A 45,733-nucleotide genomic window follows, 5' to 3' on the forward strand; every position below is an offset into this window, starting at 1 on the left:
AAGAGTGCTTCGATGCGCCGATCGAGTAACGAGTAAGGTGTCATCAAATAATCGAGATCACTATGCTCGAGCCAATACTTAATGACGTTCGGCCGTAAAGAAGAAAGACCATAGGCCTTAATCTTACCGTCTGCTTTTAAATCCTTCACGGCTTGAATCGATGCATCGAGGTCGTCTTCCATCGTTCCGCCGTGGACATAATAGAGATCGAGGTAAGGTGTTTCGAGTCGGTTCAGACTTTCAAGACATGCTTGTTTTAAGTACTCGTAACTCGGATCCCACGTCCAACCCGTTCCCGTTGCATTCATTCGGTTCCCGCCTTTAGAGGCGAGGAAAATCCGGCTGCGGTCTTCTTGCGAAAATGTCTGTCCAATCAACGATTCGACGGCTCCGTTCGCGTAGACGTCCGCTGTGTCAAAATGAATGACCCCTTCGTCGAGCGCTGTACGGAGGATTTCTGTTGCTTCTTCTTGTCCGCGTTTTAATATTGTCATTGTGCCTAATCCGAGTCCCATGACTAATCCCTCATTTCTTTCGATATGTGCTACTACAGAACAGTTTATCATATTTATTTCTCCGTCCCCCTGTTGAGGAACTGTTTCATATTTTGAGTTTGAAAAAACAAACTTGCATCAGGAATCAGATAACAGGCATACTGAATAAGAAGAATAAATTACGGCGCGGATAGTTATAGAAGGAAGAGGTGTTCGGAATGGAAGAAAAAACAATCGAACGAGAAGTCATTTATGAAGGAAAAGTCTTTAATGTCGAAAAGCATGTCGTCAGCTTACCAAACGGTAATACATCAGTGCGCGAGCTCGTTTATCATAACGGAGCCGTCGCCATCATCGCCTTTGATGAAAAAGGTGATTTGATTGTCGTCGAGCAGTACCGCAAAGCATTCGAACAGCTATCGATTGAAATTCCTGCGGGAAAACTTGAGGCGGGTGAGAATCCAATTGATTGTGCCGGAAGAGAATTGAAAGAAGAAACAGGTTACGCGGCAGAAGAATTGAAACATGTCTTCGATTTTTACGGGGCACCGGGATTTTGCAGCGAACGCGTACATATATATGAAGCAATCGGTTTGACGGCTGGTGAACGTCAGCTGGATGCAGATGAATTCCTTGAAAACCAGACATTGTCACTTGACCGGGCCTTAGAACTGATTGCAAATGGCACGATTGTCGATGCAAAAACAATCATGGCGATTCAACATTGGCACATCCGTACATTAAAATGATTCTAATTTGGTTGATTTTCAGTTGATAATCATTTTAATTTGAAAATTGATTGAGAATCAGCTATGATAAAAGCATCAGTTTCGACCTAAGGGGGCGCTATGATGGAAAGTCGTGTTGAACGCATTAAAAAACAGCTGAGCGGTAAAGGATATAAGCTGACTCCCCAACGTGAAGCGACTGTGCGTATCCTGCTAGAACATGAGTCGGATCACCTCAGTGCTGAAAATGTCTTTTTATTAGTGAAAGAAAAAAACTCTGATATTGGACTCGCGACCGTGTACCGGACGCTCGAATTATTGACGGAGCTTGAAGTCGTCGATAAGGTCAACTTCGGAGATGGCGTATCTCGATTCGATTTACGACAAGAAGGGGCGAGTCACTCGCATCACCACCTTGTATGTATCGAATGTGGTTCCGTCGAAGAAATTTTAGATGATATGTTAGAAGATGTCGAAAAAGAAATCGTCTCGCGGTTTCACTTTAAAATTAAAGATCATCGCTTGACCTTCCACGGAGTTTGCCGTGTTTGTCAGGAGCGTCATGCACGTGAAGCGCTTGAACAAACGCAAACACAAACTGTCTAACCGTCCTTCCACACACAGGGCGGTTTTTTCTTTTTGAAAATATAGGTCAGACCTCTTCACAACGGTTTACACCTTTGATATGATGGGAAAGTAAGCGATTTCTTAAGCCAAGAGGATGAATTCAGTGAGACAACAACTGGAAGCATTTATCAACTATCTCGTCATTGAACGGCAAATGTCAGGAAATACGGCAGCAGCCTATCGAAATGATTTAAACCAGTATCTTCATTCGCTCGAACAAGCAGGGGTGACTTCGCTTGAATTCGTGACACGACATCATATCGTGCTCCATATCGAGAGCTTGTTGAACGCTCAAAAGTCACGGTCGACGGTCAGACGGGCGACGAGTTCGATCCGTTCGTTCCATCAATATTTGGTCGAAGAGCGTCAAGTGGAGAGTGATCCGTCACGTCATTTGGATTTACCGAAACCAGAAAAAAAGCTCCCGGTCGTCTGGAGTCAAACGGACGTCGTTAAGTTGCTTGATTCCGTGGTCGGAAACGATCCGCTCGTCAGACGGGATGCGGCGATGCTTGAACTGTTATACGGTACCGGTATGCGGGTCAGTGAACTGCTACAGTTGACGTTAAACGATCTGCAGCTCGAACTCGGTTACTTATCGTGTCTTGGGAAAGGGAACAAAACGCGAATCATTCCAATCAGCACGACAGCGATTGAGAGCGTCACGACCTATCTCGAATTAGCACGAAACAGTTTAGGGGGCCAGCAAACGGATTATGTCTTCTTGAATAGTCGGGGAAGCCGGTTATCGCGACAAGGTTTTTGGAAGATGATTAAACGACGTGCAAGAGAAGCGGGTATTGAAAAAGAGATTACGCCACATGTGCTCCGTCATTCATTCGCTACTCATCTACTTGAAAATGGTGCAGATTTACGGGTTGTCCAAGAGATGCTCGGTCATGCCGACTTGTCGACGACGCAAATGTACACGCATGTCAACAAAGGTCGGTTACATGAAGTCTATAAGAATCATCATCCACGTGCATGATGTTCCTTATAAAACAAAGGTCTGACTTCAGACAAATGAAGCGTTTTGTCTAGTCGGTTTGTGGGAAAATCATTAGGGCAGTCGTTCATTACAGTACGTATTAGGAGGAAATACAAATGGCACAACAATTCAAACGTGTATTTTTAGTCGTCATGGATTCTGTTGGTATCGGTGAAGCACCCGATGCGGAACAATTTGGAGATTTAGGAGCACATACGCTTGGTCACATCGGAGAGCATATGAATGGCTTGAATATTCCGAACCTGGAAAAGCTTGGTCTCGCGCATATTGAAGCCGTTCAAGGTGTTTCGGCTGATGCCGCACCAATCGCATCATACGGTAAAATGGAAGAAGTATCGGCGGGGAAAGATACGATGACGGGACACTGGGAGATCATGGGTCTTCGCATCGATACACCATTCCGTGTCTTTGAAAAATTCCCGGCTGACTTGATTGACCGTCTTGAAGCATTCTCTGGTCGGAAAATCATCGGTAACAAACCAGCTTCTGGTACGGAAATCTTAGATGAGCTTGGTCAAGAACACGTCGAAACGGGCGCATTGATCGTCTATACATCTGCTGACTCTGTCTTACAGATTGCAGCTCACGAAGAAGTCGTCCCACTCGAAGAACTTTACCGGATTTGTGAATATGCACGTGATATCACGCGCGACGATCCATACATGCTCGGTCGCATCATCGCACGTCCATTCCTTGGGGAGCAAGGCGCATGGGTTCGGACATCGAACCGTCACGACTATGCCTTAAAACCGTTTGACCGGACTGTCATGAATGAGCTTGAGACAGCTGGATTCGATGTCATTTCGCTCGGTAAAATCGCTGACATCTTTGACGGTGAAGGTGTGACGGATGCAATTCGTACGAAATCGAACATGGACGGAATGGACCAACTCGTTGGTCAACTCGAACGTGACTTCACAGGGCTTTGCTTCTTGAACCTTGTTGACTTCGATGCCTTGTTCGGACATCGTCGTGACCCGCAAGGTTACGGGGATGCACTTGAAGAATTTGATGCACGTCTCCCGGAAGTATTCGAGCGGATGCAAGAAGATGATCTCTTAATCATTACAGCTGACCACGGAAACGATCCGATTCACGCTGGAACAGATCACACGCGTGAGTACGTCCCGCTTCTTGCGTACCAAAAGAGCGGTGTCGCAAACGATTTAGGAACGCGTGCAACATTTGCTGATCTTGGAGCGACGGTTGCTGCAAACTTCGGTGTTAAAATGCCGGCACACGGAAAAAGCTTTTTAACAGAACTTTAATTTCAAAGGAGCGATTTTGGATGACAGTCAACTGGAATGAAACACGTTCATATTTAGAAAGTAAAATGCAGGCAAAGCCGGAAATCGGTTTGATTCTCGGATCAGGTCTCGGCGTACTGGCTGATGAAATTGAAAATCCAATCGCGATTCCGTATGGCGATATTCCGAACTTCCCTGTTTCGACAGTGGAAGGACATGCGGGACAACTCGTCTTCGGGACGCTCGAAGGCAAACAAGTCGTCGCGATGCAAGGACGATTCCACTTCTATGAAGGCTACTCGATGGAAATGGTCACATTCCCAGTTCGTGTCATGAAAGCAATCGGCGTCGAAACATTAATCGTGACGAATGCAGCGGGTGCTTGTAATGAAGCATTCGAACCGGGAGATCTCATGTTGATCACAGATCACATCAATTTCTTCGGAACGAATCCGTTGATCGGAAAAAACGTCGATGAGATGGGACCACGTTTCCCGGACATGTCGAAGCCGTATGATAAAGAATTACTGGAACTTGCCCAAGCGACGGCAGATGAGCTCGGAATCAATGTTCGTCAAGGCGTTTACTTCGGCAACACCGGTCCGACATATGAAACGCCGGCTGAAGTCAAAATGGCACGGATGCTTGGTGGAGATGTCGTCGGCATGTCGACGGTTCCTGAAGTCATCGTCGCACGTCACTCAGACATGCGCGTACTCGGAATCTCATGTGTATCAAACATGGCAGCAGGTATCTTAGATCAGCCGCTCCATCACGATGAAGTCATCGAAACGACGGAACGGGTCCGGGCACACTTCCTGTCGCTCGTTCGTGGTTCGATCAAAAAAATGTAACAACACCTTAGAGGAGGAAATAGATTATGCGTATGGTAGATTTGATTGCAACGAAACGAGACGGCGGCGAGTTACCAACAGCCGATATTAAAGCAATGGTCGAAGGATTCACGAACGGGGACGTTCCGGATTATCAAATGTCAGCCATGTCGATGGCCATTTTTTATCAAGGGATGTCAGATCGTGAAATCGCAGATTTGACGATGGCGATGGTCGAATCAGGTGACGTCATCGACTTATCACGGATTCACGGCAAAAAAGTCGACAAACACTCAACAGGCGGCGTCGGCGATAAAATCAGTCTGATTGTTGCACCACTCGTCGCGTCAATCGGAATTCCGGTTGCGAAGATGAGCGGACGCGGTCTTGGTCATACAGGTGGAACAATCGATAAATTGGAAGCCTTCCCTGGTTTCGATGTTGAATTATCGGAAGAAGCCTTCGTCAGCCAAGTCAACGACATCAAGATGGCAATCATCGGTCAGACCGGGAACTTAACACCTGCTGACAAAAAACTTTACGCATTACGTGACGTGACAGCAACAGTCAATTCGATTCCGTTGATTGCAAGTTCAATCATGTCGAAAAAAATTGCGGCCGGCGCTGATAGCATCGTTCTTGATGTTAAAACGGGTTCAGGTGCTTTCATGAAGTCGTTTGAGGACGCGAAAGCACTTGCGACAGAGATGGTTTCAATCGGGAAAAGTGTCAACCGGAAAACGATTGCCGTCATCACGGACATGGATCAGCCACTCGGAAACGAAATCGGGAACGCAAACGAAGTCAAAGAAGCAATCGAAGTCTTACAAGGTAAAGATGTGCGTGACTTGAAAGTCATCGCCTTGACGATTGCCTCACATATGGCAGTCCTTGGTGAGTTCTACCCGACGTTCGACGAAGCGTATGCCGATCTCGAGACACGCCTCGCGAACGGTGCAGCACTCGACGTCTTTAAAAAGTTCATCGCAGCGCAAGGTGGCGACGCGTCACTCGTTGACGATATGTCAAAAGCACTTGAAACGAAATACCAAAAAGACTTCGTGGCATCAAAAGCAGGTTATGTCTCTGAAATCATCGCCGATGAAGTTGGTGTCGCAGCGATGATTCTTGGAGCGGGCCGAGCGACGAAAACAGACGTCATCGATCATGCAGCAAGCGTCACGTTATTGAAAAAAGTCGGCGATCGTGTTGAAGTCGGCGATGTCATCGCGACACTTCGTTCGAATAAAGAAACGCTTGATCAAGCAATTGAGAAAATGGATCATGCGTATCATATCAGTGAAACGAAACCGGAAGAACGTCCGCTCGTTCACGCTGTCATCGATTAAATCATGTAAAGTAGCAAGTTGGGTCTTCTTCCCAATTTGCTACTTTTTTTGTTATGATGAAAGTCAGGTTTTTCCAAAAGAAGAAGGAGGAAAAAAGATGAAACCAGCTCGATTAAAAGAAGGCGATACAATCGCGATCGTGTCACCCGCATCAGCGATTGCAGCCTACGTGCCGCGCCGATTGCAACGCGGCATTGAAACATTGGAACGGATGGGCTTTCAGGTCCTTGTGATGCCGAATGCGACGGCAGTCCATAGTCATACGGCAGGAACGATTGGCGAACGGGTGCAAGACTTACATATGGCGTTTCGCGATCCGGAAGTCAAAGCGATCATCGCGACGATCGGCGGCTTCAACTCGCATCAGCTGTTAGATGAGCTCGATTATGACTTGATTCGGGACAACCCGAAAATTTTACTCGGCTATAGTGACATCACGGCACTGCATGCTGCGATTTATGCAAAAACAGGTTTGACGACGTTTTTAGGGCCGGCGATTTTGCCGCAGTTCGGTCTACTGGACGGTCTTGACGACTATACTGAACAGTCGTTCAAGCGAACGTTGATGCAGACGGAACCGATTGGGAAAATCGTCGCCTCATCCGAGTGGACGGATGAAGTACTCCGCTGGGACGTACATGACGACCGTCCGAAAAAACGACAACCGAATGCGGGGATGTTGATTGGTCGTACAGGCGAGGGGACAGGACCGATTCTTGCCGGAAACTGTGGCACACTCTTGTTACTTGCAGGTACATCGTATATGCCGTCTTTCGAAGATGTTGTCTTGATGCTCGAAGATGACGGAAGCGAAACACCGGAAACGATCGACCGTTATTTTACACAGTTGCGGCATCTTGGTGTGTATGATGAGATTTCAGCACTCGTTATCGGCCGGTTCGAGAGTCAGGTCGATTTTGATCCGGACTTTACATTGAAAGACATCATTTTACGGGCAACACGCGGCTACGACTTCCCGATTGTCCTCGACGCTGACTTCGGTCATACGGATCCGGTTCTGACATTGCCACTCGGTGTAACAGCTTCCGTTCGTGTCGGTGATGAAATTGAAATTGAAATAGTAGATTCTGCCGTCAACTGAGTAAAAAACCTGCGTTTTCCGAAAAAATTTGGTACACTGTTCCATGGAGTCACAAGTTGCTTGTGACGAACACCATTAGCTGAAAAGCGCGAAAGGTTGGTATACAATGCAAAAAACTGGATATATCTTATTAGAAGACGGAAATAAAATTGATTTTGAACTCTTTAACGACGATGCACCGATTACAACAGAAAACTTCGAGAGCCTTGCGAACTCGAACTTCTACGATGGATTGAACTTCCACCGTGTCATCCCGGGCTTCGTCTCACAAGGCGGCTGCCCAATCGGGAACGGTACAGGCGGTTCTGGGAAAACAATCCCATGTGAAACGTCAACTTCGTACCCGCACAAACATAAAGCAGGTTCACTCTCGATGGCGCACGCTGGTCGCGACACAGGTTCGAGTCAGTTCTTCGTCGTTCACGAGCCGCAACCGCACCTTGACGGTGTGCATACAGTCTTCGGACAAGTCACTTCAGGACTTGAGCATGCTCAAAAAATGAAGCAAGGCGCAGGCATTAAAGAAATTCGCGTAGAAGCATAAGTGTCTGACTCCTCTTCAACTAGAAGGGGAGTTTTTGTTTTTTAGACTAAGGGAACAGATAATAAGGCACAAATAGAATTTCAGGAGGCGTTTCATGATGCGTTTACAAGGTAAAAAAGTGATTCAACTCGTCAGTAATGATTTTGAGGATTTAGAGTTATGGTACCCGGTCCACCGGTTACGTGAAGAAGGGGCAACGGTCGACATCGTGGGTGAGAAAGCAAATGAAAAGTATATCGGGAAATACGGTGTTCCAATCGTCTCCGACATCGCGTTTGCTGACATTAATCCAGCAGACTACGACGCGATTCTCGTTCCGGGTGGTTGGTCACCGGATTTATTACGGCGGTTTGATTCGGTCTTGAAAATGGTCCGACACTTCGACGAACAAAAACAGCCGATTGGTCAAATCTGTCATGCGGGATGGGTTTTAATTTCAGCAGATGTACTCAAAGGTGTCAACGTCACGAGTACCCCGGGGATTAAAGACGACATGACGAATGCGGGCGCAGTGTGGCACGATGAGCCGGTCGTCGTCGACGGACACATCGTCTCAAGTCGGAGACCGCCCGATCTACCTGACTATATGCGTGAATTCATCGCCGTGTTAGAAAAGTCGAAGTCATAATTCGGAAAAGGTGGGGTGAAGTGATTCACTCCTTCTTTTTGTCCTTCTCGACAAAAAAATGAAGTAATTCTAGCCGATAAGGTGTAGAATAAATGAGTCTCAGTCGTTCATGGTCCTGAGAGTTGTTGAAATTAGGAAGGTGTAGAATCAGATGCTAGTAAAATATAAGAAGCTGAATGAACGGACCGCGATGGGGTTAATCGCCTTTTCGTGTGAAGTGAAGGATCCGAAGTATTTGCTTGAAACGGTTCAAGCCTATGAACAAGAAGAAGATCGTCAATTGTATCTTTACAAACAGGATGAAGACTTCGTAGGAGTGATCGGTTTTCAATTAGTGGATGGCCACGCTGAATTGAGCCACATCGCATTGTCTCCATCGTTCCGCGGGGAGCGGATGTCGTACACATTACTCGACGCTGCGGCGAAGATGATGCGTCTCGATATCATCGGCTCGACTGAAGAAACAAGTCGTCTTGTTGAAAAGTGGAAAAATCAATGAAAAAAACCGGTCCGTTTATTTCAGGGCCGGTTTTTCCATTTCCCGCGATTTTTAAGTGCGGCTTGCCTTGCGTCGATGACGTCTTGCCGGTTTCGTAACCGGTGTTTGTCGATTAAAAAGGTTCGATCAAGCGGTTCGAGTGATTGGGTCTTCATTCGTTGTTCGAGTCTTTCGTCTACTGGTAAATGGATTCTCCGGTATTCCGGCTCCATAAAAGCGGACTTTAACGTAAGCAGTTGCGTGGCATCGATGCCGAGTTGGGTAATTGACGCTGCATGCCGTTCGATTTTTTGAAAGGCTTTCGGATAGGTCCGCATCGCGCCGGTCACATTACCGCGCCGGTGATGATACCGGGCGACGGCTAATTGAATCAAAGCGACGAGTGATTCGTCCGTCCGATTGCCGGCTTGCCACAGTTCTTCTAATACTTCATGGCATTCGAAGTAATCTTCTTGTATATTGAATTCGAAAGTAAATTGTTCGATCGGGTGCATGAGAGCACCTCCTTTCCTTTTAATATAGCATAGTCGAACAGTAACGATGTATGGTATAATAAGGCGCAAAAAACGTTGATGGGCAGGGAGAATCATGGAATCATATAGTGTGAAGATGGATGCGTTTGAAGGCCCTTTGGATTTACTGTTACACTTGATTGGGAAACTAGAAATCGACATTTACGATATTTCCGTCTCAATCGTGACGGATCAATATGTGTCCTATATTCGAGCTATGCAGCATCTTGAACTCGATGTTGCTAGTGAATATCTTGTCATGGCTGCGACGCTCTTGCAACTGAAAAGTAAACAGCTGTTACCGATTGAACAATCGGAGTTCGAGGAGGTTCCTGATTTTGATGAGGAGCCGACGCGAGAAGGTTTGATTCAACAATTGATTGAGTACAAAGCGTATAAGGAAGCAGCGGTTGTGTTGAAGGAAAAGGAAGAAGCACGACTCGAGCTTTTTTCAAAACAACCGGAAGACCTGTTGCGTTATCTGGATACAGAAACAAATGACTATAACGGAACGTTATCATTTAGTGATTTGTTGCGTGCCTATGAAAAAATGCGACAACGTGTTGCCTGGAAAGTGAGACGGTCGAAGACGGTCAAACGTGAGGAACGGACACTGGAGCAACAGATGGTTCATGTATCAGAATATGTACTGTCGCGAGAACGGACGACCTTTTTTGGCTTCTTTACGGAACAACCGACAGTCGAAGAACTTGTCGTCAGTTTTCTTGCTGTCCTTGAACTCGTTAAACAACGGGTTATTGCTTGCGAGCAGATGAACGACGATATTTTATTACGGACCTTGGCGAAGGAGGAGAATCCGATTGGCGTATGATCGAATCATTGAAAGTCTATTGTTTGTCGTCGGAGATGATGGCATCGATCCACGTGGCCTGAGCCAAGTGCTTGAAATCAGTGAAGCAGCAGCGCGCGAACAACTGCATGCGGTCCAGCAATTGTTTGAGTCGGAAGGACGTGTCCTTCAAATTGTTGAGTCCGGTGGCGTCTTTAAGATGGTGACACGAAAAGAGATGTCACCGTACGTTCAAGCCTACGCGGGATCACTCGCGGAAGACAGTTTGTCTCGTGCTGCGATGGAGACGCTCGTCATCATCGCCTACAAGCAGCCTGTCACGCGTGCAGACATCGAAGTCATTCGCGGCGTCAAGACCGAGCGTGTCATTCATACGCTCAGTGCAAAAGGGTTAATTGAAGAAGCTGGACGCGCGAAAGGCGTCGGGCGAGCTAAATTGTATAAAACGACCGATCATTTCTTGGACCATTTTGGTCTCAATAGTATCGAGGAGTTACCTCCGCTCGAATTCGAAGAAACGTTCGAAGCGGATGGCGATCTATTTTTCAGGAATGAACCGTCACTAGAGGAGAGAATAAATTAATGGAACGTCTACAAAAAATTATCGCACAAGCTGGTGTCGCATCACGACGCAAAGCAGAAGAATTAATTACAGAAGGTCGCGTCAAGGTCAACGGAAAAGTCATCACAGAGCTTGGAACGAAAGTCGGCGGACGTGCTGAAGTCGAAGTCGACGGCGTCAAGCTCGAACGGGAAGAGCATGTCTACTATATGCTGTATAAGCCGACAGGTGTCGTCTCGACGGTTGAAGATGATAAGGGACGTAAAACGGTTGTTGATCTTGTGCCGCCGGGCCATCGTGTTTTCCCGGTCGGTCGTCTTGACTACAATACGAGCGGCTTACTTTTATTGACGAATGACGGTGAATTTTCAAACCTCTTACTGCACCCGAAATACAAAGTACCGAAGCGTTACATCGTTAAAATCAAAGGCGTGCCGGATTATTACCACGTCAAAGGTCTGGAAAAGGGGGTCGTCTTACCGGACGGATTCAAGACAGGCAAAGCACGCGTCGAAATGCGTGATGTCGACAAGAAAAAGAATACGGCAATCCTCGAGATGGTCATCTACGAAGGACATAACCGTCAAGTCCGTCAGATGGTCGAAACACTCGGCGCAGAAGTCATCAAGTTGAAGCGGGAGCAATTCGGATTCTTGACGTTAGCTGGACTCACTTCAGGAGACTGGCGTGAACTTTCAAAAAAAGAAGTCAATCAATTGCGTGAGCTAGCGGATCCCGTCGCGCCACCTACGAAAAGACGTAAGAACACAAAAAAACGTTAATTTGTAAAGCGGAAAGCTCATCCTATAGGTTGAGTTTTCTTTTTTTGTGACAAAACAATTAACGTATTTCACATTGTCTCAACATTTAAGCGATTTCAAGTACAATATGGGTGGAGGCGGTATAACATGAAAAAAACGAAGCAAAACCCGGAAGAGCGGCTCGAAGCCGCTAAACAAAAAAAGAAGAAACGCTCATTCTGGCGACTGATGATCATGACGATCGTCTTGTTTGCTGGTGCGGTCGTCATCATGCAGTTCGTCGATCAAGCGACACGGGATAAAAATGGTCGTGTCATGGCGGGAGACGATGCACCTGGCTTTACGCTCGTCGACTTGTATGGTGAGAAACAACACTCGATGGATGAGTATGCTGGAAAAGGACTCTTGCTTAATTTTTGGGGCACGTTTTGTGAACCGTGTAAAAAAGAGATGCCATTAATTAACGACAACTACAGCATGATGCAAGATGAAAATGTCAATTTTGTAGCCGTCAATGTCGGCGAAACACCGGTTCGCGTCTCGAGCTTCATCAAGGAAATTGGTGGAACGGACTATCCGATTTTGATGGATACGAACAGTTCCGTCGAGAAAGCGTACGGCATTTATAACTTACCGGTCACATTCATCATTAATAAAGAAGGCGAAGTCGTCGAAAAGTATGAGGGTGAAATTGATCAGGCAAAGTTGGAAGAAATGATTAAAAAAGCAAACGAGTAACGCATCGAGGGGGAATTGATGATGCAGGAATATAAGCAACTGGACATGCGTTATGAAGAAGCAGAGCTTCGTTCAAAACGAAAAAAACAGTCGTGGATTGACCGAACATGGACATTCTTCTCTTCCGTTAAAGTCGGACTGTGGTTGATTGGCTTAATCATTCTCGCAAGTGGTGTCGGGACGATTTTCCCGCAGGAAATGTATATCCCGCAAGCGACACCGCCAGAAGAATTTTATGGTAAGGAATACGGTACGGCAGGCGATATCTACTATGCATTAGGATTTCATAATCTCTTTGAATCGTGGTGGTACATCGGACTGATCACCTTATTACTTTTATCTATCATCATCGTATCGATCGACCGCTTCTTCCCGCTCTATCGAGCGTTGAAGAAACAACCGGTCATCCAGTCTGACCGTTTTATGGGCGGTCAGCGATTTGGCGCTGAGACGGCTGGAACGGTAAAACAAATTGACGCGATTGAGCCGTTGTTAAAAAAGAAAGGCTATAAAATCCGTCGACAGGACGGCGCTTTATTAGCAGAAAAACAACGGTTTGGACGTTGGGGTCCATACATCAATCACATCGGACTCGTCTTATTCTTTGGTGGCGCGATGTTACGGATTGTACCAGGGATGCATGAAGATGAGTTGCTGTGGCTTCGTGAAGGTGAAACGTTGCCGATCGAAGCGACGGACAACGAGTATTACCTTGAAAACAATGCCTTCAATATCGAATTTTATGACCCGGAAAAGGTCGACGCGAAATTCAGTGAAGCGTTGAAACGAGCGGGTGGTAGTGTTCCGAAAAACTACGATACGAAAATGACGTTGTATAAAAAGACGGGCATGACGGATGATTTTAAACCGGAACTTGAAAAAGTGAAATCTGGTGAAACGGCCGTTAACAAACCGTTTGAATTCGAAAACTACCAAGTCTTCCAGGAACAATATGCGGCAGATCCTGAATTCAAAACGATGTCGTTTAATATCGAAAATCAAAAAACCGGAAAAGTTGTCGATACGATTGAAGTCGATTTACGCAACCCGGACTCGACGTATGAATTGAAGGATGGGTACGAAGTCGAGTTAAAAGACTTTTTACCGGACTTCGTCGTCAAAGACGGAAAACCGACGACAAATTCTTCACGGCCGGTCAATCCGGCATTCGTCTTTAACATCAAGTCACCGGAGCACCCGGAAGGCGAACGGAGTCTGATCGGGATTAAGCTCAATGTCGGCGGGGACGAAAATCAATACAAGATGGGCTTTGCCGGGACTGAACTGTCGAACATCTCGGGAGTGCGGATTAAAAAAGATTTGACGCTGCCGTTCCTGTTCGTCGGTGGAGTAATCTTTATGGCGGGTCTGCTCATCGGCATGTACTGGCCGCATCGTCGCCTTTGGATTAGAGAAACAAACGGTCGGATTAACATTGCCGGCTTTACGAACAAGAATGCGTTAGGGCTTCAAAAAGAAGCCAATCTCGCCTTGACAGAAGTAGGTCTTCCTCAACTAGAAGACCGGCAGAAGTTGCGGGAAGAGGGGGAATCAGAATGAATTTGCTTAACTTGAGTGGGAATTTACTGCTGACATCGTTTATCTTGTATCTCATCAGTACCGGATTTTTTGCGGTTGCGACGAGTGGGAAAAAGGGACCGAGCCGGTCAGGTAAGATTGCCTTTACGCTCGCGATTATTGGATTTGCGACACAACTTGGTTATTTCTTTACACGCTGGGCAGGAGCGGGGCACGTTCCTGTGTCGAACTTATATGAATATACGACATTCTTCGGGATGATGATGGTTCTTGGTTTCCTGATTGTCTACGGGATTTACCGGAACAACGTTTTAGGATTAGTCGCGATGCCGATCGCTTTGCTCGTCATCGCCTATGCGTCGATGTTCCCGGATGAGGTCCAACCACTCATTCCGGCACTTCAAAGTGTCTGGTTGAAAATTCACGTCACGACAGCTGCACTTGGCGAAGGAATCCTCGCGGTCAGCTTTGCGACAGGATTACTTTACCTGATTCACGCAACAGATTTCAGAAAAGAATCAAAAACACGGACGTGGCTTGAAGTCGTCATGTTTTCGTTAACATGCGTGGTCGGTTATATTCTTGTCGGATTGTTATTTAACGCGCTTTCGACGAATGCGACGATTGAATATGTTGCGAAAAACGGCGCGACGATGCAACACGACTATACGATGCCCGTGTTGACTGGTCCGGAAGGCGGAAAAGTCATTTCGGGATCGGGCGCAGTCGTCGAACTGCCGAACTTCTTGAACGCGAACAAAGTCAATACAGTTCTTTGGTCACTGATCGGTGGTCTTGTCTTGTACGTACTCCTTCGATTTGTCATCTTACGGAAGCGTCTTGCGGAAAGCTTAAAACCGATCGCCCGTAAAATCGACTTAGAAACAGCAGATGAAATCAGCTATCGTGCAATTGCGATCGGCTTACCGGTCTTCATCCTGGGCGGTTTGATTTTTGCGATGATTTGGGCGCAGATGGCATGGAGCCGCTATTGGGGCTGGGACCCGAAAGAGGTTTGGGCATTGATTACGGCGTTATTTTACGTCTTCTACCTGCACATGCGCATTCAGCGTGGCTGGATCGGTAAAAAATCAGCCTGGTTATGTGTCGGTGGGTTTGGGGTCATCATGTTCAACCTGGTGTTCGTCAACCTCGTTGTCGCAGGTCTTCATTCTTACGCCTGACTAAAAAATGAAACAGGGAGTCACCGATCGATGAATGACATCGATTGGTGACTCCCTTTCTTCGTCCAGGCATCAAATATTTGATTTTAAAGGAAACATGAAATGAATCAATCACCCTTTTCTGTCTAACCGGTTAGGGAAGTTTTTTCTTTTTGTTTCATAGTATACTAAAAGAGTAGTAGGATAGAGAAGAGAGACTAGTTTATGGGAGGAATCAACCGATGTCAGAAGAAGCTCGTATTTTAGTCGTCGATGATGAAGAACGGATTCGACGCTTATTAAAGATGTACCTCGAACGGGAGAACTTTACGATTGAGGAAGCAGACAACGGCGAGATGGCGCTCGAAATGGCGCTTGAAACGGAATATGATGTCATTCTACTTGATTTGATGATGCCGAAGCTCGATGGTATGCAGGTCTGTGAAGAGTTGCGCAAAACAAAAGCGACGCCGATTGTCATGTTGACGGCAAAAGGGGAAGAAACGAATCGTGTTCATGGTTTTGAAATGGGAGCGGACGATTATATCGTTAAACCGTTCAGTCCACGCGAAGTCGTGCTTCGGGTCAAGGCCATTCTGCGACGTGCCAGCGCAACGAAGTTCTTGCATACGGATGCAAAAACGAAAGATGTTATCGTCTTCCCGCATCTGACGATTGATAATGATGCCCACCGCGTGACGGTCGAAGGGCAAGAAGTCAACTTGACGCCAAAAGAATATGAATTGCTCTACTTCCTCGCGAAGCAGACGGATAAAGTCTTTTCACGGGAACAGTTATTAAAAGAGGTCTGGAATTATGAATTCTTTGGTGATTTGCGGACGGTCGACACACACGTTAAACGATTGCGGGAAAAACTAAACCGCTTGTCACCGAACGCGGCTCAGATGATCACGACAGTCTGGGGTGTCGGTTACAAATTCGAGAATAGTCCTGCTTGACGATGAAGTGGTTACAGAGTGTCGTCATCAAATTATGGGGAACGATTTTACTGCTCGTTTCTGTCGTTTTAATTGCTTTGACGATTTTGTTGCTCGAATTTTTTAACTCGTTTCACATTGAACAAGAACGAGGACATCTCGCGAAGCTAGGTCAACAAGTCGAGACCGTTTTCCAAGCGCACGATGGGCTAGAGGAAGGGTCGGCGACCGCCGTCGAAATTACGGATATTTACGGGGCGACGTTGATTGCGACAACGAAGGACGAAACGATTCAAACGAATATTTCAGAGGAAAAGGCACGACGTATGATTAAGGAGCTCGAGCGTCAGAACTGGAAAGCAGTTGACGGTGAAGAGGGCGAGACGGCGATTGGGAACTATGAAGTATTCAATGGCAAGGCAGCACTCGCCTATCGTGCCCCGCTCGTCACATCAAGTGAGGCGGGAACGACGTATTTAATTGAAGAACTGACGAACATCGAACAGGCGAATGAAGGCGCGAGGCAGATCATTCAACTCTGTGTCCTGCTTGCGATCATCGGGACAACCGTATTCGCCTTCTTCCTCTCGACGCGCATTACGGCGCCGTTGCGGACGATTCGTCAAGCTGTCGTCGAAGCCGGAGAAGGAAAGTTCGACCAAAGTCTGACGCAACGTTCACGCGATGAAATCGGGGATTTGGCGTTGGCATTCAATGAAATGAGCAGCCAATTGAATCAATATGTCACGGATCTCGATAAAGAACGACATCTGTTGTCATCCATTTTACGCTGTATGGCAGATGGCGTCTTGACGTTCTCTGATTCCGGGGAGTTGCTCGCGACAAATCCGCCGGCAGAAGATTTTTTGGCAGGGGCACCGGTTCCGGAAGAACTGATTGATTTGTTCAAGACCGTCATGCGGACAGAGACAGAAATGACCGTTTCCTTTGAACGGGAAGGTCGTTATTACATCATTATCGTCAGTCCGTTACTTGAGCACGAAGAGCAGATTGGTGCTGTCGCCGTTTTACGTGACATGACAGAAGCGCAGCAGCTCGAGAAGATGCGCGCCGACTTCGTTGCGAACGTCAGTCATGAATTGCGGACACCGCTCGTCATGCTCCAAGGGTACTCGGAAGCTATCGTCGACGGGATGACGGAAAGCGATGAAGCGACAAAAGAATTTGCTTCAATCATTTATGATGAGTCGCAACGTCTATCGCGTCTCGTCAATGATTTACTCGATCTTGCCCGAATGGAGGCAGGTCATCAAGAGTTACGGATTGAACCGATGGAAGCAGTCCCGTTTGCAAAACGGATGATTAAAAAATTCAAGCAAATGGGGCGCGACAAACGTGTATCGTTTGACGTCGTCGGACCGAACGTCGAGTTCGAGGCGGATCCCGATCAAATGGAGCAAGTGTTGACGAACTTACTCGGCAATGCGCTTCGTTACACCGAGGATGGTCAAATCGAGATTAACATTACGGAAGATAGGGAAAACATATTCCTATCCGTGATTGATTCCGGTACAGGAATTCCGGAAGAAGATGTGCCGTTCGTTTTTGATCGTTTCTATAAGGCGGACAAAGCAAGGACGCGTGGCAAGACAGGGACAGGGATCGGTCTCGCGATTGTCGTGAACGTTGTCCGATCCCATGAAGGGGAGGTCGAAGTCGAGAGCCAGCTCGGCGAAGGCTCGACATTCCGAATTCGATTACCGAAAAAACAAAGGAAGCGAACTCTCTGATTCGCTTCCTTTCGCTATAGGAGTGAGAAAAATGAAGATTTATACAAAAACCGGGGATTCAGGGGAAACATCGCTCGTCGGTGGCCGCGTTAAAAAAAATGATGTGCAAATCGATTTGATGGGTGAACTGGATGAACTGAACAGCTTCGTCGGCCTCGCACGGACAAAAGCAACTTCGATTGAAGTAAAAGAACAATTGATTGTCATTCAACATGCCTTGTTTGATTGTGGGAGCGACTTAATGTACGTCGAACAAAAAGAATCCCGCTTGAGTCAAACTGCGACAGAAAATCTCGAGAGTTGGATTGATAGTTTAACGGAATTATCTCCCCCGCTCGATAAGTTTATCTTGCCAGGCGGAACGGAAGCGGCGGCAAGCCTACATGTTGCGCGAACGATTTGTCGACGGATTGAACGTTCGATGGTCGATGTCGCTCAAGCCCGTCACCTCTTGCCATTCATCAACCGACTGAGTGACTTTTTCTTTGCCGCAGCGCGTTATGAGAATGCAGTCAATCAAACAGCAGATATTGAATACCTTCGCAGTGCACATGTGTTTAAACGAAAGGATGGAGAGTAAATGAGTCAGTCATTCGAAACGTGGAAAAAAGAGGGGACGACGTACCATCTCGTCCCGACCGATAAATTCAAGACAACGACCGTACTCGTCACATTTTCTGCACCACTTGAAGAAAAAACGCTGACGAGCCGGGCGATCTTACCGTACATCATGGAAAAATCGACAGCGGCCTATCCATCGATGAAGGCGCTACGTGAACCACTCGAAACCTTATATGATGCGGGACTTTATGCAGATGCTTCGAAATTCGGCGAAGAGCATGTTATTTCATTCCAGCTCGACGTCGTCCGAGGTGATCTCGTACGGCATGAGACGTTGCTTGAAGAGGCGCTTGATTTGCTCGAACAAATGATTTTCTATCCTGATTTAACCGAAGGCGGCTTCCGTGAACAGTTCGTCAAACAGGAAAAACGTCTCCATGCGTTACGGATCAGCTCACTTTATGATGATAAAATGCGTTTTGCCCAGCAGCGTCTTCTTGAGTTAATGGCCCCTGGAGAAGCCGTTTCACTGTCGTCACTCGGTACGCTCGAAGGATTAGAGGCAATTACAACATCCTCCTTGCGCGATACATATCGGTCGATGATTGAAAACGACCGGATCGATGTTTTCGTCGTCGGTCATGTGACGCGTGATGAAATGGAAGAGGCATTATCCTTCTTGCCTTCGCACAGTGAAAAAACGAGTCATTATATCCCGGCCTTGAAACAAGTCGCCGGTGTGAAGCGTTCATCAGAGACACAACCAATCAAACAAGGAAAGTTACATTTAGGCTACCGTGTTGCAGTCGATCCGACATCTGCTGATTCGATTCGGATGCAAATCGTCAACGGTCTTTTTGGTGGATTTCCCCATTCGAAATTGTTCATGAATGTCCGGGAAAAAGAAAGTCTCGCGTATTATGCAGCATCGCGTTATGCGGCGTTGAATGGTGCATTATATGTCTACTCCGGTGTCGAAACTCAAAAAGCGGAACGGGCAGAAACAATCATCAAGGAACAGCTTGTCGATTTGAAAGCCGGGAACTTTACGGCTGAAGAGTTGACGCAAACGAAAGCGATGCTCATCAATGCGCGTCGTCAAATTCTCGATCAACCCGGACAATTGATTGGCTGGTTGAACGGATCGAAAATGCGTGGATTGACGCTAGAAGATGAAATTCATATCATCGAGACGGCGACGCGTGAAGATGTCGTCCGTCTAGCCGCTAAAATCGAATTAGAGGCAGTCTATTTATTGCGAGGTGAAGAATAATGGAACAGTTAACGTATCATGATACAGACGAAACGGTATTTTTCGAACAATTAGACAATGGCTTGTCTGTTTATTTACTTCAGAAAAAAGGTTATGAAAAAACGTATGCGACGTTTACGACCCGCTATGGTTCAATCGACAATCGTTTCAAAAAAGGTGAGGACTGGGTGAGCGTACCGGACGGGATTGCCCACTTTCTCGAGCATAAAATGTTTGAGTCGTTGCAAGGGGACGTCTTCCAAGAATTTGGTCGTCTCGGTGCATCAGCGAACGCCTTTACATCATTCTCACTGACAGCGTATTTGTTCTCTGCGACATCGCTGATCGAGCAAAATCTCGAAACATTGATTGATTTCGTTCAAGATCCTTACTTTACACCGGAGAGTGTCGAGAAGGAAAAAGGCATCATTACGCAAGAAATTCAGATGTACCAAGATAATCCCGGATGGCGTCTATTTTTTGGACTCATCGAATCGATGTACGCGAATCACCCGGTTCGGATTGACATCGCAGGTACACCGGAGTCGATTGACAAGATTACAGCCGATGATTTGTATACGTGTTACCGGACATTCTATCATCCGTCAAACATGGTTTTGTTTGTCGTCGGAAACATCAATCCTGCGGAAACGCTTGAGTTGATCAAACAAAATCAAGCGAAAAAAGATTATACAGACCGTCCGGCAATCGAACGCGATTACGGCGTTGAACCAAAAGAAGTCGCACGTCCGCGATTCGAACTCGAGCTCGACGTCAAGACACCGAAAGTCTTGATTGGATATAAGGATGAATCACTTCGCGGCGAAGAACAAGTCCGCCGAGAAATGACGAGTGAGTTACTCCTACATCTCCTGTTTGATCAAACCTCGTCGACGTATCTCGACTTGTATGAAGAAGGATTGATTGACGATACATTCAGTTTTGATTATTCGAGCGAAGAAGAATTTGCTTTTGCGACATTCGGGATGGAAACGGAAGATCCGGAACGTTTCATCGCAGCGTATGAGGAGCTTCTTACAAAGCGTCCCTCGTTCAGCGAGACGGAAGTCGTCCGGAAGCGGAATATGATGCAAGGGAAATTCTTACGGGCATTGAATTCGCCGGAATTTATCGCCAATCAGTTTTCACGTCATGCTTTAGCGGACACGAACATGTTTGCATTGCCGACACTGATTGCTTCGATTACGAAAGAGGAAATTGAAGCACGTTTTGACGAATTGTTTGCGCTTGAGAACCGAGCGATTTCAATCGTCAAACCATATGTCTAACCGATGCGGATTTTTATTACAGGTGCCAGTGGTGCCATCGGTCTAGCGACAGCGAGACGCCTGGCAGCAGCCGGACATGAACTTGTCTTGCATACACATCAACGCCGAAACGAGCTTGAGCAATTTGTACAGGAGTTGCCTGTGACGACTGAAATCGTCGCAGGCGATTTGTCGAATCGGGAAAAGATTGCCTCTCTTTGTGAGGGTTTGCCACCAGTCGATGGTTTCGTCCATATCGCCGGGACGAGCTTTAGTGGACTGTTAATCGATCAATCGACGAACTCAATTGAATCGATGATGACCTTGCACGTCGAATCGCTCATTCGCATCAGTCAGTTCTTGACACATAAGAAACCATTCTCCGCACCGTTGTCGATCGTTGTCGTCAGCAGTGTCTTAGGCGAGTTCGGCGTAGCCGGGGAAGTCGTTTATTCGAGCTGTAAGGCGGCACAACTTGGTTTCGTAAAAGCCTATAGCAAAGAACTAGGCGCAATGAACGGACGAATCAATGCTGTCACGCCTGGTTGGATTGATACGCCGATGAATGCCGTTTTTTCGAAGGAAGATCGCGAACAAGCCTTAGCGGAGATTCCGGCTGGTCGGTTCGGGACGGAAGAAGAAGTAGCCTCGGCTATCACATTTTTAATGGGGGAAGAGGCTGGATATATCTCGGGAGCCATTTTAAAAATTGATGGCGCGTGGATGTGATCGCTTGAGAATTGAGCGAGGAATGCTTTTCATTTTTCAAAAAATCATTTAACATGAGGAATGGATAACCGTATAGACGAGGAGGGCTAGCGAGTGGGTGAATTCGAACAGTGGTATCTTGAGTACGAATTGAATGTCGATCGTCCGGGGGTGCTAGGAGATATTGCCTCACTTATGGGGATGCTGCATATCTCGATTGTCACGATCAATGGTGTTGATCGTGAGCGCCGCGGCATGTTACTTCAAACGAAACAGCCTGATCAAATACCGCGACTCGCAGCCATCTTAAAGACGATGTCGACGATTGAAATCGTCAAACTCCGGAAGCCGAAGTTGCGTGACCGGATTGCGATTCGTCATGGTCGTTATATCGACCATAGTAGTGATGAATTAAAAACATTCCGTTTTGTTCGAGAAGACTTAGGGATTCTCGTCGATTTCATGGCTGAACTATGTAAGCAGGATGGGCATCTGCTGATTGGTGTCCGTGGCATGCCGCGGGTCGGGAAAACAGAATCAATCGTCGCAGCAAGTGTCAGTGCAAATAAGAAATGGTTGTTCTTATCGTCGACTTTAATCAAACAAACAGTCAGAACTTCGTTATTTGACGATGAACGGACGGGCGACTACGTCTACATCATCGATGCCCTTGTGTCCCAACGGCACTTCGATGAGCGTCATTGGCAAATTTTACGTGAAGTCATGCGTTTGCCAGCGACGAAAATCGTCGAACATCCGGATGCGTTCGTTAAGTCGAGTGAATACACGTGGGATGATTTCGATTACATCATTGAATTACGCAACACGACCGAAGAAATCATCGTGACCGAACCTCCACGTGCACTTGGCGGAAATGAATGGTTCAATTTTTAAATAAGTAATGAAAATGGAAGGTGTGTTACCGATGACCGAGCTCGGAACCTACTTAAAAGAACAACGTGAGACATTAGGCGTTTCGCTAGAACAAATTCAAAGCACGACTAAAATTCAAAAGCGCTATATCGTCGCGATTGAAGAAGGTGCCTACGATCAATTGCCCGGTGCTTTTTATGCACGTGCTTTCATCAAAACGTATGCCGAAGCACTCGGTCTGGACGTAGACGAAGTGTTTGAGACGTATAAACGAGACTTGCCGGAACCTGAAGCACAACCGGTCGTCGAGTTGTCACGACGCGCAACCTATTCGAAGTCGACGGCTCCGAAAAAGAGTGTTGCCAAACGGTGGATTCCAAACATCATTATCATCCTGTTAATCTTTGCGATTGGTGTCGCACTTTACTATGCGTTGCAAAATTTCCTCGATTCGAGTGATAAAGCCAATACGACAGCACCGAAACAGAGTGATGTGACGATTGATGAAGGAGACGCTCCGAGTCAGGAGACGGATGTTCCGGCAACGGAAGAGCCGGAAGAAGAACCAAAAGAAGAAGTGACAGAAGAACCGAAAGAGAAAGTCAAGAAGCCACTAGTGGCGAAAACGACCTCTGGGCAAGATATCACATATGAAGTACCGGCGGATAAAACGATGGATGTCTCGATCAGCATCAAAAAAGATGCATCGCCGTCACCGTTTGTCGGAGTACGTGATACATCGCTTGAAGGAGAGGCGCTCGCGCCAGACCATATCAATGCGTCCGATCCGAACCCGGTCGTCGTCAAAGATGCGAAAACAGATTTGATTCGGATTCGCATCGGTTCAATTAAAGGCATCGATAAAATCGTCGTCAATGATCAGGAGCTTAAACTTAACCGTTCGCTCCTCGTTCAAAATATTTACTTGAAGAAAGTAGCTACGCCGTAAGACGGCATAGCTACTGATCTTACATAAAAAGGAGGAGGATACCAGAATGAACTTGCCTAATCAATTGACGGTATTACGTGTCTTGTTAATTCCTGTCTTTGTCGCAGTACTCGCCATCGACCCAAACTGGGGTCAATGGGACGTTCTCGGTGCCGAACTTCCGGTTTCTCACTTTGTTGCGGCGATGATTTTTTCAGTTGCTGCCATCACGGACTGGTTGGATGGTTACTTGGCACGTAAAAATAAGTTAGTCACGAATTTCGGAAAGTTTATGGATCCACTCGCTGATAAGATGTTAGTCGCAGCTGCACTCGTTTACCTTGTAGAGCTCGATTTCGTTGCAGCTTGGGTCGTCGTCATCATTCTATGCCGTGAGTTTGCCGTGACAGGGCTTCGTCTTGTCGCATCAGACGAAGGAATCGTCTTAGCAGCCGGAAACTCAGGCAAGGCGAAGACATGGGTTCAACTGACGTCAATCATCGCTTTCTTGCTTCACGATATCGGATTCGCATTACTCAATATCCCGTTTGCTGAAATTACGATGTGGCTGGCGTTAATCTTAACGATTTACTCAGGCGTTGAGTATTTCTCAAAAAACATTAAATTAATCACGAAATCGATGTAACTTATCTCAAACAAGGCTGTTCGCTAAATCGGACAGTCTTTTTATATACTTTTGAAAGCGGGGAATGAAGATGAAAGCAGAAATCATAGCAGTCGGAAGTGAACTATTATTAGGAGAAATCGCCAATACGAATGCACAGTACCTCTCGGAATGGCTCGCGAGTTGCGGCATCGATGTCCATTATCATAGTGTCGTCGGCGATAATGAGGCGCGGATGACGGACGTCTTCAAACAGGCGCAAGCACGTGCCGACCTCCTCGTCATCACGGGGGGACTTGGGCCGACGGAAGATGATTTGACGAAAGAAGTGCTCGCTAAGCTGCTTGGACGTCGTTTGCAAGTTGACGAAGTCGCGTACAGCCGGATTGAAGGTTTTTTGAAAACACGTGGTCGCATGATGACGGATAATGAAAAAAAACAGGCGCTGGTCATTGAAGGGGCGGATGTCCTTTCGAACGGTGCGGGTCTCGCGCCAGGGATGTCGCTGAAGACGGCTGACCACCAATATATCTTATTACCAGGTGTCCCGCGGGAAATGAAGCAAATCATCGCCGATCATTTTGATCATTTGTTTGGACAGGAAACCATCAAATCGAGAACACTTCGCTTTTTCGGAATCGGGGAATCGGCACTGAACGACCGATTGACCGATTTGATTCGTTCCTCACAAAATCCATCGATCGCACCGTATGCGGAACTTGCTGAAGTACGGTTACGTTTGACGGCGAAAGCCGCGCAGGAACAAGTTGCCATCGAGATGCTTGACGAACTCGAACAACTTGTCCTTGCGGAAGTCGAGGAGTACTTTTATGGCTATGGTGAAACGAGTTTACCGGAAGTCGTCTTACGGACTTGTGAAGAGGCAGGCGTGACGCTTGCGGCAGCGGAATCTTTAACAGGAGGAGCTTTTGCGAGCGGTTTGACTGACATTGCGGGAGCAAGCAACAGCTTTCGTGGAGGTGCCGTCGTTTATGACGATGCAGCGAAGCGTAACCTGTTAAGCGTTAGCGAAACCTTGCTGCGCGAACAAACGGCCGTCAGCGCTGACGTCGCGATTGCGATGGCTGAAGGAGCGAGACGTCTCTATCAATCGAATCTTGCTATTGCGTTGACAGGGGAAGCGGGACCGACGAGTAATAGTGGAAAAGCAGTCGGAACGGTCTATTGCGCCCTAGCAACACCGGACGGAACGGAGGTCGTTGAATTTACCTACCCAGCATTCGACCGTGGTATGATTAGATTACGTTCTGTAAAAGATGCGTACTTCCTTCTGTTGAAATACCTTAAGAAAATTGCCGTTCAACCGAAATAAGAATAATTCCAAGTATGCGAATAAATGTTCGTAAAAAGCTTGTCATTCGGTCTCAAAAGAAGTACAATAATCTCAGTAAGATAAATAGAAGGAGGCCTGCTACGTGAGTGATCGTAAAGCAGCACTTGAAATGGCATTACGCCAGATAGAGAAGCAATTTGGTAAAGGTTCAATCATGAAATTAGGTGAAAATGCAGACCAAAAGGTATCTGTTATTTCTTCTGGATCAATCACATTAGATATAGCTCTCGGTGCAGGTGGATATCCACGTGGACGGGTAATCGAAGTATACGGTCCAGAATCTTCTGGTAAAACGACTGTTGCGCTCCACGCGATTGCAGCAGTACAAAAACAAGGCGGTCAGGCAGCGTTCATCGACGCAGAGCATGCGTTAGATCCAGCCTACGCCAATAAACTTGGTGTCGACATTGATGAGTTATTGTTATCACAACCGGATACAGGGGAGCAGGCACTTGAAATCGCTGAAGCCCTCGTCCGTTCAGGTGCAGTAGACGTGCTCGTCGTCGACTCGGTTGCAGCGCTCGTACCAAAAGCTGAAATCGAAGGCGAAATGGGTGATTCCCACGTAGGTCTTCAAGCACGTTTGATGAGTCAGGCATTACGTAAGTTGTCTGGTGCAACAAACAAATCGAAGACGATTGTCATCTTCATCAACCAAATCCGTGAAAAAATCGGTGTCATGTTCGGGAACCCAGAAACGACTCCAGGTGGACGTGCCTTGAAATTCTACTCGTCTGTTCGACTTGAAGTTCGTCGTGCGGAAGCATTGAAGAATGGAACGGATATCGTTGGGAATAAAACAAAAATCAAAGTCGTTAAAAATAAAATTGCACCACCATTCAAACAAGCAGAAGTTGATATCATGTATGGTCTCGGGATTTCTAAAGTCGGTGAGTTAATCGACATCGGGACGGATCTCGATATCGTTCAAAAAAGTGGTGCATGGTACTCTTATAATTCAGAACGTCTCGGTCAAGGACGTGAAAACGCGAAACAATACATGGTCGAGCATCCTGAGGTCGCTGAGGAAGTCGAACGTTTGATTCGTGAACACCACGGTCTTGTTGAACGTGCACTTGATGCGGAAGTAGAAGAAGAAACAGAAGATCTATTCGCAGAATAATATAGAGGCGGTTCCTTCTTGAAGGTGAATCGAACAATCGATAACGTTTACTCGCTGGAGTGAACGTTATCTTTTTTTAGATTTTTCGTTGAAGTTACCTCGATTCAAGGTGTTTTTTGTTGAAAAGAGGAAAACAAAGGAATTCTTTCCCGCCCGTTCGTTGACAATGAACGAGTGCTATCCTTACAATATAGATGTACGTTTTTTAGACAGCTTCGATGAAAAACCGAAATGAACTAAGAAACACCTTGCAAAGGGGAGGTGAACCCATGGATACAATAACTTGGATTATCATACTTCTCCTCACTTTGCTCATCGCATTCATCGTAGGCTACTTCTTGCGGAAATCGATTGCTGAAGCAAAGATTCAAGGCGCGGAAACCGAAGCGACAAAAATCGTCGAACGGGCACAAGTGTCAGCGGAAGCAACGAAAAAAGAAGCATTACTCGAAGCGAAAGACGAAGCTTTTAAACTTCGCAATGAAGTAGAAAAAGAACTTCGTGAACGTCGTCAAGAGCTAACAAAACAAGAAGCCCGCTTGCTCCAAAAAGAAGAGACTCTCGATCGCCGTGTCGACTCAATCGACCGAAAGGAAGATCAAATCAACACACGAGACGCTGAGATCGCGAAGCGGAAGCAACAAGCTGAAGCGTTAGAACGCAAAGTTGAGGATCTGTATGAAGAAGGTCGCCAAGAGCTCGTACGTGTTGCGAATCTTTCGCAAGACGAAGCGCGCGCTATCATCATGGATGAGACAAAACAAGCTGCGCTGCATGATGCGGCAATGCTACAAAAAGAAATCGAACAAAAAGCAAAAGAAGAAGCCGACAAGAAAGCACGTAACATCTTGTCCCTCGCGATTCAACGGTTCGCCGCTGAACATATCGCTGAGACGACGGTATCTGTCGTCAACCTACCGAATGATGAGATGAAGGGTCGAATCATCGGTCGTGAAGGTCGTAACATTCGGACACTTGAAACGTTAACGGGAATCGATTTAATCATCGATGATACACCGGAAGCTGTTATCTTGTCTGGATTTGATCCAATTCGTCGTGAAGTGGCGAAGATGGCGCTTGAAAAGCTTGTCCAAGACGGTCGAATTCATCCGGCACGGATTGAAGAGATGGTCGACAAATCACGTCGCGAAGTCGATGAGCGAATTCGCGAAATCGGAGAAGAAGCGACATATGATGTCGGGATTCATGGAATCCACCCGGATCTCGTCAAGATTCTCGGTCGCTTGAAATACCGGACGAGTTACGGACAAAACGTCTTGTTCCACTCACTTGAAGTCGCGCATCTTGCGGGAATGATGGCAGCGGAACTTGGCGAAGATGTCACGCTTGCGAAACGGGCAGGTCTCCTGCACGATATCGGAAAAGCGATTGACCATGAAGTGGAAGGAAGTCATGTTGAGATTGGTGTCGAGCTCGGTACGAAGTACAAAGAGCATCCGACAGTCATCAATGCGATTGCTTCTCACCATGGTGATACGGAAGCGACTTCGGTCATCTCCGTCCTTGTCGCGGCAGCAGACGCACTGTCAGCAGCACGTCCAGGTGCACGACAAGAAACGCTTGAAAGTTACATTCGACGCCTCGAACGTTTGGAAGAAATTTCAGAATCATTCGATGGTGTTGAAAAATCATTTGCGATTCAAGCCGGTCGTGAAGTTCGGATTATCGTCCGTCCTGACGTTGTCGATGATGTCTTAGCACACAAGATGGCGAGTGATATCCGGAAGAAAATCGAAGAAGAACTCGATTATCCGGGTCATATCAAGGTCACGGTCATTCGGGAAACACGAGCAGTCGAATACGCAAAATAAGCAAAGTGGCGGGCGACCGCCACTTTTTTAATGTATTGGAGGAATTAGCATGAAGATTTTATTTATCGGAGACGTCGTTGGCGCACCAGGTCGACACATCTTACAACAATTTACGGCACGTCTGAAGTCGAAGTACAATCCAACCGTCATGCTCGTCAACGGTGAAAATGCAGCACACGGTCGTGGCATCACGAAATCGATTTATCACCAATTACTCGAACTTGGTTTCCACGGTGTCACGATGGGAAATCATACGTTTGACAATCGGGACATTTTCGACTGGATTGATGACGCTGACCGGATTGTCCGTCCAGCAAACTATCCGGAAGGAACACCAGGTCGTGGCATGATGGTCTTAAAGGTCGGGAATAAAAAGATTGCCGTCATCAACGTCCAAGGAACGGTCTTCTTGCCAGCACTCGGAGATCCTTTCCGGACTGTTGACGCGTTGATTGCGGAAGTCGAAGGGGAAGTCGATGCGATTTTCGTTGACGTCCATGCGGAAGCAACGAGTGAAAAAATCGCGATGGGTTATCATCTTGACGGACGTGTTCAAGCGGTCGTCGGAACCCACACGCACGTCCAAACTGCCGACGAACGTGTGCTTGACGGTGGAACAGCTTACATCACGGATGTCGGCATGACAGGTCCACTGGACGGTGTCCTCGGGATGCGTAAAGATGATGTCTTACGAAAATTTAAGACACAGCTTCCAACTCGGTTTGAAGTTGCGGAAGGACGGGAACAATTAAATGGAGTCTTGATTCATATCGATGATGCGACGAAAAAAGCAACGAAGATTGAACGGATTCATTTGACGGATCAATCGATATTCTTTGATTAAGTGTCATTTTTGATTGGGAGGTACATTGCATGGACGCCCTGAAAGTATCAGCTAAATCGAATCCGAACGCCGTCGCAGGAGCGATTGCGGGCGTGCTTCGAGAGAAAGGTTCTGTCGAGATTCAGGCTATCGGTGCGGGTGCACTCAATCAATCCATTAAGGCGGTCGCGATTGCGCGAGGATTCGTTGCGCCGGCTGGCATGGATTTAATCTGTATCCCAGCCTTTACCGACATCATGATTGATGGCGAAGAACGGACTGCAATTAAACTCATCGTTGAACCACGCTAAGATCGTTCGGACATAGGTCCTAAATACACGTGATCATCTACTCGGCTAGAGTAGATGGTCTTTTTGTCGTGACGAAAATCAAAAAAACGAACGGATTTCCGGGGGAGGATTGTACAAGTATCTGTAAATCGGTATCATGAGGGAGGATAGTAAAGTAAGACGCTTCCATCATTTCAGGGGACAGAGAAGGAGCGAACGTCGATGTACAATCAATTATCATGGAAAGTAGGCGGACAGCAGGGGGAGGGAATCGAATCGACAGGTGAGATTTTTGCGATTGCCCTCAACCGTCTTGGTTATTATTTATATGGATATCGTCACTTTTCTTCACGCATTAAAGGTGGACATACAAACAATAAGATTCGTGTGGCGACACATGAAGTTCGGACCGTCGCGGACGATCTCGATATTTTAGTGGCATTTGATCAAGAGACGATCGATGTCAATTTCCACGAGTTACGCCAGGGGGCAATCATCATTGCCGACGCAAAGTTCAAGCCGACGAATCCGGATGCTTCGCGTGCCGATCTCTATCCGATTGCGTTTACGGAAATCGCAGCGGGTCTTGGAACCGCACTGATGAAAAACATGGTCGCGATCGGTGCTTCAAGTGCGATTCTCGGAATTGATCCAGAACGGTTTGAAGCCGTCGTCGAACAAATTTTTGGTCGCAAAGGTCCGGAGATGGTCGCAAAGAACTTATCGGCGATTCGGGAAGGAGCAGCTGCTTTTGAAGAGATGGCACTCCATGCCGAGCGGTTCATCCTGGAACCGGCCGACGGGAAGCAACGCATGTTCATGATTGGCAACGATGCGATTGCCCTTGGTGCCGTGACAGGGGGAGCCCGCTTGATGGCGGCTTACCCGATTACACCATCGTCAGAAATCATGGAGTACTTAATCAAGAAATTACCACAGTTCGGGGGAACGGTCGTTCAGACAGAGGATGAACTGGCAGCTGTCACGATGGCGATCGGCGCGAACTATGCCGGTGTCCGTGCCTTGACGGCGTCAGCTGGACCAGGACTGTCGTTGATGGCGGAAGCCATCGGGTTATCCGGGATGACGGAAACACCACTCGTCATCATCGATACACAACGAGGAGGACCGTCAACGGGACTCCCGACGAAACAAGAACAATCGGACTTGATGGCGATGATTTACAGTACGCATGGCGAGATTCCGAAAGTCGTCCTTGCACCGTCGACGGTCGAAGAAGCGTTTTATGATGCGGCGGAAGCCTTTAATATTGCGGAAGAGTACCAATGTCCGGTCATCCTTTTGACCGACTTGATGTTATCGCTCGGAAAACAATCGGTCGAACCGCTCGACTTAGAACGTGTCGAAATCCGACGCGGAAAATTACTGCAAGGCGACTTACCGGAACTTGCCGGGAAAGACTACTTCAAACGGTATGAAGTGACGGAAGACGGGATCAGTCCGCGTGTCGTCCCGGGAATGAAACACGGGATTCATCACGTGACGGGCGTCGAACATAACGAAGAAGGACGTCCCTCGGAAGCAACGAAGAACCGGGTCGATCAAATGACGAAACGTTTACGCAAACTCAATCAATTCCGTCTAGCAGACGCTGTCCTTGTGACGGAACAGCATCAGACACCAGACATCCTGTTCGTCGGCTTCAATTCGACGCGCGGGACGATTGAAGAAGTGATGCCACGTCTAGAGCATGCAGGGATGAAGGTCGATCACTTGCATATTCGTCAAATGCACCCGTTCCCGAGTGAACTCGTCCGGCCACATCTTGAGCGGGCGAAAAAAGTCGTCGTCGTCGAATACAATGCGACCGGTCAACTCGCGAAACTGATTCAGATGAACTGTGGGTTCGCAGACAAGATTGAACATATCTTGAAATTCAACGGTGATCCGTTCTATCCGGCAGAAGTCGTAGAACAGGTAGTAGCAGGAGGCGTTTTTAATGGCAACCTTTAAAGATTTTCGAAATGATGTCAAACCGAACTGGTGTCCGGGATGTGGTGACTTCTCAATTCAAGCAGCGATTCAACGTGCCGTCGCGAACGTCGGTCTTGAGCCGGAAGAACTGGCTTTGATTTCTGGAATCGGCTGTTCCGGCCGCATTTCTGGTTATATCAACACCTATGGTTTTCATGGTGTCCACGGTCGTTCGCTACCAATCGCCCAAGGCGTCAAGATGGCAAACCGGGAATTGACAGTCATCGCGTCCGGCGGGGACGGCGACGGATTTGCGATCGGGATGGGGCATACGGTTCATGCGTTCAAACGAAATGTCGACATGACGTACATCGTCATGGACAATCAAATCTACGGCTTGACGAAGGGGCAAACATCACCGACGTCAGCTCCCGGATTCAAGACGAAGTCGACACCGAAGGGATCGATTGAGAAGAGCATTTCACCGGTCGAGCTTGCTTTGACTGCCGGCGCGACGTTCGTCGCCCAAAGTTTCTCGAACGACTTGAAAGGATTGACGCGGCTGATTGAACAGGCGACGGAACATAAAGGGTTTGCCTTCATCAATGTCTTCAGTCCTTGCGTGACGTTTAACAAGGTCAACACGTACGATTGGTTCAAACAAAATCTGACGAAGCTGGACGAGATTGAGGGGTATGATGCAACAAATCTCGATACAGCGAAACGCGTCGTCCATGAGCACGACGGACTCGTCATGGGTCTGATTTATCAAGATGATTCGCGGCTCGACTATCAGTCACAAATCGATGGGTATGATGAGACGGGACTGACGTTTGCCGATCTTGAAATGAATGAAGAAACATTTAACCAACTCGCTGCGGAATTCATGTAAAATAGAGTCGAATGATGGTTTGGTTTTTGGGGATGCTAAACATTTGGTCATTACCGATTAGAGAAACAGGTAAGACCCATGAAGGAGTCGGGGAAATATGACAAAATTAGTGACGATGGAAGAACAGACGACGCAAACGAAAACGATGCGGGCACTCGTCAAAGAAGAGCGTGGTTTTGGAGCGGTCTTGAAAGAAGTCGAGGTTCCTGTCCCGGGACGCGGTGAAGTATTGATTCGCGTTGAAGCGACTTCGATTTGCGGGACAGACGTCCACATTTACGAATGGGATGCCTGGGCCGCGTCTCGTGTCAATCCGCCATACGTGTTCGGACATGAGTTTTCGGGAGAAGTCGTCGAACTCGGCGAAGGGACAAAACGTTTGAAGCTTGGGGATCATGTCTCGGCTGAGACGCATATCGTCTGTCATCAATGTAAACAGTGTTTACGGGGACAGTATCATATTTGTAAAAACACGAAAATCATCGGTGTCGATACGCAAGGCTGTTTTGCCGAGTACGTCGTCATGCCGGAAGAAAACCTCTGGGTCAATCCGGAAGAAATGCCGGCAAGCATCGCGTCGATTCAAGAACCGATGGGAAATGCCGTCCACACGGTACTTGCAAGCGACGTCAGTGCCAAGACGGTCGCCATCGTCGGCTGTGGTCCAATCGGTTTGATGGCCGTTTCGGTCGCGAAAGCGGCAGGGGCAGCGGAAGTCGTCGCGATTGATGTCAATCCGTATCGGTTAGAGCTTGCGAAGACGATGGGCGCAGATGTCGTCCTTGATTCACGCCATGATGATGTCATCGAACGGATCATGATGATGACGGATGGCGACGGAATCGATGTCGTCTGCGAGATGAGTGGTCATCCGGTCGCGATCAGTCAAGCCTTTGAAATGGTGACGGCAGGCGGAGATGTCAACATCTTAAGTCTGCCCGTCAAACCGGTTGAAATCGACTTGACGAACCATGTCGTCTTTAAAGGGGTCCGCGTCCAAGGAATCACGGGGCGGAAGATGTACGAGACATGGAGCCAAGTATCAGCCTTTCTTTCAAGCGGCAAGGTCGATGTCAAGCCGTTAATCACACATACATTACCGCTCGAACGATTTGAAGAAGGCTTCGAATTGATGCGCCAAGGGAAATGTGGCAAAGTTGTACTACAACCAAGGGGGACGAATTAATGGGTTTCGAACACTTACGGACAGAATTAGAGGAAATGAAAGCGGCGGGGACATTCCGCAAGCTCGTACCACTCGAAAGTGCACAACACAATCGTGTGACGATTGATGGAAAAGAACTGATTCAGCTATCTTCAAACAATTATCTCGGACTCGCAGCGCACCCGCGCCTCGCAAAACGGGCAGCGGATGCAGCGCTTGAATTCGGTGCTGGGACAGGATCGGTCCGGACGATTGCGGGAACACTCGAAATGCATGAAGCGTTCGAACAAGAACTCGCAACATTCAAACATACGGAAGCAGCACTCGTCTTCCAGTCAGGTTTTGCGACGAACCTCGGTGTCTTGTCGGCACTGCTCGGACCAGAGGATGTCGTCATTTCCGATGCCCTTAATCATGCTTCGATTATCGATGGGATTCGCTTGACGAAAGCGAAACGCCGCATTTACAAACACGTCGACTTAGCTGATCTTGAAGCAGCGCTCCAAGAGACGCAAGACGCACGGACACGACTCGTCGTCACGGACGGCGTCTTCTCAATGGACGGTAACATCGCACCACTTCCGGAAATCGTCGAACTCGCAGAAAAGTACGATGCGCTTGTCATGGTCGATGACGCGCATGCCTCAGGCGTTTTAGGAAAAAGTGGTCGCGGGACGGTCAACCACTTTGGGCTTGACGGTCGTGTCGCCCTCCAAGTCGGTACCTTGTCGAAAGCAATTGGTGTCCTTGGCGGGTATGTCGCGTGTGAACAGCATGTTAAAGATTACTTAATCCATAAAGGGCGCCCGTTCCTCTTCTCGACGTCACATCCGCCGGCAGTCGTCGAAGCAAATCGGGAAGCACTGCGGGTAATGGAAGAAGAGACGGAACTGTTCGATCGTCTTTGGGAAAACACAGAGTTCTTTAAACAAGGACTACGAAATCTTGGCTTTAACATCGGGACATCGACGACGCCAATCACACCGGTCATCGTCGGGGACGAAGCGCTTTGTCATAAGTTATCCGATCAACTGCGTGCTCACGGCGTCTTCGCGCAAGGAATTGCCTTCCCGACCGTTGCCAAAGGGAAAGCACGTGTTCGGACAATCGTTACGGCAGAGCATACGCGTGGCGATTTAGAACAAGCAATTGAAGCCTTCAAACAAGTCGGACAAGAATTAAACTTGATTTAACAGGATAGAAAAACAGCCGATGATTGATTCGGCTGTTTTTTCGATTGTATGATAGGGAAAAGAGAACTTCAGAAAGGAAGTGCACGTGCTTTATGACGATTCAAAAAAAGCTGTTGCTGGCGTCGCTGTTGATGCTGACGTTTTTGCTCGGTGGCTGCATTCGCATTCAGTATGATGCGACTGTCCATCTGGATCAAAGTGTCACCTTGAAGACGACGTATGCAGCAAAAGAACATCCGGTCGCACGATTGTTGAACTTTAATCCGGACTGGGAGATGTATGCGAAGCAGGCTGAAAAAAACGGCTATGCAGCGTCGACCTTCAAAACGAAGGACGACTATGAAGGACTTCGTATGGAAAAAACCTTCGCGAACCTTGAAGATTTGGCCTCGATTAAAGATGAATGGAAGACAGGTGTCGGGGGAATCTTGATTCCGCCCGATACGACGTATGATGTGGACAAGCATGAAGGCTTTTGGTTTAATACGTACCGTTTAAATACGAACATCGACTTAAGTATCGATCGCTTAAATATCAAGGGCTATCATCCTACAGGTCAAGTTAAAAAGTTAGCCGATCGTTACATCCGCCAAGCGGACATCGAGATTAAACTGCACGTCCCGGAAGTCGTCGCTTTGCAAAATGCGGAGAAAATCGACTGGGCGAACTACAATGACGTCTCGTGGAAATTATACGGGACGAAAGACAATCAATTGCAACTCGTGGCATACGTTCCGAATCCGACGGGCTGGATTATCACAGGGGTCGTCTTATTGATCGGACTCGGTCTCTTGACGTTTTGGATCATCCACCACGTGCGGAAATTACGCCGCAAGCAACTTCAGACAATCAGTATCTCGCTACTCGTTTGTCTGTTACTCGGAGGTGGTGCTTGGTTAATCTTTGCTGACGAGACGGCCAGTGCCCCGCCGCCGACAACGCAAATCGTGACGGAATCGAAGGGGGAGATTGTCCCGACGTTCATGGTGCATGGCTTGTTCGGGACGGAACGGACTTTCTTACCGATGATTGAAAACTTTACGGAAAAAAAGTTAGCGGATGACGGAGGGCGATGTGATGTTGATCGGACCGGGAAGGTAACCTGTAAAGTCAAGGACTCATCGACCGGTTTCCCGCTCGTTCGTATCATCTTCGAAGACGATGAAGCAAGCCTTGCGCAGCAACAGACGTGGCTTGAAGCCGCGATCGCTCAGTATGACAAGCAACAAAAGGCGACGTTTACCGACATCCAACTTGTTGGTCACAGTATGGGCGGAGTCGACGTCGTCGAATATACGTTGAATGAAAATCTTCCGTATACGATTCGAAAAGTCGTCACGCTTGATGCACCGATTGGTGGATCAAATTATGCGACGCTCGGCTTGACGCTTGCTCCGTTCGGGACGAATACGAACAGTCCGGCGATTCAGGATTTAGCAGAGAACTCAAAGGCGATCGAACGGTTGAAAGCGCGGCTCGAGACATGGCCGCGTGATGTCCTTGTTTACTCCTTCGGTGCCAAAGGAGGCGACTTCAATTTGATTCCGTTAGACAGTTCGTTCACGCTCGAAGATTATACGGACAACATCCAGACGAAGTCATATAAGTATGATCACTTCACGATTCACCGGCGCGAACCGGTCTTCCGCGAAGTACGCGATTTCTTATTTAAAGAAAATCTAGTCTTGGAAGAGGAGGACGATCAATGAAAAGCGTCGCGATTATTGGCGGAGGGATTGCCGGCGTGACAGCGGCGGCACTCCTCGCTCGAGAAGGGCATGACGTGACATTGCTTGAAGGAAGTCGCGAATGGGGGGGCTCCGCAGGCAAATTCACCCGGAAAGACTTGACGTACCCGGTCGGCGCGACACTCGGGATGGGCTTTCAACGAGGCGGCATTCATGACCGGGTTTTGCAACACTTGGGGTTAGATGTCGAAACGGAGTTACTTGATCTTGTAATGACGATTAAAATCGACGGGCACGATGTTGCCTATTACCGTGACCGTGCTCGATTCATCGGGGAACTACAGGATGTATTCCCACAACAGGCGCAGCAAATCGGCGCATTTTTTGAAGAAATCGATACGATTCAACGTCATGTCGCTCCTTTAATGGAGTCACTTCCGGCACTACCTGTACGAACTTTGTACGATGCACAGTTGATAATAAAAGAAGCGCAATCGAGCCTGCCTTTACTTCCGTACGTCACACAGACCGTCGGACAAGTGTTACGGCGCCATGGGTTGGAAGGATCGGTTTTCGCTCGGCTGGTGGACGGGATTTTATTAGACAGTATGCAGACCGGTCAGGAAGCGTCCGCGTTACTCGGTGCCGTTGCCTTATCGATTTATCACGATGGTGCGTACTATGTGCCGGGCGGTCTTTATCGAGTCGCAGAAATCCTGAAAGAATCGGCAGAACATGACGGCGCGACGATGTTACTTGGTCGTAAAATCACGTCGGTCATGCAAACGGCAGATGGTTTTTTACTAGAAGATCGTCGCGGTCGTCTATTGCTAGCGGATGTCGTCATCGGTGCGCTCCCACTCGAAGCGATGCAGCGTCTCGTCAGTCCACCTCTTTTACGGACGCTTAAACGGACGTACGCAAGACAAAGGAAACTGGCGCAATGGGCCACATTCACGTATTATGCTGCCTTTCCGGAAAAATTGGTTACATCCGATAGTGCCTTTCGACAAATTCATGATGAACGGCTACCGTCGGGTCATGCCTTTTTGTCATTATCACGTTCGGGTGATGTAAAACGTGCTCCGGAGGGCGTACGGACATTGACGATGTCCTGTCACGTCCCGATTGGTTACTTTGATGCTACGGACAACGTACATTACGGGCATCAGATTGAAAGAATGCAGGATGTATTCGAAACGATTGTCGAACAGGAGTTTCCCGGCTTTCGCGAGCAGGCAATCGAACGTCATCCTGGTGGACCGGGCGCCTGGGTGCGTTACACGTCACGACCGGACGGTGGCGTCGGCGGTTATCCGCAATTGCGTTCAACGAGTTTGTTCCGCGCGGCATCATTTCGGACCGGTGTCCCGAATCTCTACGTCATTGGCGATACCGTCTTTCCGGGGGCAGGGACAATCGGTGCGTCGACGTCAGCGATTCATGTCGCCCGACAGTTAGGTGTCAAGATTTGAATGACTTTGTGAAATGATGAAAGAAGCGGCCGAATGGTCGCTTTTTTGTCAGAACAGGATTATGATGGGGGAGAGACGGGAAGTAAGTAGTCATGACCATAAAAAGAGAGAAGGAGTGAATCGCGTGAATCCCTTTGAGGAAAAATGTCAACTCTTCATCCAGGAGCGTCGTCCGGAAGTCGGGCCGATTGTTTTTGCAACGGCACGAACGTTCATCAATGCCCGAGGACTGAGTGTCTATGAACGAATTTATCAAGGCAAGGAAGAGGTTCGGTTAGCATTTGTCGAACAAACGAACGGACAACAGCTTGTTTCTTTAATGGAGAACACATTCGGAAACGGATTAGTCTATTTCGTATCAACGGCAACGGCGACGTGGGACGGCAAAAAATTCGGAGAATACACGTTTTAATTACATAATGAGTCCCAGTCAGGTGAGGCTGGGGCTCTTTCTTGTCGAAACTTATCAGAATGGGGTAACGTATAATCAACTATACGCTCAATCAATCCCTTTCTACGAAAAGGAGGAAGTGTTTTGCAACACGAGGTGAACACACCAAAATCTTCGACACGACGCCTCGCGACCGTCTCGTTGATTTTTATGGCAGTCGGTTTTGTCGCGTCGCTACCGTTTAAAGAAAATGCTTGGATTTTTTGGCTTCAAAGTGGTTTTGAGGCCGGTCTCGTCGGTGGAATCGCCGATTGGTTCGCGATTACAGCCCTGTTCCGTCATCCGCTCGGTTTAAAGATTCCACATACGAACTTGCTGCCGAAAAATCGGGAACGGGTCATCGAATCGATTGTCCAGATGCTCGAAAAAGATTTATTGAACAAAGAAAGCATCGTCGAAAAGCTGCGCCACATGACGCTTGCAGATCGCTTCATCAAATTATTACGTTCACTTGTGTTAGTCCCAGCGTTTCGATCGACCGTGACGGAATTATTGATCGGGATTTTACGAAAGCTTCCGCGGGCATCAATCATCAAGGCGGTCGATGAGCGAATCGTTGAAACGATTCGTGCTTACCCGGCGAAGAAATTAGCCGATCGCTTAATCGATTTAAACGATGAGCGCCGACTCGATGAGTTGGCGATTGATCAACTGCTCGGTTACGGACAAAAACTCTTGCAGGACCCCGTCATCCGCGATCAAATCGGACGACTTGCCTATCAGGCAATGATTGATCAAGAAAAAAATACCTTCTTACGTGTGACAGCGAAGACGGTCCAAAAAGTCTATTCGGAGGAACGCCTCAGCCTTGTCATCCAAAGTGTCCTTTTGAGTGTGATTCAAGACATGAAACACGTCCATCATCCAAATCGGTTGGCGATCATCGATCACATCCGTCGGAATTTGGCACAGCTCGCACAAGATGATGTCCGATTAGGGAAAATCGATGCGTGGAAGATGCAAGAAATCGAACGGATTGATTTAGAGCCGATCCTCGATCGTGCCTACACGTCAGGCATCGCAGAGCTAGAGACGTACTTTATATCAGATGCATTTTGGGAACAACGGGCACTGCCTTTAATGAACCAGGCGCTTGATGAGTGGGAACACCATCCGACGTTCAAAGAGGAGAGCAACCGCTGGATGAAAGACCAACTCGTCCGGTTCGTCGACCAAAACCATGCGCGGATCGGCGGACTCGTCCGTGAGAACTTGAACCGGTTCGATACGGAAACGTTGATTCATATGATTGAGGATAAAGTCGGAAACGACTTACAATGGATTCGGGTCAACGGAGCGATTTGTGGATTTTTCATCGGTTTAATTTTAGGTGGAGTCAAACTATTTTTTGCGTAAAAGGAGACTTCTGATGTGGCAACAAGAAGTAACATTGACGACTGATTATGATTTTGAGGGCGTCCGGACCCGCCTGTTGAATGATTCGTTACAGCAACAATCGGCAGATGCCTTACGGATTCCAATTCGTATCGACGAAGTGCCGTGGATTGGTCAAATCCGGGCGGACGATCGTCGAACGATCGTGTTGGCGGGGGATGGACCAAAACAACCGATGGTCGACGCGATGCGCCGGCGGTTTCGTTTAGATGAATCGAACCCGGCCCTTGAATTAAAGCGGACGACGCTGGCACCGATTGTTGAAACGTTTGGTGCGGAACGGCTTGTGCTCGATGTTGATCCGTTTACAGCATTGATTCGCTCCATCATCCATCAGCAAATCAACCTGTCGTTCGCACGTGTCTTGACAGACCGGGTCTTTCGGACATTCGGGACGACAATCGACGGCGTCGTTTTTCCGCCGACGCAAGCTGAACTTGCGGGTGCTTCGGAAGAACAACTTCGGGCGCTGCAGCTATCGGGTCGTAAAGTCGATTATTTGTTACGGGCGGCGACCGCAAATCTTGACTTTGAACAACTCCGTCAGGCGGAAGATGCGGTCATCGCGGAACAATTGATTGCCTTAAAAGGCGTCGGTCCCTGGACGGTCCAAAATGTGTTGATGTTCGGATACGGACGCAGAGATTTATTTCCGGCGTCCGATATCGGAATCTTGCGGGCATTCGAACGCTTGAATGGCGTTCGTCCGACTGTCAATGAAGCGATTGTTCTCGCCGAACAATTTGCCCCGTACCGCAGTCACGCTGCTTACTTATTGTGGCGTTCGATTGAATAAGGAACTATTCTTGTCACCCTCTAGTGAGAACGGTATAATGAATGCGACAGAACGAGTCATCGTTCGCAGAAACGACGAGTAGCGGTCTGACCGCTCGACATAGAGGGGACGAATGTGTATGTATACAGATGAACAAATCATCGAAAAAGCAAATGAAATCGCGAAAATGATTTCTGAAACGTCAGAAGTCGAACGGTTTAAAGCGGCAGAGGCAAACATCAATGGCAACGAAAAAGTCCAAAAGATGATGAAACAAATCAAGTTCCTCCAAAAAGAGGCAGTCAACTGCCAGCACTACGGAAAAACAGAGGCACTCGCGCGTGTTGAAGCAAAACTGGATAAATTATTTGCTGAGCTCGATGAGATGCCGGTCGTCCAACAGTTCCAAGAGTCGCAAGAAGAAGTCAACGGCTTACTTCAGTACATCACGGTGACAATCTCGAACGGGATTACGGATCAAATCATCGAAGCAACGGATGGCGATGTCTTAGCTGGAAAAACGGGCAGTGGGATGGAAGCTGAAAACAAAAGCGGCGGTTGCGGCTATTAATCAATGAAACGAATGGGGAAGCCGACGGAAATCCGTCGGCTTTTTCTACGAATGAGGTGGAAAGATGGAAGCAGTACACAACACACCAATGATGAAACAATATTTTTCAATTAAGGCGGATTATCCGGATGCCTTTTTATTTTATCGACTCGGTGATTTTTATGAATTGTTTTTTGATGATGCCAAACAAGTCGCCCATGAACTGGAGCTGACGTTGACGGCGAAGAACGGGAAGAATGCTGAACATCCGATTCCGATGTGCGGCGTGCCGCATCATGCGGCGAACGGGTACATCGAACAATTGATTGAACGGGGATATAAAGTCGCTCTGTGTGATCAAGTCGAAGATCCGAAGTTGACGAAAGGACTCGTCAAACGAGAAGTTATTCAAGTCATCACACCGGGTACTTTAATGTCGTCCTTAACGGAAAAGGAAAACCGTTACCTCGTCGCAATCGCTGAACAGGAAGGACGGTTCGGGATTGCCCGCGGGGACGTCTCGACAGGCGAGAGTGCTTTGACGAGTGTTACTTCGCTCGACGCCGTCATCAAGGAACTGAGTATCATCTTGCCCCGGGAAATCGTCGTGACGAATCCGGAGCACACAGCAGCATTACAGTCGTTACGGATCCCGTTGACGGAAAGCACGCGCCGTGAAAGTCATCCACACGGTGACCGGGCGATCGACGCGGCACAAGCGGATGCGTTCGCTGTCCTCTATGCCTACATGCATGATACGCAAAAACGTGCCTTGTCGCACTTGCAACCGGCGCTCGTCTACGAAGCGACGGACTTTATGCAGCTCGAGCCGAATACGGTCAAAAACCTGGAACTCGTCCGCTCTGCACGAACAGGCGACAAAAAGGGTTCGTTGCTTGGATTACTCGACATCACGGGAACAGCGATGGGCGGCCGGATGCTTAAGCGTTGGCTTGAAAAACCGCTCTTGTCGGAACAGACGATTACGGAGCGGCTCGACGCGGTCGAAGAACTGCTTGGACACTACTTTGAGCGGCACCAGTTGAAAGATACGTTAAGAGAAGTCTATGATCTCGAGCGACTCGTCGCAAAAGTCGGCTACGGAACGGCTTCTGCCCGTGATCTCGTCCAACTGAAAACGACGTTACGATTGATTCCACGGATACAGGCAGCGCTCGAAGAACTGCTCAGCCAGCGTCTCGGGCAATTAGCGATTGGACTTGATCCGCATGACGAGTTAACGGCGTTGCTTGATGCGGCATTCGTCGAAGCCCCACCGATTTCAACAAAGGACGGTGGGATGATCCGGACCGGCTTTAACGCTGAGCTCGATGAATTGCTGACGGCTTCAAAAGACGGGAAGACGTGGCTTGCGACACTCGAAGCGAGTGAACGGCAGGCGACGGGCATTAAAACGTTAAAAATCGGCTACAACCGTGTGTTTGGGTATTACATCGAAGTATCACGTACCAACGCCAAGTTGCTCCCAGAAGGACGGTATGAACGAAAACAGACGCTTGCGAATGCTGAGCGTTACATCACGCCGGAATTGAAAGAAAAAGAAGCCTTGATTCTCGGAGCGGAAGAAAAAAGTATCACGATGGAATATGAACTCTTCTGTGGTGTCCGTGACCAAGTCAAAACACACATTGAGAGCTTGCAACGGGTCAGCCGCCGGATTGCGGAACTCGACGTCCTCGTCGCGCTCGCGGAAATCGCCGAAACACATGATTACGTTCGTCCGGTGACGACGAACGGTCGAAGCGTAGCGATTGAAGACGGCCGTCATCCGGTCATCGAGACGGTCTTACCACGCGGGGAATATGTCGCAAACGGAATCGCATTAGACGAAGCACGTGAAATGTTATTGATTACGGGACCGAACATGTCCGGTAAATCGACCTACATGCGCCAGTTCGCCTTGATTGCCTTACTCCACCAGATCGGTTCGTTCGTCCCAGCGTCACGGGCAGAACTTCCCGTCTTCGATCAAATCTTCACCCGGATTGGGGCAGCAGATGATTTAGTCAGTGGACAATCGACGTTCATGGTCGAGATGGTCGAGACACAAGAGGCATTGGCACGAGCGACGGATCGGTCACTTATCTTGCTGGATGAAATTGGTCGGGGCACGTCAACGTATGACGGAATGGCCCTCGCCCAAGCGATTGTCGAGCACATTGCCGATTCGGTCGGCGCAAAAACGCTTTTCTCGACCCACTACCATGAGTTGACGGTGCTCGAGGAAACGATTGCGAAGCTTGCGAACGTCCACGTCCGCGCCGTCGAACAAAACGGGCGGGTCGTATTCCTGCATGAAGTCCGGGACGGGAAAGCCGATCAATCCTACGGGATTCATGTTGCCCGTCTCGCAGATTTACCGGAAACCTTGATTTCGCGGGCAGAAGTGCTATTGTCTGAGTTCGAGCAAGCTGATCAAAGCGTCAAACCACCGGTCGACGTCACGCCGCCAGTACTCGAGGCACCAATCGATCAGATGAGCCTGTTCGCAGAACCGGACCCTGTCAAGGAAACGATTGCGACACTCGACTTAATTAACATGACACCGCTCGATGCACTCAATACGTTGTATCGGTTGCAAGCAGAAGCCAGAAAGTGAGGAGATAAGGGATGGGCATCATTCGTGAATTATCGGATTCGTTAGCAAACCGGATCGCGGCGGGAGAAGTCGTCGAGCGACCGGCTTCCGTCGTCAAGGAGCTCGTCGAAAATGCACTCGATGCCGGAGCGACACAAGTCGATGTCGAACTTGAAGAAGCAGGGATGAAACGGATGACGATTCGCGATAACGGACACGGGTTTTATCCGGAAGATGCGGAACTCGCTTTCGTTCGTCACGCGACGAGTAAGATTAAGGATGAACACGATTTGTTCCGGATCAAGACACTCGGTTTTCGGGGCGAGGCATTGGCCTCGATTGCGTCCGTCAGTAAAGTCACGCTGAAGACGAAACGAGCCGATCAAGAAGGGGTCCAATTGATTCTCGAATACGGAAAGTTACTCGATCGTTCGGCTAGCGCGATGAACCGGGGAACAGAACTGACCGTTGAACACTTATTCTTCAATACACCAGCCCGCCTGAAGTATTTGAAGACGACACATACGGAGCTTGCGGCAATCACCGATGTCTTGAACCGGATGGCGTTCGCGCACCCGGAGGTCAAGTTCCGTGCCGTCCATGAAGGGAAAGTGTTGATCCAGACGAATGGCTCCGGAGACGTCCGGCAAGCTTTAGCGAGCGTCTATGGGCATCAGACGATTCAAGGGGCACTTGTTGCGACAGCATCGAATGCGGACTATCAATTGACGTGTCATCTCGTTAAACCCGAAGTCACACGGGCGTCGAAAAACTACATCACCTTGATTTTAAATGGGCGGTCGGTCAAAAACTTTGCTTTGTCGCAAGCTGTCCTGAATGGTTATCATACGTTACTGCCGATCGGTCGTTTTCCGATTGCCGTCATCGAGGTGACGATGGACCCGCTATTGATTGATGTCAACGTCCACCCGGCAAAACGGGAGGTTCGTTTGTCGAAGGAAGCAGAGTTATGTCAATTGATTCAAGAGACGATTCGAATGACACTCAGTCGCGAGACGTTGATTCCGCAAGTGACGAAACAAAAACCTAAAAAAGACCCGAGTGCGCAGGAACGGCTCGATTTCTCATATAGCGTCGATTCGGTTGAAGATACGTCGTCGCGTGCAGTCTGGAATTATCCGATTCCAAAACGTGAAGCGGTTCATGAGACGGAAGGACGACAGGCTGATCAAGCAGTCAGCTTCGAAGGGGAGCAACGGGAAGAAGTAATAGCGAACGCTGGACAAACGGAGGACAATCGTCCGAAGTTTCCCCATCTCGATGTCATCGGTCAACTGCACTCATCCTATATCGTCTGTTCCGGCGAGGACGGGATGTATTTGATTGATCAACATGCTGCCCAGGAGCGCATCAAGTATGAAACGTACAAAGTGATGTTTGGTCGTCCGCTCGAGCAGCAACAGCAACTGTTATTGCCGTATACGTTTGAAGTCTCGTCTGACGATATGAAACGAATGGAAGAAGCATTACCGTTACTGCTCGAAGTCGGAATTGAGCTGGAGGCGTTTGGACCGCAAAGCTTCATCGTCCGTGAAGTGCCGACCTGGTTTCCCTCGCACCGGCAGGAAGAGACGATTCAAGAACTGATGGATGAAGCGTTGTTAAAACAAAAAGTCGACATCGAACAGTACCGGGAAGATGCGGCGATCATGATGGCCTGTAAAAAATCAATCAAAGCCAATCATCCTTTAAATGAAGAGATGATGCGACGGTTGATCGTCGACCTGTCACAAACCGAGATGCCGTTCACGTGTCCACACGGCCGACCGGTCATCATCGAATGGACGACATATGAACTGGAGAAGTTGTTTAAACGCGTGATGTGAGAAGAGTATTTACCTCTCGCAAACGAAAAGAATCTTCCTGAAAAAACGCCGATGATTCCGTATGAAAAACGGGATTATCGGCGTTTCGTGTGTCATGGTCCATCCCGTCAAATATCGACTGTCTAAGCATAGTCTTAGGCAATAACAGCTTCTTTTTTTCGTTACTTGCCCGCCTCTTATCATCGCGTGAAAACGCGCTTCAGGCTTTAGACAAAGTGCCATCGGGAGATCAAGCGTCTTTTTTCGTTGCTTTCCTCGGGCGAGGCGCAAGCCGTTGCTCCTTCGTCCTAACGGAC

44 protein-coding genes (1 of these 44 running past the window's edge) are annotated in these 45,733 nt (G+C 48.1%); 42 read left to right on the top strand and 2 right to left on the bottom strand.

Annotated elements, in window-relative coordinates:
* Positions 1–515 carry the 5' portion of an aldo/keto reductase gene (locus tag KNQ05_RS09415; protein WP_214805215.1) on the bottom strand. The gene continues 340 nt to the left of window position 1, outside the view, so the window shows 515 of its 855 coding nt (coding positions 1–515); it begins with the start codon at positions 513–515; its stop codon lies off the left edge, out of view.
* Positions 516–712: 197 nt separating this feature from the next.
* On the opposite strand from KNQ05_RS09415, the gene KNQ05_RS09420 reads away from it, so the two are divergent.
* From KNQ05_RS09420 to KNQ05_RS09465, 10 genes are all read left to right on the top strand, one after another.
* A complete protein-coding gene (locus tag KNQ05_RS09420; RefSeq protein WP_088836687.1) occupies positions 713–1,243 on the top strand; it encodes an NUDIX domain-containing protein in 531 nt (176 codons plus the stop codon).
* A gap of 102 nt (positions 1,244–1,345) precedes the next feature.
* Positions 1,346–1,828 (top strand): ferric iron uptake transcriptional regulator, encoded by a 483-nt coding sequence (gene fur, locus KNQ05_RS09425; protein WP_088836688.1) that lies wholly within the window; start codon positions 1,346–1,348, stop codon positions 1,826–1,828.
* 124 nt (positions 1,829–1,952) lie between these two features.
* On the top strand, positions 1,953–2,837 hold the full coding sequence (gene xerD / locus KNQ05_RS09430) for a site-specific tyrosine recombinase XerD (protein ID WP_088836689.1): 885 nt from the start codon (positions 1,953–1,955) through the stop codon (positions 2,835–2,837).
* 116 nt (positions 2,838–2,953) lie between these two features.
* Positions 2,954–4,126, top strand: a complete 1,173-nt coding sequence (deoB, locus tag KNQ05_RS09435; protein WP_088836690.1) for a phosphopentomutase — start codon at positions 2,954–2,956, stop codon at positions 4,124–4,126.
* Positions 4,127–4,146: 20 nt separating this feature from the next.
* Entirely contained in the window at positions 4,147–4,959 is an 813-nt protein-coding gene (locus KNQ05_RS09440) for a purine-nucleoside phosphorylase (RefSeq protein ID WP_029333165.1), read from the top strand.
* Positions 4,960–4,985: 26 nt separating this feature from the next.
* Positions 4,986–6,287 (top strand): pyrimidine-nucleoside phosphorylase, encoded by a 1,302-nt coding sequence (locus KNQ05_RS09445; RefSeq protein ID WP_088836691.1) that lies wholly within the window; start codon positions 4,986–4,988, stop codon positions 6,285–6,287.
* Positions 6,288–6,384: 97 nt separating this feature from the next.
* Positions 6,385–7,389: a S66 family peptidase gene (locus KNQ05_RS09450; RefSeq protein ID WP_214771635.1), complete on the top strand. Its 1,005-nt coding sequence runs from the start codon at positions 6,385–6,387 to the stop codon at positions 7,387–7,389.
* A gap of 106 nt (positions 7,390–7,495) precedes the next feature.
* On the top strand, positions 7,496–7,933 hold the full coding sequence (locus KNQ05_RS09455; RefSeq protein WP_088836693.1) for a peptidylprolyl isomerase: 438 nt from the start codon (positions 7,496–7,498) through the stop codon (positions 7,931–7,933).
* 97 nt (positions 7,934–8,030) lie between these two features.
* Positions 8,031–8,561: a type 1 glutamine amidotransferase domain-containing protein gene (locus KNQ05_RS09460; protein ID WP_088836694.1), complete on the top strand. Its 531-nt coding sequence runs from the start codon at positions 8,031–8,033 to the stop codon at positions 8,559–8,561.
* A 151-nt stretch (positions 8,562–8,712) separates the two neighbouring features.
* Entirely contained in the window at positions 8,713–9,060 is a 348-nt protein-coding gene (locus tag KNQ05_RS09465; RefSeq protein WP_088836695.1) for a GNAT family N-acetyltransferase, read from the top strand.
* A gap of 20 nt (positions 9,061–9,080) precedes the next feature.
* Here KNQ05_RS09465 and KNQ05_RS09470 read toward each other — a convergent pair whose 3' ends face one another.
* Positions 9,081–9,554: a DUF309 domain-containing protein gene (locus KNQ05_RS09470; protein ID WP_029333171.1), complete on the bottom strand. Its 474-nt coding sequence runs from the start codon at positions 9,552–9,554 to the stop codon at positions 9,081–9,083.
* A 94-nt stretch (positions 9,555–9,648) separates the two neighbouring features.
* Here KNQ05_RS09470 and KNQ05_RS09475 point away from each other — a divergent pair, with 94 nt between their 5' ends.
* From KNQ05_RS09475 to mutL, 32 genes are all read left to right on the top strand, one after another.
* Positions 9,649–10,404: a segregation/condensation protein A gene (locus tag KNQ05_RS09475; RefSeq protein WP_088836696.1), complete on the top strand. Its 756-nt coding sequence runs from the start codon at positions 9,649–9,651 to the stop codon at positions 10,402–10,404.
* A complete protein-coding gene (scpB, locus tag KNQ05_RS09480) occupies positions 10,394–10,966 on the top strand; it encodes an SMC-Scp complex subunit ScpB (RefSeq protein WP_029333173.1) in 573 nt (190 codons plus the stop codon). The genes KNQ05_RS09475 and scpB overlap by 11 nt, the downstream gene beginning before the upstream one ends.
* Positions 10,966–11,727 (top strand): pseudouridine synthase, encoded by a 762-nt coding sequence (locus KNQ05_RS09485; protein WP_014969990.1) that lies wholly within the window; start codon positions 10,966–10,968, stop codon positions 11,725–11,727. Before scpB ends, KNQ05_RS09485 begins: the two co-directional genes overlap by 1 nt.
* A gap of 126 nt (positions 11,728–11,853) precedes the next feature.
* Positions 11,854–12,444 carry a redoxin domain-containing protein gene (locus KNQ05_RS09490; protein WP_029333174.1) on the top strand — a complete coding sequence of 197 codons (591 nt, stop codon included), beginning with the start codon at positions 11,854–11,856 and terminating at the stop codon, positions 12,442–12,444.
* Between the two features lie 21 nt (positions 12,445–12,465).
* Positions 12,466–14,004 carry a cytochrome c biogenesis protein ResB gene (resB, locus tag KNQ05_RS09495; protein WP_251131920.1) on the top strand — a complete coding sequence of 513 codons (1,539 nt, stop codon included), beginning with the start codon at positions 12,466–12,468 and terminating at the stop codon, positions 14,002–14,004.
* Positions 14,001–15,167, top strand: a complete 1,167-nt coding sequence (gene ccsB / locus KNQ05_RS09500; protein WP_088836698.1) for a c-type cytochrome biogenesis protein CcsB — start codon at positions 14,001–14,003, stop codon at positions 15,165–15,167. Before resB ends, ccsB begins: the two co-directional genes overlap by 4 nt.
* A gap of 221 nt (positions 15,168–15,388) precedes the next feature.
* Positions 15,389–16,105 (top strand): response regulator transcription factor, encoded by a 717-nt coding sequence (locus KNQ05_RS09505; protein WP_029333177.1) that lies wholly within the window; start codon positions 15,389–15,391, stop codon positions 16,103–16,105.
* Between the two features lie 2 nt (positions 16,106–16,107).
* Positions 16,108–17,835, top strand: a complete 1,728-nt coding sequence (locus KNQ05_RS09510) for a sensor histidine kinase (protein ID WP_088838458.1) — start codon at positions 16,108–16,110, stop codon at positions 17,833–17,835.
* Positions 17,836–17,866: 31 nt separating this feature from the next.
* The gene (locus KNQ05_RS09515) at positions 17,867–18,415 is read left to right on the top strand and encodes a cob(I)yrinic acid a,c-diamide adenosyltransferase (RefSeq protein ID WP_088836700.1); all 549 of its coding nucleotides are present in this window, start codon (positions 17,867–17,869) and stop codon (positions 18,413–18,415) included.
* Positions 18,416–19,669 (top strand): EF-P 5-aminopentanol modification-associated protein YfmF, encoded by a 1,254-nt coding sequence (gene yfmF, locus KNQ05_RS09520; RefSeq protein ID WP_088836701.1) that lies wholly within the window; start codon positions 18,416–18,418, stop codon positions 19,667–19,669.
* Positions 19,669–20,937: an EF-P 5-aminopentanol modification-associated protein YfmH gene (gene yfmH, locus KNQ05_RS09525; protein ID WP_214805217.1), complete on the top strand. Its 1,269-nt coding sequence runs from the start codon at positions 19,669–19,671 to the stop codon at positions 20,935–20,937. Before yfmF ends, yfmH begins: the two co-directional genes overlap by 1 nt.
* A 3-nt stretch (positions 20,938–20,940) precedes the next feature.
* Positions 20,941–21,645, top strand: a complete 705-nt coding sequence (gene ymfI, locus KNQ05_RS09530) for an elongation factor P 5-aminopentanone reductase (RefSeq protein WP_214765307.1) — start codon at positions 20,941–20,943, stop codon at positions 21,643–21,645.
* 93 nt (positions 21,646–21,738) lie between these two features.
* A complete protein-coding gene (locus tag KNQ05_RS09535; RefSeq protein WP_029333182.1) occupies positions 21,739–22,518 on the top strand; it encodes a DUF3388 domain-containing protein in 780 nt (259 codons plus the stop codon).
* Between the two features lie 31 nt (positions 22,519–22,549).
* Positions 22,550–23,446, top strand: coding sequence for a helix-turn-helix domain-containing protein (locus KNQ05_RS09540; RefSeq protein WP_214765305.1), 897 nt, complete (start codon positions 22,550–22,552; stop codon positions 23,444–23,446).
* Positions 23,447–23,492: 46 nt separating this feature from the next.
* Positions 23,493–24,071 (top strand): CDP-diacylglycerol--glycerol-3-phosphate 3-phosphatidyltransferase, encoded by a 579-nt coding sequence (pgsA, locus tag KNQ05_RS09545; protein ID WP_088836705.1) that lies wholly within the window; start codon positions 23,493–23,495, stop codon positions 24,069–24,071.
* Between the two features lie 70 nt (positions 24,072–24,141).
* The gene (locus tag KNQ05_RS09550) at positions 24,142–25,383 is read left to right on the top strand and encodes a competence/damage-inducible protein A (RefSeq protein ID WP_214805218.1); all 1,242 of its coding nucleotides are present in this window, start codon (positions 24,142–24,144) and stop codon (positions 25,381–25,383) included.
* Between the two features lie 103 nt (positions 25,384–25,486).
* Positions 25,487–26,527 carry a recombinase RecA gene (gene recA / locus KNQ05_RS09555; RefSeq protein ID WP_029333186.1) on the top strand — a complete coding sequence of 347 codons (1,041 nt, stop codon included), beginning with the start codon at positions 25,487–25,489 and terminating at the stop codon, positions 26,525–26,527.
* 269 nt (positions 26,528–26,796) lie between these two features.
* The gene (gene rny / locus KNQ05_RS09560; protein ID WP_029333187.1) at positions 26,797–28,359 is read left to right on the top strand and encodes a ribonuclease Y; all 1,563 of its coding nucleotides are present in this window, start codon (positions 26,797–26,799) and stop codon (positions 28,357–28,359) included.
* A gap of 49 nt (positions 28,360–28,408) precedes the next feature.
* Positions 28,409–29,203 (top strand): TIGR00282 family metallophosphoesterase, encoded by a 795-nt coding sequence (locus KNQ05_RS09565; protein ID WP_088836707.1) that lies wholly within the window; start codon positions 28,409–28,411, stop codon positions 29,201–29,203.
* Between the two features lie 29 nt (positions 29,204–29,232).
* Entirely contained in the window at positions 29,233–29,493 is a 261-nt protein-coding gene (locus tag KNQ05_RS09570; protein ID WP_029333189.1) for a stage V sporulation protein S, read from the top strand.
* Positions 29,494–29,694: 201 nt separating this feature from the next.
* Positions 29,695–31,446: a 2-oxoacid:acceptor oxidoreductase subunit alpha gene (locus KNQ05_RS09575; protein WP_214805220.1), complete on the top strand. Its 1,752-nt coding sequence runs from the start codon at positions 29,695–29,697 to the stop codon at positions 31,444–31,446.
* A complete protein-coding gene (locus KNQ05_RS09580; RefSeq protein WP_088836709.1) occupies positions 31,433–32,299 on the top strand; it encodes a 2-oxoacid:ferredoxin oxidoreductase subunit beta in 867 nt (288 codons plus the stop codon). The genes KNQ05_RS09575 and KNQ05_RS09580 overlap by 14 nt, the downstream gene beginning before the upstream one ends.
* Positions 32,300–32,396: 97 nt before the next feature.
* Positions 32,397–33,485, top strand: coding sequence for an L-threonine 3-dehydrogenase (tdh, locus tag KNQ05_RS09585; protein WP_214771647.1), 1,089 nt, complete (start codon positions 32,397–32,399; stop codon positions 33,483–33,485).
* On the top strand, positions 33,485–34,657 hold the full coding sequence (locus tag KNQ05_RS09590; protein WP_214805222.1) for a glycine C-acetyltransferase: 1,173 nt from the start codon (positions 33,485–33,487) through the stop codon (positions 34,655–34,657). Before tdh ends, KNQ05_RS09590 begins: the two co-directional genes overlap by 1 nt.
* A 92-nt stretch (positions 34,658–34,749) precedes the next feature.
* The gene (locus KNQ05_RS09595; protein WP_214765293.1) at positions 34,750–36,366 is read left to right on the top strand and encodes an alpha/beta hydrolase; all 1,617 of its coding nucleotides are present in this window, start codon (positions 34,750–34,752) and stop codon (positions 36,364–36,366) included.
* A complete protein-coding gene (locus KNQ05_RS09600) occupies positions 36,363–37,820 on the top strand; it encodes a phytoene desaturase family protein (protein ID WP_214805224.1) in 1,458 nt (485 codons plus the stop codon). Before KNQ05_RS09595 ends, KNQ05_RS09600 begins: the two co-directional genes overlap by 4 nt.
* A gap of 124 nt (positions 37,821–37,944) precedes the next feature.
* Positions 37,945–38,232, top strand: coding sequence for a hypothetical protein (locus KNQ05_RS09605; protein ID WP_029333199.1), 288 nt, complete (start codon positions 37,945–37,947; stop codon positions 38,230–38,232).
* A gap of 123 nt (positions 38,233–38,355) precedes the next feature.
* The gene (locus KNQ05_RS09610) at positions 38,356–39,627 is read left to right on the top strand and encodes a DUF445 domain-containing protein (RefSeq protein WP_214805226.1); all 1,272 of its coding nucleotides are present in this window, start codon (positions 38,356–38,358) and stop codon (positions 39,625–39,627) included.
* Between the two features lie 13 nt (positions 39,628–39,640).
* Positions 39,641–40,462: a DNA-3-methyladenine glycosylase family protein gene (locus tag KNQ05_RS09615; protein WP_214765285.1), complete on the top strand. Its 822-nt coding sequence runs from the start codon at positions 39,641–39,643 to the stop codon at positions 40,460–40,462.
* A 112-nt stretch (positions 40,463–40,574) separates the two neighbouring features.
* Positions 40,575–41,012 carry a YlbF/YmcA family competence regulator gene (locus KNQ05_RS09620; protein ID WP_029333202.1) on the top strand — a complete coding sequence of 146 codons (438 nt, stop codon included), beginning with the start codon at positions 40,575–40,577 and terminating at the stop codon, positions 41,010–41,012.
* A gap of 64 nt (positions 41,013–41,076) precedes the next feature.
* The gene (gene mutS / locus KNQ05_RS09625; RefSeq protein ID WP_214805228.1) at positions 41,077–43,611 is read left to right on the top strand and encodes a DNA mismatch repair protein MutS; all 2,535 of its coding nucleotides are present in this window, start codon (positions 41,077–41,079) and stop codon (positions 43,609–43,611) included.
* Between the two features lie 11 nt (positions 43,612–43,622).
* Positions 43,623–45,437: a DNA mismatch repair endonuclease MutL gene (mutL, locus tag KNQ05_RS09630; protein ID WP_214805230.1), complete on the top strand. Its 1,815-nt coding sequence runs from the start codon at positions 43,623–43,625 to the stop codon at positions 45,435–45,437.
* The last annotated feature ends 296 nt before the right edge of the window (positions 45,438–45,733 follow it).

The sequence above is a fragment of the Exiguobacterium sp. s125 genome (assembly GCF_018618605.1).
GTDB classification, from domain to species: domain Bacteria; phylum Bacillota; class Bacilli; order Exiguobacteriales; family Exiguobacteriaceae; genus Exiguobacterium_A; species Exiguobacterium_A oxidotolerans.

Bases quoted from the DNA above. Each gene is read 5' to 3' on its own strand.
- KNQ05_RS09420 (WP_088836687.1), top strand. From the start codon at position 713: ATGGAAGAAAAAACAATCGAACGAGAAGTCATTTATGAAGGAAAAGTC.
- fur (WP_088836688.1), top strand. From the start codon at position 1,346: ATGGAAAGTCGTGTTGAACGCATTAAAAAACAGCTGAGCGGTAAAGGA.
- deoB (WP_088836690.1), top strand. From the start codon at position 2,954: ATGGCACAACAATTCAAACGTGTATTTTTAGTCGTCATGGATTCTGTT.
- KNQ05_RS09440 (WP_029333165.1), top strand. From the start codon at position 4,147: ATGACAGTCAACTGGAATGAAACACGTTCATATTTAGAAAGTAAAATG.
- KNQ05_RS09445 (WP_088836691.1), top strand. From the start codon at position 4,986: ATGCGTATGGTAGATTTGATTGCAACGAAACGAGACGGCGGCGAGTTA.
- KNQ05_RS09450 (WP_214771635.1), top strand. From the start codon at position 6,385: ATGAAACCAGCTCGATTAAAAGAAGGCGATACAATCGCGATCGTGTCA.
- KNQ05_RS09455 (WP_088836693.1), top strand. From the start codon at position 7,496: ATGCAAAAAACTGGATATATCTTATTAGAAGACGGAAATAAAATTGAT.
- KNQ05_RS09460 (WP_088836694.1), top strand. From the start codon at position 8,031: ATGCGTTTACAAGGTAAAAAAGTGATTCAACTCGTCAGTAATGATTTT.
- KNQ05_RS09465 (WP_088836695.1), top strand. From the start codon at position 8,713: ATGCTAGTAAAATATAAGAAGCTGAATGAACGGACCGCGATGGGGTTA.
- KNQ05_RS09470 (WP_029333171.1), bottom strand. From the start codon at position 9,554: ATGCACCCGATCGAACAATTTACTTTCGAATTCAATATACAAGAAGAT.
- KNQ05_RS09475 (WP_088836696.1), top strand. From the start codon at position 9,649: ATGGAATCATATAGTGTGAAGATGGATGCGTTTGAAGGCCCTTTGGAT.
- KNQ05_RS09485 (WP_014969990.1), top strand. From the start codon at position 10,966: ATGGAACGTCTACAAAAAATTATCGCACAAGCTGGTGTCGCATCACGA.
- KNQ05_RS09490 (WP_029333174.1), top strand. From the start codon at position 11,854: ATGAAAAAAACGAAGCAAAACCCGGAAGAGCGGCTCGAAGCCGCTAAA.
- resB (WP_251131920.1), top strand. From the start codon at position 12,466: ATGCAGGAATATAAGCAACTGGACATGCGTTATGAAGAAGCAGAGCTT.
- ccsB (WP_088836698.1), top strand. From the start codon at position 14,001: ATGAATTTGCTTAACTTGAGTGGGAATTTACTGCTGACATCGTTTATC.
- KNQ05_RS09505 (WP_029333177.1), top strand. From the start codon at position 15,389: ATGTCAGAAGAAGCTCGTATTTTAGTCGTCGATGATGAAGAACGGATT.
- KNQ05_RS09510 (WP_088838458.1), top strand. From the start codon at position 16,108: ATGAAGTGGTTACAGAGTGTCGTCATCAAATTATGGGGAACGATTTTA.
- KNQ05_RS09515 (WP_088836700.1), top strand. From the start codon at position 17,867: ATGAAGATTTATACAAAAACCGGGGATTCAGGGGAAACATCGCTCGTC.
- yfmF (WP_088836701.1), top strand. From the start codon at position 18,416: ATGAGTCAGTCATTCGAAACGTGGAAAAAAGAGGGGACGACGTACCAT.
- yfmH (WP_214805217.1), top strand. From the start codon at position 19,669: ATGGAACAGTTAACGTATCATGATACAGACGAAACGGTATTTTTCGAA.
- ymfI (WP_214765307.1), top strand. From the start codon at position 20,941: ATGCGGATTTTTATTACAGGTGCCAGTGGTGCCATCGGTCTAGCGACA.
- KNQ05_RS09540 (WP_214765305.1), top strand. From the start codon at position 22,550: ATGACCGAGCTCGGAACCTACTTAAAAGAACAACGTGAGACATTAGGC.
- pgsA (WP_088836705.1), top strand. From the start codon at position 23,493: ATGAACTTGCCTAATCAATTGACGGTATTACGTGTCTTGTTAATTCCT.
- KNQ05_RS09550 (WP_214805218.1), top strand. From the start codon at position 24,142: ATGAAAGCAGAAATCATAGCAGTCGGAAGTGAACTATTATTAGGAGAA.
- rny (WP_029333187.1), top strand. From the start codon at position 26,797: ATGGATACAATAACTTGGATTATCATACTTCTCCTCACTTTGCTCATC.
- KNQ05_RS09565 (WP_088836707.1), top strand. From the start codon at position 28,409: ATGAAGATTTTATTTATCGGAGACGTCGTTGGCGCACCAGGTCGACAC.
- KNQ05_RS09570 (WP_029333189.1), top strand. From the start codon at position 29,233: ATGGACGCCCTGAAAGTATCAGCTAAATCGAATCCGAACGCCGTCGCA.
- KNQ05_RS09575 (WP_214805220.1), top strand. From the start codon at position 29,695: ATGTACAATCAATTATCATGGAAAGTAGGCGGACAGCAGGGGGAGGGA.
- KNQ05_RS09580 (WP_088836709.1), top strand. From the start codon at position 31,433: ATGGCAACCTTTAAAGATTTTCGAAATGATGTCAAACCGAACTGGTGT.
- tdh (WP_214771647.1), top strand. From the start codon at position 32,397: ATGACAAAATTAGTGACGATGGAAGAACAGACGACGCAAACGAAAACG.
- KNQ05_RS09590 (WP_214805222.1), top strand. From the start codon at position 33,485: ATGGGTTTCGAACACTTACGGACAGAATTAGAGGAAATGAAAGCGGCG.
- KNQ05_RS09595 (WP_214765293.1), top strand. From the start codon at position 34,750: ATGACGATTCAAAAAAAGCTGTTGCTGGCGTCGCTGTTGATGCTGACG.
- KNQ05_RS09600 (WP_214805224.1), top strand. From the start codon at position 36,363: ATGAAAAGCGTCGCGATTATTGGCGGAGGGATTGCCGGCGTGACAGCG.
- KNQ05_RS09615 (WP_214765285.1), top strand. From the start codon at position 39,641: ATGTGGCAACAAGAAGTAACATTGACGACTGATTATGATTTTGAGGGC.
- KNQ05_RS09620 (WP_029333202.1), top strand. From the start codon at position 40,575: ATGTGTATGTATACAGATGAACAAATCATCGAAAAAGCAAATGAAATC.
- mutS (WP_214805228.1), top strand. From the start codon at position 41,077: ATGGAAGCAGTACACAACACACCAATGATGAAACAATATTTTTCAATT.
- mutL (WP_214805230.1), top strand. From the start codon at position 43,623: ATGGGCATCATTCGTGAATTATCGGATTCGTTAGCAAACCGGATCGCG.